The organism is Streptosporangium subroseum, assembly GCF_900188345.1.
GTDB lineage: Bacteria > Actinomycetota > Actinomycetes > Streptosporangiales > Streptosporangiaceae > Streptosporangium > Streptosporangium subroseum.
Genome location: NZ_FZOD01000010.1, coordinates 1 through 55,558 on the forward strand (window position 1 = coordinate 1; position 55,558 = coordinate 55,558).

Annotated in this window: 55 protein-coding genes (1 of these 55 cut by a window edge); 25 read left to right on the forward strand and 30 right to left on the reverse strand. The window is 68.3% G+C overall.

Annotated elements, in window-relative coordinates; all coding sequences use genetic code 11:
* Positions 1-404: hypothetical protein (locus CHC08_RS49505; protein WP_218825282.1), on the forward strand; the 404-nt coding region annotated here is incomplete at its 5' end.
* A 103-nt stretch (positions 405-507) separates the two neighbouring features.
* Here the strand turns inward: CHC08_RS49505 and CHC08_RS12570 are convergent.
* Positions 508-1,431 (reverse strand): tyrosine-type recombinase/integrase, encoded by a 924-nt coding sequence (locus CHC08_RS12570; protein WP_089207433.1) that lies wholly within the window; start codon positions 1,429-1,431, stop codon positions 508-510.
* 256 nt (positions 1,432-1,687) lie between these two features.
* On the opposite strand from CHC08_RS12570, the gene CHC08_RS12575 reads away from it, so the two are divergent.
* Positions 1,688-2,119, forward strand: a complete 432-nt coding sequence (locus CHC08_RS12575) for a hypothetical protein (RefSeq protein WP_218825283.1) — start codon at positions 1,688-1,690, stop codon at positions 2,117-2,119.
* 305 nt (positions 2,120-2,424) lie between these two features.
* Here the strand turns inward: CHC08_RS12575 and CHC08_RS12580 are convergent, their stop codons facing one another.
* The 6 genes from CHC08_RS12580 to CHC08_RS12605 form a co-directional block, all read right to left on the reverse strand.
* The gene (locus CHC08_RS12580; protein WP_089207434.1) at positions 2,425-4,356 is read right to left on the reverse strand and encodes a serine/threonine-protein kinase; all 1,932 of its coding nucleotides are present in this window, start codon (positions 4,354-4,356) and stop codon (positions 2,425-2,427) included.
* The gene (locus CHC08_RS12585) at positions 4,353-5,234 is read right to left on the reverse strand and encodes a TolB family protein (RefSeq protein WP_089207435.1); all 882 of its coding nucleotides are present in this window, start codon (positions 5,232-5,234) and stop codon (positions 4,353-4,355) included. Before CHC08_RS12585 ends, CHC08_RS12580 begins: the two co-directional genes overlap by 4 nt.
* The gene (locus CHC08_RS12590) at positions 5,141-6,295 is read right to left on the reverse strand and encodes a serine/threonine-protein kinase (RefSeq protein WP_089207436.1); all 1,155 of its coding nucleotides are present in this window, start codon (positions 6,293-6,295) and stop codon (positions 5,141-5,143) included. Before CHC08_RS12590 ends, CHC08_RS12585 begins: the two co-directional genes overlap by 94 nt.
* Before the next feature lie 181 nt (positions 6,296-6,476).
* The gene (locus CHC08_RS12595) at positions 6,477-7,520 is read right to left on the reverse strand and encodes a S66 family peptidase (protein ID WP_089207437.1); all 1,044 of its coding nucleotides are present in this window, start codon (positions 7,518-7,520) and stop codon (positions 6,477-6,479) included.
* 143 nt (positions 7,521-7,663) lie between these two features.
* The gene (locus CHC08_RS12600) at positions 7,664-10,936 is read right to left on the reverse strand and encodes a caspase, EACC1-associated type (protein ID WP_089207438.1); all 3,273 of its coding nucleotides are present in this window, start codon (positions 10,934-10,936) and stop codon (positions 7,664-7,666) included.
* Between the two features lie 4 nt (positions 10,937-10,940).
* Complete coding sequence (locus CHC08_RS12605; protein WP_218825284.1) at positions 10,941-11,309, reverse strand: effector-associated constant component EACC1; 369 nt, start codon at positions 11,307-11,309, stop codon at positions 10,941-10,943.
* Positions 11,310-11,754: 445 nt separating this feature from the next.
* Between CHC08_RS12605 and CHC08_RS12610 the strand changes: the two genes are divergently transcribed.
* Positions 11,755-12,141: a VOC family protein gene (locus CHC08_RS12610; RefSeq protein WP_089207440.1), complete on the forward strand. Its 387-nt coding sequence runs from the start codon at positions 11,755-11,757 to the stop codon at positions 12,139-12,141.
* 134 nt (positions 12,142-12,275) lie between these two features.
* On the opposite strand, the gene CHC08_RS12615 is transcribed toward CHC08_RS12610, so the two are convergent.
* Positions 12,276-13,997: a benzoate-CoA ligase family protein gene (locus CHC08_RS12615; RefSeq protein WP_218825285.1), complete on the reverse strand. Its 1,722-nt coding sequence runs from the start codon at positions 13,995-13,997 to the stop codon at positions 12,276-12,278.
* Positions 13,998-14,115: 118 nt separating this feature from the next.
* On the opposite strand from CHC08_RS12615, the gene CHC08_RS12620 reads away from it, so the two are divergent.
* Complete coding sequence (locus CHC08_RS12620) at positions 14,116-14,982, forward strand: PaaX family transcriptional regulator (protein WP_089207441.1); 867 nt, start codon at positions 14,116-14,118, stop codon at positions 14,980-14,982.
* Positions 14,983-15,102: 120 nt separating this feature from the next.
* On the opposite strand, the gene boxB is transcribed toward CHC08_RS12620, so the two are convergent.
* Together boxB and CHC08_RS12630 are read right to left on the reverse strand one after the other, a co-directional pair.
* Positions 15,103-16,512: a benzoyl-CoA 2,3-epoxidase subunit BoxB gene (gene boxB / locus CHC08_RS12625; RefSeq protein WP_089207442.1), complete on the reverse strand. Its 1,410-nt coding sequence runs from the start codon at positions 16,510-16,512 to the stop codon at positions 15,103-15,105.
* Between the two features lie 143 nt (positions 16,513-16,655).
* Positions 16,656-18,440: an enoyl-CoA hydratase-related protein gene (locus tag CHC08_RS12630; RefSeq protein WP_089207443.1), complete on the reverse strand. Its 1,785-nt coding sequence runs from the start codon at positions 18,438-18,440 to the stop codon at positions 16,656-16,658.
* A 264-nt stretch (positions 18,441-18,704) separates the two neighbouring features.
* Between CHC08_RS12630 and CHC08_RS12635 the strand changes: the two genes are divergently transcribed.
* Entirely contained in the window at positions 18,705-19,085 is a 381-nt protein-coding gene (locus CHC08_RS12635) for a VOC family protein (protein ID WP_089207444.1), read from the forward strand.
* A 3-nt stretch (positions 19,086-19,088) separates the two neighbouring features.
* Here the strand turns inward: CHC08_RS12635 and CHC08_RS12640 are convergent, their stop codons facing one another.
* A complete protein-coding gene (locus CHC08_RS12640) occupies positions 19,089-20,552 on the reverse strand; it encodes a hypothetical protein (protein WP_089207445.1) in 1,464 nt (487 codons plus the stop codon).
* A gap of 578 nt (positions 20,553-21,130) precedes the next feature.
* On the opposite strand from CHC08_RS12640, the gene CHC08_RS12645 reads away from it, so the two are divergent.
* Positions 21,131-21,502 carry a hypothetical protein gene (locus CHC08_RS12645; RefSeq protein ID WP_089207446.1) on the forward strand — a complete coding sequence of 124 codons (372 nt, stop codon included), beginning with the start codon at positions 21,131-21,133 and terminating at the stop codon, positions 21,500-21,502.
* Positions 21,503-21,682: 180 nt separating this feature from the next.
* Positions 21,683-22,321 carry a hypothetical protein gene (locus tag CHC08_RS12650; RefSeq protein WP_089207447.1) on the forward strand — a complete coding sequence of 213 codons (639 nt, stop codon included), beginning with the start codon at positions 21,683-21,685 and terminating at the stop codon, positions 22,319-22,321.
* 70 nt (positions 22,322-22,391) lie between these two features.
* On the opposite strand, the gene CHC08_RS12655 is transcribed toward CHC08_RS12650, so the two are convergent.
* Positions 22,392-23,375, reverse strand: coding sequence for an NADP-dependent oxidoreductase (locus CHC08_RS12655; RefSeq protein ID WP_089207448.1), 984 nt, complete (start codon positions 23,373-23,375; stop codon positions 22,392-22,394).
* A 56-nt stretch (positions 23,376-23,431) separates the two neighbouring features.
* Here CHC08_RS12655 and CHC08_RS12660 point away from each other — a divergent pair, with 56 nt between their 5' ends.
* Positions 23,432-24,391: an ArsR/SmtB family transcription factor gene (locus tag CHC08_RS12660; RefSeq protein ID WP_089207449.1), complete on the forward strand. Its 960-nt coding sequence runs from the start codon at positions 23,432-23,434 to the stop codon at positions 24,389-24,391.
* Between the two features lie 207 nt (positions 24,392-24,598).
* Here the strand turns inward: CHC08_RS12660 and CHC08_RS12665 are convergent, their stop codons facing one another.
* Positions 24,599-25,561: a LysR family transcriptional regulator gene (locus CHC08_RS12665; RefSeq protein ID WP_089207450.1), complete on the reverse strand. Its 963-nt coding sequence runs from the start codon at positions 25,559-25,561 to the stop codon at positions 24,599-24,601.
* Positions 25,562-25,690: 129 nt separating this feature from the next.
* Here CHC08_RS12665 and CHC08_RS12670 point away from each other — a divergent pair, with 129 nt between their 5' ends.
* Positions 25,691-26,932, forward strand: a complete 1,242-nt coding sequence (locus CHC08_RS12670; protein ID WP_245878283.1) for an MFS transporter — start codon at positions 25,691-25,693, stop codon at positions 26,930-26,932.
* Between the two features lie 140 nt (positions 26,933-27,072).
* Here the strand turns inward: CHC08_RS12670 and CHC08_RS12675 are convergent, their stop codons facing one another.
* From CHC08_RS12675 to CHC08_RS12700, 6 genes are all read right to left on the reverse strand, one after another.
* A complete protein-coding gene (locus CHC08_RS12675; protein WP_089207452.1) occupies positions 27,073-27,990 on the reverse strand; it encodes an oxidoreductase in 918 nt (305 codons plus the stop codon).
* Positions 27,991-28,500, reverse strand: a complete 510-nt coding sequence (locus CHC08_RS12680) for a hypothetical protein (RefSeq protein ID WP_089207453.1) — start codon at positions 28,498-28,500, stop codon at positions 27,991-27,993.
* 83 nt (positions 28,501-28,583) lie between these two features.
* On the reverse strand, positions 28,584-29,180 hold the full coding sequence (locus CHC08_RS12685) for a TetR/AcrR family transcriptional regulator (protein ID WP_089207454.1): 597 nt from the start codon (positions 29,178-29,180) through the stop codon (positions 28,584-28,586).
* A 26-nt stretch (positions 29,181-29,206) separates the two neighbouring features.
* The gene (locus CHC08_RS12690; protein ID WP_089207455.1) at positions 29,207-29,587 is read right to left on the reverse strand and encodes a DUF427 domain-containing protein; all 381 of its coding nucleotides are present in this window, start codon (positions 29,585-29,587) and stop codon (positions 29,207-29,209) included.
* A 133-nt stretch (positions 29,588-29,720) separates the two neighbouring features.
* Entirely contained in the window at positions 29,721-30,884 is a 1,164-nt protein-coding gene (locus CHC08_RS12695; RefSeq protein ID WP_245878284.1) for an MFS transporter, read from the reverse strand.
* Between the two features lie 972 nt (positions 30,885-31,856).
* Positions 31,857-32,045, reverse strand: coding sequence for an SDR family oxidoreductase (locus CHC08_RS12700; protein WP_089207456.1), 189 nt, complete (start codon positions 32,043-32,045; stop codon positions 31,857-31,859).
* 32 nt (positions 32,046-32,077) lie between these two features.
* Here CHC08_RS12700 and CHC08_RS48180 point away from each other — a divergent pair, with 32 nt between their 5' ends.
* Positions 32,078-32,860, forward strand: a complete 783-nt coding sequence (locus CHC08_RS48180) for a neutral zinc metallopeptidase (RefSeq protein ID WP_143653193.1) — start codon at positions 32,078-32,080, stop codon at positions 32,858-32,860.
* Between the two features lie 160 nt (positions 32,861-33,020).
* Here the strand turns inward: CHC08_RS48180 and CHC08_RS12710 are convergent, their stop codons facing one another.
* Entirely contained in the window at positions 33,021-34,295 is a 1,275-nt protein-coding gene (locus CHC08_RS12710; RefSeq protein ID WP_089207458.1) for an aspartate kinase, read from the reverse strand.
* Between the two features lie 286 nt (positions 34,296-34,581).
* On the opposite strand from CHC08_RS12710, the gene CHC08_RS12715 reads away from it, so the two are divergent.
* The 4 genes from CHC08_RS12715 to CHC08_RS12725 all read left to right on the forward strand — a co-directional run bounded on the left by CHC08_RS12715 (position 34,582) and on the right by CHC08_RS12725 (position 36,987).
* The gene (locus CHC08_RS12715; RefSeq protein WP_089207459.1) at positions 34,582-34,842 is read left to right on the forward strand and encodes a hypothetical protein; all 261 of its coding nucleotides are present in this window, start codon (positions 34,582-34,584) and stop codon (positions 34,840-34,842) included.
* A gap of 531 nt (positions 34,843-35,373) precedes the next feature.
* The gene (locus CHC08_RS12720) at positions 35,374-35,760 is read left to right on the forward strand and encodes a DoxX family protein (RefSeq protein WP_089207460.1); all 387 of its coding nucleotides are present in this window, start codon (positions 35,374-35,376) and stop codon (positions 35,758-35,760) included.
* 11 nt (positions 35,761-35,771) lie between these two features.
* Positions 35,772-36,170, forward strand: a complete 399-nt coding sequence (locus tag CHC08_RS48185; RefSeq protein ID WP_143653194.1) for a hypothetical protein — start codon at positions 35,772-35,774, stop codon at positions 36,168-36,170.
* Positions 36,171-36,213: 43 nt separating this feature from the next.
* Entirely contained in the window at positions 36,214-36,987 is a 774-nt protein-coding gene (locus CHC08_RS12725) for a GNAT family N-acetyltransferase (protein ID WP_089207461.1), read from the forward strand.
* A 294-nt stretch (positions 36,988-37,281) separates the two neighbouring features.
* On the opposite strand, the gene CHC08_RS49510 is transcribed toward CHC08_RS12725, so the two are convergent.
* Positions 37,282-37,422 (reverse strand): hypothetical protein, encoded by a 141-nt coding sequence (locus CHC08_RS49510; RefSeq protein ID WP_179282012.1) that lies wholly within the window; start codon positions 37,420-37,422, stop codon positions 37,282-37,284.
* A gap of 502 nt (positions 37,423-37,924) precedes the next feature.
* Between CHC08_RS49510 and CHC08_RS12730 the strand changes: the two genes are divergently transcribed.
* The 3 genes from CHC08_RS12730 to CHC08_RS12740 all read left to right on the forward strand — a co-directional run bounded on the left by CHC08_RS12730 (position 37,925) and on the right by CHC08_RS12740 (position 40,769).
* Positions 37,925-38,686 carry a GNAT family N-acetyltransferase gene (locus tag CHC08_RS12730; protein ID WP_089207462.1) on the forward strand — a complete coding sequence of 254 codons (762 nt, stop codon included), beginning with the start codon at positions 37,925-37,927 and terminating at the stop codon, positions 38,684-38,686.
* Positions 38,687-39,186: 500 nt separating this feature from the next.
* A complete protein-coding gene (locus CHC08_RS12735; protein WP_218825286.1) occupies positions 39,187-40,203 on the forward strand; it encodes a polyprenyl synthetase family protein in 1,017 nt (338 codons plus the stop codon).
* A 116-nt stretch (positions 40,204-40,319) separates the two neighbouring features.
* On the forward strand, positions 40,320-40,769 hold the full coding sequence (locus CHC08_RS12740; RefSeq protein WP_089207463.1) for a universal stress protein: 450 nt from the start codon (positions 40,320-40,322) through the stop codon (positions 40,767-40,769).
* Positions 40,770-40,897: 128 nt separating this feature from the next.
* On the opposite strand, the gene CHC08_RS12745 is transcribed toward CHC08_RS12740, so the two are convergent.
* Positions 40,898-42,187 carry a serine hydrolase domain-containing protein gene (locus tag CHC08_RS12745; protein ID WP_245878285.1) on the reverse strand — a complete coding sequence of 430 codons (1,290 nt, stop codon included), beginning with the start codon at positions 42,185-42,187 and terminating at the stop codon, positions 40,898-40,900.
* 211 nt (positions 42,188-42,398) lie between these two features.
* Here CHC08_RS12745 and CHC08_RS12750 point away from each other — a divergent pair, with 211 nt between their 5' ends.
* Entirely contained in the window at positions 42,399-42,629 is a 231-nt protein-coding gene (locus CHC08_RS12750) for a hypothetical protein (protein ID WP_143653195.1), read from the forward strand.
* A gap of 61 nt (positions 42,630-42,690) precedes the next feature.
* The gene (locus tag CHC08_RS50655) at positions 42,691-43,179 is read left to right on the forward strand and encodes a Rossmann-fold NAD(P)-binding domain-containing protein (protein WP_218825287.1); all 489 of its coding nucleotides are present in this window, start codon (positions 42,691-42,693) and stop codon (positions 43,177-43,179) included.
* 79 nt (positions 43,180-43,258) lie between these two features.
* Here the strand turns inward: CHC08_RS50655 and CHC08_RS12760 are convergent, their stop codons facing one another.
* On the reverse strand, positions 43,259-43,633 hold the full coding sequence (locus tag CHC08_RS12760) for a MerR family transcriptional regulator (RefSeq protein WP_089207465.1): 375 nt from the start codon (positions 43,631-43,633) through the stop codon (positions 43,259-43,261).
* Positions 43,634-43,678: 45 nt separating this feature from the next.
* On the opposite strand from CHC08_RS12760, the gene CHC08_RS12765 reads away from it, so the two are divergent.
* Positions 43,679-44,560 carry an NAD(P)H-binding protein gene (locus CHC08_RS12765; protein ID WP_089207466.1) on the forward strand — a complete coding sequence of 294 codons (882 nt, stop codon included), beginning with the start codon at positions 43,679-43,681 and terminating at the stop codon, positions 44,558-44,560.
* 305 nt (positions 44,561-44,865) lie between these two features.
* Positions 44,866-46,167 carry an Imm52 family immunity protein gene (locus CHC08_RS50660; RefSeq protein WP_218825288.1) on the forward strand — a complete coding sequence of 434 codons (1,302 nt, stop codon included), beginning with the start codon at positions 44,866-44,868 and terminating at the stop codon, positions 46,165-46,167.
* Between the two features lie 79 nt (positions 46,168-46,246).
* Here the strand turns inward: CHC08_RS50660 and CHC08_RS12775 are convergent, their stop codons facing one another.
* The 3 genes from CHC08_RS12775 to CHC08_RS12785 form a co-directional block, all read right to left on the reverse strand.
* Positions 46,247-47,053, reverse strand: coding sequence for an alpha/beta fold hydrolase (locus CHC08_RS12775; RefSeq protein WP_218825289.1), 807 nt, complete (start codon positions 47,051-47,053; stop codon positions 46,247-46,249).
* A 14-nt stretch (positions 47,054-47,067) separates the two neighbouring features.
* On the reverse strand, positions 47,068-47,460 hold the full coding sequence (locus tag CHC08_RS12780; protein ID WP_089207467.1) for a VOC family protein: 393 nt from the start codon (positions 47,458-47,460) through the stop codon (positions 47,068-47,070).
* 120 nt (positions 47,461-47,580) lie between these two features.
* Positions 47,581-48,549 carry an AraC-like ligand-binding domain-containing protein gene (locus CHC08_RS12785; RefSeq protein WP_179282013.1) on the reverse strand — a complete coding sequence of 323 codons (969 nt, stop codon included), beginning with the start codon at positions 48,547-48,549 and terminating at the stop codon, positions 47,581-47,583.
* A gap of 267 nt (positions 48,550-48,816) precedes the next feature.
* Here CHC08_RS12785 and CHC08_RS12790 point away from each other — a divergent pair, with 267 nt between their 5' ends.
* Positions 48,817-49,317, forward strand: coding sequence for a SigE family RNA polymerase sigma factor (locus tag CHC08_RS12790; RefSeq protein ID WP_089207469.1), 501 nt, complete (start codon positions 48,817-48,819; stop codon positions 49,315-49,317).
* Positions 49,314-50,282, forward strand: a complete 969-nt coding sequence (locus tag CHC08_RS12795) for a PASTA domain-containing protein (RefSeq protein WP_089207470.1) — start codon at positions 49,314-49,316, stop codon at positions 50,280-50,282. The genes CHC08_RS12790 and CHC08_RS12795 overlap by 4 nt, the downstream gene beginning before the upstream one ends.
* A gap of 276 nt (positions 50,283-50,558) precedes the next feature.
* Here CHC08_RS12795 and CHC08_RS12800 read toward each other — a convergent pair whose 3' ends face one another.
* Positions 50,559-51,356, reverse strand: a complete 798-nt coding sequence (locus CHC08_RS12800; protein WP_089207471.1) for a hypothetical protein — start codon at positions 51,354-51,356, stop codon at positions 50,559-50,561.
* Positions 51,357-51,933: 577 nt separating this feature from the next.
* On the opposite strand from CHC08_RS12800, the gene CHC08_RS12805 reads away from it, so the two are divergent.
* A complete protein-coding gene (locus CHC08_RS12805) occupies positions 51,934-52,920 on the forward strand; it encodes a metallophosphoesterase (RefSeq protein ID WP_143653196.1) in 987 nt (328 codons plus the stop codon).
* A 189-nt stretch (positions 52,921-53,109) separates the two neighbouring features.
* On the opposite strand, the gene CHC08_RS12810 is transcribed toward CHC08_RS12805, so the two are convergent.
* From CHC08_RS12810 to CHC08_RS12820, 3 genes are all read right to left on the reverse strand, one after another.
* Positions 53,110-53,619: an ATP-binding protein gene (locus CHC08_RS12810; protein WP_089207472.1), complete on the reverse strand. Its 510-nt coding sequence runs from the start codon at positions 53,617-53,619 to the stop codon at positions 53,110-53,112.
* Between the two features lie 125 nt (positions 53,620-53,744).
* A complete protein-coding gene (locus CHC08_RS12815) occupies positions 53,745-54,035 on the reverse strand; it encodes a hypothetical protein (protein WP_089207473.1) in 291 nt (96 codons plus the stop codon).
* Complete coding sequence (locus tag CHC08_RS12820; protein ID WP_179282014.1) at positions 54,019-54,354, reverse strand: hypothetical protein; 336 nt, start codon at positions 54,352-54,354, stop codon at positions 54,019-54,021. Before CHC08_RS12820 ends, CHC08_RS12815 begins: the two co-directional genes overlap by 17 nt.
* Positions 54,355-54,550: 196 nt before the next feature.
* Here CHC08_RS12820 and CHC08_RS12825 point away from each other — a divergent pair, with 196 nt between their 5' ends.
* Positions 54,551-55,558, forward strand: the 5' portion of a protein-coding gene (locus tag CHC08_RS12825) for a helix-turn-helix domain-containing protein (protein ID WP_179282015.1). Its footprint extends 273 nt past the window's final position; only the first 1,008 of its 1,281 coding nucleotides appear in the window; it begins with the start codon at positions 54,551-54,553; its stop codon lies off the right edge, out of view.

Genomic DNA, 55,558 nt, shown 5'->3' on the forward strand with positions numbered 1-55,558 from the left:
AAGAATTCCTCTCCACCTCCTCCCACCTTCTGGAGCTCCCGGTCAAGCCCTCGGTCAGGGCAGCCACCCTGCGTCTCCTCGCCGGACTGCCGACGACCAAGGTGCGCGGCTCGATCACCGACCCTCTGGGACGGACGGGAATCGAGGTCACCTTCACAAAGAGCGAGGGCTTCACCGACGAGTTCGGTACCGATGACGTGGTGGCGCAGCGGTACACCACCATCCTCGACCCGCGGATCGGCACCGTCTTGGCGGTAGACGTCGCGATCGCGGTCGAGAGCACGGAGGGGCTCGCCAAGGGGACGTTCATGGACTATCAGGCATGGGCACCTGAGGCGGGCTGGACTAGCGAACGCCCCGAGCGGCCACGCGGCTGCCGGCTCAGCGACCGTCCGCTCCCGTGACGGGCCGCCCCGGGCAGGCGCGCTCACCACCTTCCTTCCTTTGGTGAATCGGCAGACGAGACTACGGCCCGGCTTACCGCCGACCATGTCGGGATACGGTCTGTCAGCGCCTGCGGGCGGCGGGATCGCGTCCGGCTTGCCAGCACGCGAGCGCTTCCCCGGAGACCCGGGCGTAGCGGGCCAGCGAGGCGACCGAGGTGTGCCCGGAGTAGGCCAGCAGGGTGGAGGTGTTGGCCCCGTCCTCGGCCGCGTGGGTCAGCGCCGAGTGCCGCAGTTGGTGCAGCGTCCAGCCGCCGGTGGCAGCCTCGAACAGCTCGGCCGCCCGCCGGTAGGACAGCCGCGCCTTCCCGCTGCCCGCGTCGATGTCGGCCGGCGGCAGCGCTACCCGGGCCCGCCGGTCGGTGGCGAACACCGGCCCCGTCCGACGCCCCGCTAACAGGCGGGGCAGCAGACGGGCGGTGCCGGTACGCCACACGATCACGTCGACCGCACCGCCCTTGCGCCGGACCCTGGCCCGCCGGTTACGCAGATCCAACTCCTCGGCGTCCAGGCCCAGGACTTCGGAGGACCGCGCTGCGGATTCATACAACAGCCGCCACAGCGTCCGCTCGCGCAGCGCGATCCCCTCCCTGCCAAGCAACTCGGCGACCTCAGCACGATCCAGGGACCGGGTGCGGTCGGCCTCGACCGGTCGGCGCTTGAGCCGGCGCAGCGGGTCCTCGGTGATCCAGCCCTGATCCCGCCACCAGCCACCAGCTGAGGCCAGCGCGTTGAGCCGGGCGTTGACAGTGGCAGCCGATGTCGATCCCCACCGCTCGATGAACCAGGCGGCGACTCGATCGGCCGCAGCTTCCCCCTCGAACACGGTCACCGGAGTGTAGGAGCCGAACTTCTCGGTCAGAGCGCGCAACGCCGTGGCGTAGGCCCGCGCGGTGTTGGGGTTGGACACCCCGGCGAGAAACCCCTCGATCGCGTCCTTGAGCACCGGCGCCTGCCGCTCAGGTTCGATCCTGCGGACCGCTCCCACGACTACCTCCACGCTCTATCGCAGATAACCATGACGTCTGGCCCCGCCCAGCGGAGGCGTTTCTCCAGGACGACACCGACGCTATCGCAGATAATCATTAAGTATCTGCGGTCAATCGTGTCCGAAGGGGGCAGTGCGAAAGTGCACAGCGCTGACCTGTGCGGACAGGGCTTAGCGCACGATTCGGTTCCGATGTTCCTCAGACCCCAACCCCGCGGGAGACGAGCGGCCCGGGACGCGATTCTGGATGACCAGCATGCTCAACGAGGCAGTCGTCCACGGCTTCGACGCAGCCAACGCGGCGGACCGACCGGCCGACCTCGACGCAGACATCGCAGCCGCGCTCATCAGCAACCACCTCGCGATGCTCACCTCCCCCACGTGGGAGATGCAGCGGCCGGCGTCCGCCCATGCCATTCGGGGCACCGGGCAGACCCTGCAGTGGCTGGCCACCGACACCGCGGACGACGCGGGCGCTTGGTTCGTCGAACAGCGGCCTGACGGGGCAACGTGGCAGCCCACAACCCAGCAGGCCGATGTGACGGTGACCGGCCCGGCACGATCGCTGCTGCTGACCTTGACCCGACGTCTCCCTCTCACCGACCGCGAAGCCACCGACATCAGCGTCGACGGCGACACCGACCTCGCCCAGCACTGGCTCGACAACACCGCCCATGTCAGCGGCTGACCGGCACCGAGGCGCCCCACCGCCACGACGAAGGCAACGTTCGGCATGACACCGGTACGAGATGCCGTCATCAGGGAAGCAACGGACGGCGCGGGGGACGTCTTCGCCCACGGGACGTTCAACTTGATCGAGCGACCCGACGAATCAGGAGGTGATCAGCACGTCGCCTGACACGCCGATCCACGGGTCTTGACTATTTCTCTGATCGGTAGCCGCGGCTGTCCGTGCATTGATCACGCAGTCCGGCGGCCGGTGCGGCGGGTTCGTCGGAGACCTTGATGGAGGAACCTGGATCCCCAAGGGGATCACCTGGGCGTGTACCAGAGACTGATCTTGTCGAGCTCCGCGACGGGGCCGTCGGCGAGGACGCGCGCGATCTTGCCGCGAAGGTCCAGCATGACGACCTCTCTGGTCCTGCCCTCGGTCGTGGTGGTGAGGAGGTGCCGGTCGCCCAGCCAGCCGCCGTACCCCATCCCTTCGCCGATCGGGACGGTCGCCCTGCGCTTCGCCGTTTCGGCGTCCCACAGGCACACGTCGCGAGACTTGTCCGGGCAGCGGGTCGTGAAGACCGTCCCCAGGGAGGTGGATCTGACGTCGTCCGCCGTCAGCTCTCCGACTCCGGGAACCGTCCGCAGCACCGAACCGTCCAGGCGGTGAAAGCGGACCGCCCCGTCGGGCCGGGTGTGCATGACCGAGGCCGAGTCCGGGCCCCAGACATACTCGGAGGGATCGGTCTCGTCCGGCACCAGGGCGATGCGAGCCGTGCGCGAGGCCACGTCCACGATCGCGAAACCCCTGCTGTGCGAATCCCCTGTTAGACCCTCGAAGACGGTCAGCAGGACCCTTGTCCCGGTGACGTCCCAGTGGGGGTGGAAGGTGACCATCGGGGAGTCGACGGTCCTGATCTGGACCTCCGGCGCTCCCGCCGCGTCCAGCACCCGCACCAGGTCGAACTCCCCGTTGAGGAACTTGTTGGTCGGGTTGACGACGACGCGCTCGCCGCCCGGGGCCGCGATGGCGGTCATGAGCGTCCCCAGGAACCGGAACTTCGCGGAGCCGTCCTGCCGCAGATAGGTCTCGCTACCGCGCCGCCGGTCCTCGTAGCTGGTCACCCCTTCCGCGTCCGAGGGGTTCTCATGCAGGGTGATCTTCGTTCCCGGGATCTTCAGGTCGGTCGTCGAGGTGGTGGGCATCGGCCCGATCCTCGGTCTCTCCGGGACGGCCGTCGTCGCGGGAACGCTCGGCCTCGCCACCAGCCCCGTGGACGTCTCGCCACTCTCGGTCGTCCTCGTCAGGTAGATCGCGAGGCCGACGACCAGCGCGAGCGCCAGCGCGATGGAACCGGCGATCGCCAGGGGCGCCGGGCGGCGCTTCCCCGGTGGCGGGGTGACGGCCTGCTCGCGGCCCTCGTCCAGCAGTCGCTGCGGTGCCACCGGATGGCCCAGCAACCGCAGCAGCGCCGCCGTGGCCGCCGGCCGTGCCCGCGGATCCTTGGACAGGCACTCTTCCACCAGCTCGCGCAGTTCCTCGTCCAGGTCACCGAGCCGCGGCTCGCCGTTCAGGATCCGGTGGATGACCACGGGCAGCGAGTCGTTCCCGAAGGGCGGTTCCCCCGTCGCCGCGCACACCACCGTCGACGCCCACGCGAACAGGTCCGCCGCCGGCCCCGCCTCAAGCTGTTCGAACTGCTCCGGCGCCATGTACGGCGGGGTCCCGACGAGGTGGTCGAAGGCCGTCGAGGTGGAGTCCAGCGCGCGGGAGATGCCGAAGTCGATCACCCGGGGGCCTTCGCGGGCGAGCAGCACGTTGGCGGGCTTGAAGTCGCGGTGGATGACGCCCGCCTGGTGGATGGCGGCCAGCGCGGTGAGGGTCCCGATCGCCAGCCGGCGCAGCTCGGCGCCGCGCAGCGGCCCGCGCTCCTCGATGACCTGGGCGAGGCTGGGCCCGTCGACGTACTCGCTGAAGATGTACGGCCTGCCGTCGATCTCGCCGTTCTCCAGCACCTGCGCGGTGCAGAAGGCCTTCACCCGGCGGGCCAGCTCGATCTCCCGGTTGAAATCCGCCAGGGTTTGGCCCCCGGTGTCGCCCTGGTTGAGCACCTTCACCGCGACCCGCGTCCCGGACGGGGACTCGGCCAGGTAGACCGTCCCCTGCCCGCCGCGGCCGAGCCTGCCGAGGATCCGGTACGGTCCGATCTCGGCGGGGTCGCCCGGCGCGGGTGGAGTGATTCCGGTCATCGGGCCGCCGGGGTGAAGCTCAGGAAGGCTGTGTTGAGCTTCTTGAGGTCGGCGAGCACCCGGACGGACTTGCCGAAGAAGTCGACCACTTCGACCTTGGCGCTTTTCTTGGAGATTTTCTGGATGAGCAGGTTCTGGTTGTTGAACCAGCCCAGGATCAGGTCGTTCCCCTCGGAGGGGACGGTGTGACGCCGGTTGCCGGTCTTGGTGTCCCACACGCACAGGTCCTTCTCATTGGGGCACACCGTGACGAAGTATGCGCCCGACGGGGAGAACCAGTTCGTGACCCGTGGCTGGCCGACCCAGTGCATCGTCCGGGTGACCTGCCCGTCCGGGCCGTAGATGTCGATCCCGTAGCGCTTGCCGTCGTAGAACCCCCGCGCGACGGAGCCGTCCGGCGTGAACGTGAAGTGCATCGTGTCGGCGCCGACGGCCTCGGTGAGCACCCGGGTAGCCTTGCGTGCCACCACGTCCACCACCACGAACCCGTCGGACACACCCTTGGCCGGATCCCGCACCGACAGCAGGACCTTGGAGCCGTCCGCGGACCACACGGGGCTGTGATCCTGCCACGGCTGCTCGACGGTCGGCACGCTGAACTCCGTACCGGTCGCCAGGTCTCGGATCTTCAGATAGTCGAAGGTCGAGTCGGTGAACTTCGCGAGCGGGTCCAGCGCTACCTTGTCGCCCTGCGGCGACAGCACCGGCTGCAGGGCGGTGCCCACCTGTGTGAAGGTGTCCTTGCCCTTAGCCCTGGCGAACGATCCGAAGGGCTGGGCGACGCTCAGGTAGCCACCCAGCCTGACGGTGTCCTTCGGATTCTCGTGCAGGGTGATGCTCGTCCCGGCCAGCTCGATGTCCGTGGTGGGCTTCTCCACCTTTTCGAAGGGAGCCTCGGTGACGTTCGGGCTGCTCTGGGGCTGGGGGGTGAAGGCGGGGGCGAGCGCACCCTGCGCGGTACTCGGTGAGGCGCTTGGTAAGGAGCTCGGCGCGGCGACGGGCGACGGGCTCCCCGACACGCTGAGGTAGACCGCGCCCCGGAGACCAGGGCGACGGCCATCGCGCCCGCGGCCAGCAGCAGCGGGCGGAGGCGCCGGACCGGGCGGGTGGCGGGCCCGGCGGGTGAGAGGTGGGCGACGGACATGAGGTCGGAGGTCAGGAGTTCCCCGACCAGGCGGAGCAGGGCGTCGCTCGCGCTTGGCCGCCGGGCCGGGTCCTTGGCGAGGCAGGCGGTGACCAGCCCGCGCAGGTCGTCGGGGAGCGCGTCGAGGTCGGGCTCGTCGTTGATGATCCGGTTGACCGTGCCCGACATCGACCCGGCGTCGAAGGGGGAGCGGCCGGAGGCGGCGAAGGCGATGGTCGCCCCCCAGGAGAACAGGTCCCCGGCGGGTTCGGGGGAGGCGCCCCTGAGCTTCTCTGGCGGGGTGTAGGCGGGGACGTCGACCCTGCGCGTCTCGGTGGACGCGGTCGCCTCCAGTGCCCGTGCCATGCCGAGGTCGATCACCCTCGGCCCGTCGGGACCGAACAGCACGCTGCCGGGGCGCAGATCGCCGTGGACCGTCCCCGCCTGGTGGATGGCGACCAGCGCGGTCATCGTCCCGACGGCCAGCCGGTGGAGCGCGGCCGCCTCCAGGACGCCCCCGGAGGCCACCGTCTCCTCCAGCGTCGGGCCGTCGATGTACTCGCTGACGATGTACGGCCTGCCGTCGTCCACCCCGCTGTCCAGGACCTGCGCGGTGCAGAAGGCGGGGATCTCCCGCAGCGGTTCCATCGCCTCCCGGAACCGGTCGAGATCCACGTCCGCGGGCAGCAGCCGCACGACCACCCGGTCCCCCGAGGGGGATCTGGCGAGGTAGACGGAATCGCCCAGCCGTTCCGTGACCTGGTAGTCGTTCACGCTCTCGGGATCCCCCGCCTGCACGGGAGCGGCGTCCGGCATGGTGTGGCTTCCTCTCCGAGGACTCCATTCGGGATCACCAATTATGGTGATTCAGCCGTACAAAGTGGAGGATCCAGCTAGAGACTCATGTTGAATTCGATCAGTACGTCGCGATGATTCGCCGGGCCGGGCCGTCAATGCGCACCCGGCCGCGCGCGAGGGAAACTCTTGTTGAATCCGATCAGTACGTCACGGTGATGCGCCGGGCCGGGCCGTCAACGCGCACCCGGCCCCCGTAGGGGATCACCAGCTGCGGGTCGGTGTGCCCGAAGTCCACGTCGAAGACCACCATCACCCCGGGCGCGTAGACCGCCAGGGCCCGGGACGCGGCCTCGCGCTGCTCCCCGGCGTAGGCGGCCTTCTCCTCCGGGCTGTTGCGCCGATCGAGGGACCACGCCTTGGGCCGGGCGAGGAGGATCGCGGGGAACTGCCGCAGGAGACCGCGCTCGCCCATGTTGCGCAGGATCCGGAAGACCTCGGTGGCCGAGGGCAGCTCCTCGCTGGTCTCCAGCAGGAGGATCATGCCCCGGTAGGCCTCGGGGGGCCGGATGTCCCGATCGGCCATCAGCAACCAGGAGAGAATCTCCAGGTTGCCGCCCCAGGTGGTCGACTCCACCACCCGGTCCGCGTTGTGCCAGGACCAGCCGGAGGAGGCCTCCATGGAGGGCGGGGAGTCGAAGGACTCCGGGTCGCCCCAGTCCTTGTCGACGTCGCCGTACTCGGTGTTCTCCGGGAGCGTGAACTCGCCGGAGGTGAGCAGCGCGGCGCGCAGCGAGTCGGCGGTCAGGGGGTGCATGCCGCCGCAGCGCCCGAACTGGACCATCACCGAACCGCCGTGGTAACCGACGACGCCGAGGTTCGACAGGTAGGCCAGCAGGTTCGTGTTGTCGCTGTAGCCGAAGAAGGGCTTGGGATTGGCGCGGATCAGCTCGCCGTCCAGGTACGGGGTCACGGTGATCTGGTCCTCGCCCCCGATGCTGGCGATGATCGCTTTGATCTCGGGGTCGCCGAAGGCGGCGTTGATGTCCGCGGCCCGGTCGGCCGCCGTCGCGCCCATGCGGCGAGTGGTGGGATATTCCACCGGGATCAGGCCGAAGTCGTCGCGCAGCCGCTGGATCCCCGTGTCGAAGGGGCGGGGGAACAGGCCGGGCAGACCGGCCGAGGTGGACAGCACCGCCACCTTGTCGCCGGGCCTGGGCTTCGGGGGATACACCGGTTCGTACATTCCCAGACCGTACCAACGGAGATCAAAGACGCGCCGCCCAATATCGGGCATGAACCGGCCCTGCCGCCGGATCATGACCCGGCCCGTTGAGCGGTGAGGGTCCGGCTCGGAAGCAGGCGGTGCCGCCGTCTGTTCGAAGATCACTATTCGAAGATCGGGGTCAGTTCGCTCTCATAAGCGGGAGCATCGATGATCGAGACGCCGACGGCGGTTGCGGCGTAGACGTAGTGGCCATTGGGGTTCGCCGCTATTCCCAGGGCGTACGCACCGACCTTGATCGGTCTGGGCGAGACCCTGTGCTTCAACGTGTCGATGGCGAGGACGGCGTTCGACCAGCCGTTGGTGACGTATACCCAGCCACCTTCCGGGCTGACGGTGATTCCCGACCAGCCGGTGACGTGGGTCCTTTTAGAAGCGGCATCGATGCTCAGGTCGAACGGTTTTCCGATGGTTTTTCCGGTCGCCGTGTCGATCACTGTGACGCCTTCACCGGTGAAATTCCATATGCCGCCAGTGCTGACGTAGAGGCGGAGACCGTCCGGGCTGATCGCCAGCCCTCCTGGACGGTTGGCGACAGGGATGGGTTTCCCCACGTTCGTGTTCGTGGCCGTGTCGATGACGGACACCTGGTTCGAGCCGCTGTCGGCGACGTAGACGCGATGGCCGTCCGGGCTGACCACGAGTCCCTTGGGCGCCTGGCCGACGGGAATCGACTGCCCGATGGTCGTGTTCGTGGCCGTGTCGATCACGGACACGGTGCCGGATTCGCTGTTCGAGACATATACGCGCTTGCCGTCCGGAGCCACGGCGACGTCCGCGGGCCTCTTGCCCACGGGGATCGGCTTCCCGACGGCCGTGTTCGACTCGAGGTCGACCACCCTGACCGTGTTGGTGTCATGGCGGGTGACATAGGCACGGCGGCCATCCGGGGTGACTGCCATCTGGTAGAAGGCCTGGTAGCCGTTTCCGAGGACGATCGGCTGCCCGACAGTGAGGTTCGTAGCGGTGTCGACCGTCCACATCCGCGTCCCGCCGGAAGCGATGATGTCGCCGATGACATACAGGCGGCGACCGTCCGGACTTGCGGCGACGGAGGTCAACAAAACGGGAACCCGGTCGTAGAAGGCGATGGTCGAGCCTGCAAACACCATCGCGAACATAAGGGCCAGTACGACGAGGAAGCCGACGCGACCGTTCGAGCGTGAGGGACTGGCCGGCTGCGACGCCGCGATGGTGTCCTGCGCGGAGGGTCGTGCGGTTGGATCGGCCACGCGCAGCCACAGGCCGGCGGCCAGAAGTAGCAGCAGCGTGCATCCGAACCCGACGACCTCGTTGAGTTCCAACAACTCGCTGCCCCGGACGAGCGCGAAGCCGGTGGCGAAGATCGCCGTGCCGCCGGCTATCCAGCCCCCGAGCAGCGAGAGCTCCAGTCGACGCGAGGCCGAGGTGACCGCGCCCGCCGGCAGGAAGAGCGCGAGCACCGCCACCACGAAGAACGGCGCGACCCAGACCTGTAGGTTCTCGCCCATCCGTTTCGCGGCAGCCACCTCCGCCAACTGGCCGAGCAGGAGCGATGCCCCGAAGAAGGCAAGGACGAACACGCTCCGCCTGACGGGGGCCCGGGGCATGGCGAGTACGAAGCGCACGGCCGGGTCCCGCCACAACGCGAGCCCGGCGCAGAAGGCCGCCAGGAGCAGGATCGCGTATCCCACGGGCTCGACCCAGAGTCTGCCACCGAAGTCCGGGTCCAATTTGAAATCACCGGCGAAGAACGCCAGGCCCCATACAGATGCGGCACCCGCGCCGATCAGGAACCCCGGCCCGATGAGAGATCTCGTCCGCGGCAGGAGCGTCAGCGCGGCTGCGACCACGGCCAGCATCGCCATGCCGGCCGTGTACCACGCCATGATCGCCCCGGCGCCCGCCGGGTGGCTGAAGAAGGAAGCGTCGTCGATCATGGCGGACTCCGCGAGGGAGCCGTGCCATGCCGCTTCCCCCACGGCCAGCAGCACCCCGGCCAAGACCGCCAGGACCCCGGCCACCACCTGGATGTGCCGCCCCACCGCCCGGACGGCGCGCATCGCCTTTCCGGGCCGCCCGGCCGAGACCATCGCGGACCGCGATTCCTTGCCCCCGGCACTCTCCGTCGACGCCGATCCGACTTCGGCACCCGCTGTGACGACGTCTCCGGGGGAATCGACGGTGAGGCTCGCATCGGCCGGGGATGTCATGAGGTCCGCGTCGGCCCCGGGATGCTCCGTGGATGCTGTGACCTCCACGACATCCACGGGATGCTCCGTGGATGTCACGGCATCCGCAACGGCCGGGAAACGCTCAGGGGGTGCCACGGGATCTGCGCCTGATGGGAAAGGTTCCGGGTCCGGGGACGTCACGGCGTCCGCGGCCACCGACGGTGCCGGTATCGGTCCTGCTACCTGTGGCTCAGGGACGCGCGGAGAGTCGGACGGACGCTCGGTGAGGGACCGCAGCCGAACCGAGGCCGCGGTCGAGACGAGCTTGCTGTCATCGTCGACCAGGCGTTCGATCTCGTCGCGCACGGCGGTGCGCACGACGTCGTTGCCGATCCGGTGGAGACGAGTGAGCCCCTCCAGTGCGCCGAGCCGATCCGACGCGATCGGACTGCCGAGCGCGTTGCGCAGATGCGTCGGCAGGGACCAGTTGATGTTCTGGGCGATGACGATGCGACCCTCGACGTCGTCCTGTTTCTTGGGCCGCTGCTGCGGCATCTCCTCCACCACGCGCTCGTGCACGTAGCTGTACAGCTCGTCGACGGTGATGTCCCCGTCCCCGTCCAGATCGGCCTGGCCGTTCCTCAGGCCCTCCACCAGGTAGCGGGTGAACACCGACTGCGCCGCCTCGCCGTGCAGCCGGTTGCCCTCGAAGGAGTACTGGGTGGAGTCGGAGGCGGTCAGGACGGTGCGCCCCCGGCCACGGAACCGTTCCAGAGAATGCACGTCGGGGTCGCCCTTCGCCAGGTGTCCCGACGGAAAGGCACCGCTGTAGCAGCAGTCGAGGATCAGGACCTTCTGCCGGGAGGCGCACCCCTCCATCGCATGGTCGATCTGCTCGGCGGAGAGCGACGTGAACAGAAGGCTGTCTCGGCGCGTGTTGGCCATCGCCAGGAACAGCCGGCCGTTGTCGTCCTTGAGACCATGGCCGGTGAAGTACAGCAACGTCAGGTCGTCCCGCCGCCGGTCCCGATACAGGTCGCCGATGGCCTCGCCCACCCGGTGGTGCGGCTCGTTGATCAACGCGGTGACCTCGAAACCGGCGATTTGGGGGTCCCGCAGGACAGCGGCGAACGACTCCGCGTCGTGCGCGGGAGATGTCAACCGTCGTAGTCCGGGATCCTGATATGCGTAGCTGGCGATCACCAGCGCCAGTCGCCGTCCCATGGAACTATCGCTTCGAATGGCGGCGCAGATACGCGTCGACGATATCGCGCTGCTGGTCGGCCGACGCCCGCTCCAACTCGATGGTGTCTCCATCGATGGTCACTGAAACCCGGTGCCTCCCAGACTGGCGGCCGAGCCAGTCCCGCACAGTCTCGATCAATGCGGTGAAGACCCCGCCGGAGACGCTCAGCGCGACCACGATCGCCCCCAGCGTCACCGGATCGCTGCCCTTCGCGCCCGCTGGGACCACGTCATCCGCCGCCCAGCCGATCGACTCCACGTCGAGCTCGGCGAGTTCGGTGCGCAACTGCCTGGTAAGCCGCTCGACTTCCTCCGGCTCCACATCTGCGTCAGGAACGACAACCAGCGCCAAGCGGAGATCCTCGCCCGCACCTATGTCGCTACTCATGCGCGTCTCACCTCATAGGAACGGCAATCCACGCTCGATCATCCTCTTGGCCGACCGGCACTGGCAAGGGGCAAGGATCCCTGAATTTTTCAGTGCCAAAATACTCTTTGAGTACATAAGTCGCTAATTTAATACGAAAGGTAATTTTTCTCTCATAGTTATGGCTTTTGCCCCTTAGTCCCGTGAGCAGGATGAAAACGATCGGTCGATCCCGTCCGGGTGCCGACTGATTTGGTTAAAGCGAAATCAACGATATGACCGCGAAAAATCCCCGGTTCCGGTGCGATGCCGGATTCGCCGTGACAGCGGCGGCGAATGCTGCCTACTATCGCGATCCGGCACCGGATGCTGTCACCGTCCGGGTGAGGCACGCGTGGTGCTCGTGAGATGCCCGTGGAGGCATTCCACCGTGTCAGTCGAACTGAACCACACCATCGTCAGGGCCCGTGACAGGCGGGCTTCCGCCGAGTTCACGGCCACCATCCTGGGCTTGGAGGTCGGAGCGCCCTTCGGCCCGTTCCTTCCCGTGGTGACCGCCAACGGCGTCACCCTGGACTTCGCGAACAGCGACCCGGATGAGATCGTCCCGCAGCACTACGCGTTTCTGGTGTCCGAGGAGGACTTCGACGCGATCTTCCAGCGGATCCGGCAGGCCGGGCTCACCTACTACGCCGATCCGTCCCGCAGCCGCCCAGGAGAGATCAACCGCAACGACGGCGGGCGCGGCGCCTACTTCGAGGACCCCGACGGCCACTTCCTGGAGATCCTCACCCGCCCCTACGGCAGCGGCGGGTGAGGAACAGTCCCCGTGAGGGCAGCGGCTGATGAGGAACAGTCCCCGTGAGGGCAGCGGCGGGTGATGAATAGTCCTCGTGAGGCAGGGGCCACCGCCGCTCCGTTCACGGGGCGAAAGCGGACGAGCCGCCGGTCTCACCGTACGGGGCGCTCGCGGTTTCCCAGCCGGTCGGCGGCGATCCGCCTGATGACGACGCGCTGGACTTTGCCGGTGGCCGTCCTGGGCAGCTCGTCGAGCACCAGCACCTCGCGAGGGCGTTTGAAGGGGGCCAGTTCAGCGCGGCAGAACGCGATCAGCTCGCCGGTGTCCACCTGCCGCCCGGCGGCGGGGACGACGCAGGCGACGGGTTTCTCCAGACCGTCCCCGTCGGTGTAGGCGACCACCGCGCACTCGGCGACCGATTCGTGCTGGAGGAGCCGGGCCTCGACCTCCATGGGCGACACCCAGATGCCGCCCGCTTTGATCATGTCGTTGGAGCGGCCGAGGCAGGTGTAGAAGCCGTCGTCGGAACGGGTGTAGGTGTCACCGGTGCGCAGCCACTCACCCTGGAAGACCTGCCGGGTGACGGCGGTTCGGCACCAGTAACCGGTGGCGATGGAGTCGCCGCGGACGTACAGGTTGCCCGGCTCGTCATCCTTGACCGGGGAACCCTCCTCGTCCAGCAGCCTGGCCTCGTAGCCCGGCACGACCGTGCCCGAGGTGCCCGGCCTCACCGCTCCCGGCCGGTTGGAGATGAAGATGTGCAGGGCCTCGGTGGAGCCGAGACCGTCGATGATGTCCACGCCGTAGCGGGCCGTGAACCTGCGGTGGATCTCCGCGGGGAGGGCCTCACCCGCGGAGACGGCCAGCCGTACGGAGGTGAAGGCCTCGGCGGGCGCGTCGGCGGCGAGCAGCGCGGCGAAGAACGACGGCCCGGCGAAGAACAGCGTCGGCCGGTCCTCGGCCAGTCGCGCCGCGACGCCAGCCGGGGTGGCGCGGGCCGGGTCCAGGATCGTGGTCGCCCCCGCGGCGAGGGGAAAGAACATCGAGTTGCCCATGCCGTAGGCGAAGAACAGCCGGGCCACGGAGAAACACCGGTCGTCGGCCGCGATGCCCAGGACCTGGCTGCCGTAGGTCTCGCAGACGCTCTTGATGCCGTGGTGCCGGTGCATGGCCGCCTTCGGCGTCCCGGTCGTGCCCGAGGTGTACAGCCACAGCGCGGGCGAGTCGGCCCAGGTCTCGTACGGCTCCGCCGGGCCGGCCAGGCGGCCCTCGGCCAGGACGTCGGCCCAGGCCCGCACGTCGGGGCCGTCCTCGGCCTCGGACGCCAGGGCTCGCAGGGCGGTGTCGTCCTCCGCCTTGGTCAGCAGGCCGTCGGCCACGATGAGGGCCTCGGTCTCCGGTGGCAGGACGCGCACGCCGGTGACGTCCTCCATCCTGGGAGGCGGGTCGCCGGCGATGATGAGGGTCTCGGCCTCGGGGGCGTGGGCGAGCGCCTCCCTGACGGCCGTCTCGAACTCCGGCGTCGTCACCACCACGCGAGCTCGGGCGTCGCGCAGGAGGATGTCGAGCTCGGCGCCGTTGTACATGGTGGACACCGGTACGGCCACCGCGCCCATCCGCATGACGGCGAGGATGGTGACGAGCGTCTCCGGCCGGTCGGACATGACCAGGAAGACCCGGTCCTCGGGTCTGACCCCGGCGGCGCCCAGGCCTGATGCGAACTCCCCGGCCCGCGCGGCGAGCTCGGCGTAGGTGAGGGTTCCGGCGGGTCCCGCGACGGCGATCCGGTCGCCGTGGCCGGCCTCTACCTGGCGGTCCACGAGATAGACGCTGGCGTTGAACGACTCGGGCGCACCGGACATGGTCGTCCCCATCTGTCGACGGAACATCGTAGGCAAATCTTCTACACAGAATTAATGTGCCGTCAATAACTTGTAGCATTGATGTGCTGGAATACTGTCCGGCAGTTTCGAGAGAGGAATCCAGTCGTCCATGCCCCGCGCACCGCACGAGCCGGCGACGGCCAGGCCGTCCTACTCCCGCCGCCACCAGGCGGGCTCCGGTAGCGCCCGGTCGCTGCTGCTCACCGTTCTGGGTGAGTACGTCCTGCCGCGCGTGGAGCCCGCGTGGACCTCGACGCTGCTGCACGTGCTGGGCGGGCTGGGCGTGGAGGAGAAGTCCACCCGCCAGTCCCTGGCCCGGATGGCCGCCGACGGGTGGATCGTCGCCGAGCGGTCCGGAAGAAGGGTCCGCTGGGCGCTGACCCCGCACGGACGCGAGCTCCTGACCGAGGGGGCCGAGCGCATCTACTCCTTCGGCCGCGACCGCGACTCCTGGGACGGCCGCTGGCTCGTGCTGATCGCCACCGTGCCGGAGAGCAGGAGAGAGCTCCGCCACCAGCTGCGCACGCGGTTGACCTGGGCCGGATTCGGCAGCCCCGCTCCCGGCATGTGGGTCAGCCCGCACGTGTCGCGCGAGGCCGAGGCCAAGCAGGTCGTCGAGCAGCTCGGCCTGGACGTGGCCGCGTTCTCCTTCAGCGGCCCCTACGCCGGCATCGGCTCCGAGCGCACCCTCGTGGAGCAGGCCTGGCACCTGGGCGACCTGGCCGCGGACTATGAGGATTTCATCCAGGAGTTCGCCGGACTCCGTCCCGAGCCCGGCGACCCGGCGCTGTTCGCCCAGATCCGTCTGGTGCACGACTGGCGACGTTTCCCGTCGCTGGACCCGCAGCTGCCTCCGGATCTGCTGCCGCCCGACTGGATCGGCATCCGCGCGGCCAACGTCTTCAACGATCTGCACCAGGCCTGGCACCAGAGCTCCCAGCGGCACTGGGACACGCTGTGCGCGGCCGAGGAGTGACCACCTGATCCGTGTACGGAGCCCGAACGCGTGGGGCGTCCCGGGCCGAGTACGGACTACGGCGAGCGCCTCGAACACGGAGGACGTCCCGTAACGGAACCGCTCGGCGCGGGAGCGCCCTCAGAAGTGGACGTACTCGTAGTCGAGGGGCCGGTTGTTGATGCCGTTGCGGGGCGGCGCGACCCAGGCGGCGATCTTCCCCGGTTCGTAGACGGGACGCATCAGCGACAGGACGTGGGTCTTGTCGTCGGGAGTGGGCAGCCATCGGTCCCGGCCCGCCTCCCACGCGACCCGGTCGAGGATCCGCCCGTCGGGAGTGACGTGGTGCCCGGCGAAGGCGCCGACCTGCCGGTTGAAGCCGATGTGCGGGAGATGCAGCGCCGCGTCGATGCCGTGGCCGGTCAGGATGCGGTTCCAGCGGGTGATGCCGGTGCCGCAGTCGGCGATGTACTCACCGCGCAGGTCCGCGTTGAGCGCGGTCAGCGCCGGGAGCCGGAGGTTGGCGATGCGGCCGTTCTCGACGTGCTGGACGGTGGCGACGGCCTCGGTCAGCAGGTGGTCGTCCCCGCGGCGTTCCTCCTGCCAGCGGCCCTTGAGCCCGGCGGTGAAGTAGTTGGCCACGTTGGTGGAGGTCTCGCCGCCGAACAGGTCGAGGCTGACGCTGTAGTGGAAGTTGACGTACTTCTGGATAACGTCGAGCGGGATGCCGCCGAAACGGCCGATGTCGTCGGTGTTGTGCTCGCGCATCAGCTGGGCGGTGCGCTCGACCACCCGGTCCACGCCGGTGGTGCCCACGAACATGTGGTGGGCCTCCTCCTTCAGCATGAACTCGCACGTACGGCTCAGCGGGTCGAAGGCCGACTCCTTGAGCGTGCCGAGCTGATACTTGCCGTCGCGGTCGGTGAAGTAGGTGAACATGTAGAACGACAGCCAGTCGGGGGTCTCCTCGTTGAACGCGCCCAGGATGCGCGGGGAGTCCTCGCTGCCGGAGTTGCGCAGCAGCAGCGCGTCGGCCTCGTCCCGTCCGGTGCGGCCGAAGTAGGCGTGCAGCAGATAGACCATCGCCCAGAGGTGACGGCCCTCCTCCACGTTGACCTGGAACAGGTTGCGCAGGTCGTACAGCGAGGGGGCGCTCAGCCCGAGTCGGCGCTGCTGCTCCACCGAGGCGGGTTCGGTGTCGCCCTGCACCACGATGAGCCGCTGCAGCTCGGCCCGGTATTCTCCCGGCACCTGCTGCCAGACCGGCCGGCCCATGTTCTGGCCGAAGGCGATGCGCCGGTCGGGGTCGCGCTCAGCCAGGAAGATCCCCCATCGATACTCGGGCAGTGCGACATGGCCGAAGTGGGCCCAGCCCTCCCGGCCCACGTCGATGGCGGTGCGCAGGTAGACGTCCTGGGTGGGCAGGGTGGGACCCATCTCGCCCCACCACCGCAGGAACCTGGGCTGCCAGGACTCCAGCGCCCGCTGCAACCGCCGGTCGCCGGACAGGTCGACGTTGTTGGGGATGCGCTCGGTGTAGTCGATGGACATCTCAGACTCGCCTCCGGTCGACGTCGCTGGGGATGTGGTCGGCGGACATCACAGGCTCGCCCTGGTCGGAGGCCGCGTTGCGGAGGGTGTGGTCGATGGACATCTCAGACTCGCCTCGGTTAGGGGCGCGATCGATGGGCATCTCAGACCCGCCTCCGGTCGAAGGCCGCCCGGCGGCCGGTGCCGTAGAGCCGCAGGGCGCCCTCCGGTCCGGCGGCGTTCGGACGGTTGAAGATCCAGTTCTGCCAGGCCGTCAACCGGGCGAAGATCTTGGTTTCCATGGTCTCCGGACCGGCGAACCGAAGGTTGGCCTCCATGGCGGTCAGGGCGTCCGGGCTGAGCGAGGCGCGCTCCTCCAGTGCGATGCGGATCTCGTCCTCCCAGTCGAGGTCGTCGGGGGCGAAGGTCACCAGGCCCTTCTCCAGCGCCTCGGCGGCGTCGATCCGCCGACCGGCCTCCAGATGGAGCTTGGCGACGTGGTCGGGATCGCCGTGGAAGCGGGAGGCCAGGCGGGACAGTCCGTTGCCCATCGGGAGGGAGCCGAAGTTGCTCGCCGTGAGCACGATCCGCGCGGGCTCGCGCTCCCCGTCGCCTGAGGCGAGCGCGGATCGCGCGCGATCCCGTTGCCCGTCATCCACGGCGAGCGCGATCCGTGCTGGATCCCGTTCCTCGTCGTCCGCCGCGAGCGCGGTCCGTGTGGGCTCGTCCTCCTGGAGCAGGCCGTCCAGCATGTACTGGCGGTCGCAGGCCAGAGCCAGTTCCAGCAGCGGTCCGGCGAAGCAGCCACCCGGCTCGATCAGCGCGATCAGGCTGCGGCTCGTCACGTCCAGCCGCTTGAGGGTGCGCTTGAAGTAGTGGCGGATCTCGTTGACCAGCCAGTCGGTGCGGCCGTACTCGGCGAGGACCCGTTCGAAGGCGAGCACCCGGTCAATGTCGCCCTCCGTCCGCAGGACCCAGGTGCCCAGCTCCAGCTCGTTGGTACGCAGCCGCAGGATCAGGTCGTCCAGCTCCCGGGTCATCGCCAGCGGCCAGAAGTCGGCGCCGAGCTCGTGGATCCGCTCCGGGCTCTCGGGGATGTCGTGACGCGGGCCGTACACCGTGATCTCCACCAGTCCGTTCGCGCGGTCCAGGTCGGCCCTGACGGTGGAGTAGACGATCGTGTCGCCGGTCTGTGACCGCTGGAGCGCCGGGAGGGCGATCCCCTCGGCGCCCGCCGGGCGGGTGGAGCGGGCCGCGGCCTCGGCGGCGCGCTGCCGTACGGTCTCCGCGAACCTGCTGCGCGGTGCCGTCTCGTCCACGAGCCGCCACTCGACCGCGGTCCTGCCGCGGACGCCCTCGCTCCTGGTGGCGAACACGTCGGCCAGGTCCTTGCGCACCCCGCGCTTGTCCACCACCCGGGTGAGCCCGCCGGTGCCCGGGAGTACGGCCAGCAGCGGCACCTCGGGCAGCGAGACCGCCGACGAGCCGTCGTCGATCAGGATGATCTGGTCGCAGGCCAGCGCCAGCTCGTACCCCCCGCCGGCCGCGGTGCCGTTGACCGCCGCGAGGTAGGTCTGCCCCGAGTGGGCGGTGGCGTCCTCGATGCCGTTGCGGGTCTCGTTGGTGAACTTGCAGAAGTTCACCTTCCAGGAGTGCTCCGACTGGGCCAGCATCCGGATGTTGGCCCCCGCGCAGAACACCTTCTCCAGGCCGCCCGTGACGACCACGGCCCTGACCTCCGGGTGCTCGAACCGTAACCGCTGCACCGCGTCGTACAGCTCGATGTCCACACCCAGGTCGTAGGAGTTGAGCTTGAGCTCGTACCCCGGCACCAGCCCGCCGCTCTCGTCGACCCGCAGCACGATCCTGGCGATCTCGCCGTCGAACTCGAGCCTGAGGTGCCGGTAACGGCCGGGCTCGGTGTCGAAGGACACCTCGGGCTGGGACATGGTCACGACCTCCAGGGCGGTGCGCGTCTCTCCCTCATTTTCAACATTTTTTCTACGTATCGTCAAGATGATGTAGTGCTTATTTGAGGGTGGGCGAGCAGCGTGTCGCCGCCGGGGGCCTCAGCGTCCAGGCCGGGCACGCCCGGCGCGCGAGCGTTACGGGCGATCCCGGCACGCCCGCCGTGGGCTTCCCGGGAGGTCATTGACCGGCGTGTCATCGGTTCCCCGATCAGCCGGCGCGATCAAGACCGTTACGGTGGGCGGATGCGGATCGACCGTCTCGACCATCTGGTGCTGACCGTCGCCGACATCGAGGCGACGGTGGAGTTCTACACCCGTGTGCTGGGGATGCGGGCGGTGACGTTCGGGGAGGGACGGCGCGCCCTGGCGTTCGGCAACAACAAGATCAATCTGCACGAGGCGGGGCGAGAGTTCGAGCCGAAGGCGGCGCGGCCGACGCCCGGCAGCGCCGACCTGTGCCTCATCGCCAACGATCCGCTGGACGTGGTCATCGCGGAACTGACCGGGCACGGCGTCGAGGTCGAAGAGGGACCCGTGACCCGCACCGGTGCCACGGGATCCATCCTGAGCGTCTATCTGCGAGATCTCGACAACAACCTCATCGAGATCAGCAACTACCGCTGAACCTCAGCGCTCAGCGCGGTGACGGGTGACCGTTCTGGTGGATCGGCCGGGGAACACCTCCACCAGGTGTTCCTCGACGGGCCGGCCGGAGGTGTCCAGGTCGGCCTTCTCCTGGTTGCGGACGGAGACGCGGATCCGGTAACGGCCCGGCCCCGCGGCGGCCAGGTTCGGCAGGGGCTCGCTCCCGTCCCACGACCACAGGTTCAGCTCACCGCTGGGGCTGCGTATACCGGTCTCGACGATCCGGTCCCAACCTCTGGTCGCGATCGGCGGAGCCTGGGTGTAGGCCTTGACGGTGAGGCAGACGGAGGAGTTCTCCACCTCTGTGCGGATGGTCGCGCTGTCGTCGTAGGCACCCACCACGCCGTTGTCGAAGGCGGTTTCCAAGCCGGCGGTCACCCCTTCACCGGCCTCGACGCCGGCGTCGGTGATGCCGTAGCCGCCGCCTTCGCTGACGAACAGGGCGGTGGTGGCCTGCCGCCGGGCGCGCGGCCTCGCACGCGGGTCGGTGCAGTAGGAGGTCTGCTTGGTCTGGTAGTCCTTTTCCCGCTGCACGCCTTCGGCCTCCGACAGCACCAGCTCGGGCCAGGTACGGCCCACGGCGTCGGGACACAGGAAGACCAGGACGCTCATCAGCGAGTGGCTCCAGTCGTCGGCACCCGCCTGGTCCAGCAGTTTTCTGGTCATGGGATCGGTCGAGGGCAGGTGAGCGACCCCGCACAGCGCCCTGCCATAGGTCAGAAGCTCGCGATCGGGCAGCCGTATCAGTCGGCCGACGTAGCCGGTGGCGTCGCGAGCCATGCACAGGAAGGCGAGCTCGCGATCCTTCGGTGCGGTGTCGCCGTACGCCCGGTGGACGACCGTCCAGTCGTAGCACTCCTCGGCGTCGACGGCGCGGCCGGTGAATCGGGTGTCCTGTCTCTGGTCCGTGACGGCCGCAATGACCAGTGCGGCGATTACCGCGGTGACGACCAGTACCCTCCGCGTCGCGCGGGCCCGCGCAGATCGCGGTCCGCCGCCTCTGATGGCGATCATGATCAGCAGCGCCGCAAGCAGGCGATACAGGCCGAACCCGATGCTCCACGCCGCAAGGGGGCCCCACGTCTGCCCGCAGCCCTCGCTGAGCAGGAGATCGAACGCGATGAACGCCGCGTCGATCGCCACCTGAACGGTGATGTAGGCGACGGCGAGGGCGCCGGCCACCCACCCGGCGCGCCGTTCCCGCGCCGGCAGCCATACTGCGAACGCGGCAGGCACCACCACGCTGTCCCAGCCCGCGACCGCGGAGACGATCGGGTTGCCCCAGACGGCGTCTCTCGCCTCGAGCCCCAGGCACGGAGGAGGTTCCCCGGAACTCAGTACGTTGAAATACAGCCATTCCTGGGGAATCCACCAGCTAATTGTCAGTGGCAGCAGACAGAGGATGGTCGCGGTCGCCCACAACCAGAACCGACGTGTCCGCCACACTTTGACTCGCTTTCATCTGTTTCCACTCCAAGAACGACACGCACCTTATCGGGATAAACACCTAAGAAGATCACTTTCGAGGTAGATTTGCTGATCCTCGCTGGTACGGGGGGCGTGAGTTCGCCGCGAACAGGTGTCCATTCATCGTCCGCACCGAACCGCCGGGGAAATGCCGCAGCTGAGCCGTGTGATGAATGCCGTGGATGCGTCCGCGATTTTCTTCAACCACGGAGCGGGTTGTCGAGGTCACTGAGTTGTGGAGGCCGCCGAACCGATAGGCGGACGTCCCGCCGACCATTGGGAAAATCGCCCGGTTCCGCTTTGAAGGGCGATACCCGTTCACGATCGGCAGGTGTGCCCCTTCCCCTGCCAGACCGCTCCGGTGCCAGAGCCGACCACAGGGGGCTCGCGGGGCATCGTCGTCCTGCACCGGCTCACCGAACGAAGCTCGCCCCGCGAGCGGGAAAGACACAACCATCGTTCTTGACTACCAAGAGTGGTTAATTGTTTACTCTTCGTCATGGATGGTGAAGGGTTCGCCGACGCCGCCACCTACCCCCCCTTCAGGGAGGACCTTCATGTCCAACCGTTGCCTCGCCAGGCTCACGGCCTCCGCGCTGCTCGCCGGCGGGCTCCTCGTCGCGGCCGGTACGGCTCCGGCCGCCGCCACCGTTGACGCCGGCGTGCTGAAGCTGTGGGACGAGGCCGGGGAAACGCCCCTCGAAATGCCCGCCAACCAAGGATGCGTCGGAGTCGACCCCTTCTATCGCACGAGCATGGTGGACAACCGCACCGCCTACGCGGTCGAGCTCTTCACGACCGAGGGTTGCATGGGCGAGTTCGTGGGTCTCGTGAACCCCTGGCAGGAGGGCACATATCTGGGTCGACCGGCGGATGTGCAGTCGGTCAGGTTCGTCCTCGCGGTGGAAGAAGACGAGGAGGACGAGTAGCAACGGCCCCGCCGCTGCTCACCGGTCGCCCGTCAGTCCTGACGGCCTGATGCCCGAGCCGGTCTCCCGATAGAGGATGGGGCCGGCCGACCGCCACCACGGACGCCCGTATGGCCTTCGGCCGGCCCCGAGCTTGGCGGGGCCCTATCCTGTGGCCTCCCCCAAGCGAGGAGTAACCGCATGAATCCGGTCACGCCCGAGATGATCGACTACTACACCCGCCTGTTGAAGGATCTCCGCCAGGTGGACGACTACGTCACCGGCGCGATCTTCTGGATGGTGGTGCGGGGGCGTGACGCGCCGCTCACGGTCGCCGACGTCATACGCCGGCTGGGCGCGGATCCCGGCGCGACCACCCCGTCCACGGTGCCGCGGCTGATAGACCCCGGCTGGGCGGTGCTGGAACAGAGCGACCACGGAGTGATCGTCATGGCGACGAACACCGCCGGGCCCCGCAAGCCCGAAACCTGGGCTCGGCTGACCGAAGCCGCGCAGACCTGGGGCTTCTGGTGGCTGGTCAACAACGCGAACCGGCTGTTCTACGCCGCGGACGGTCACCTCGTCACCGAGCTGAACATCCTCAGGCCCGAACCCGTGGAATGCAAGGGTCAGGACCCGCGGGCGTTGGACGCCTACCTGGGCGCACTCCGAGCGCTGGCCGACCGGAAGAGGGCCGACGATCGGGCCGGAACCTATCCCGACCGGTACCGGGATTGGGAGACCGCGCTGGCGACGATGGAGGGGATGACCGGTGTGCGCCTGGACGTCGACCGGTTCACCCGTGAGCAACCATCGATTCACGCCCCAGGGCTGGGATGATCTCGCTCCATGCCTCAGGGAGGCTATGCGCTTCTGCCCAGGTCGGACGGAGCCGGATCGGCGGGACGCCTCACGGCGTGACCTTGACGATCGTCTTTCCGGTGTTGCCGCCGCGGAGCATGCTCAGGAAGGCGTCGACCATGTTGGGCAACCCGGCGACGACGGTCTCGTCCGGCACGACGTGGCCGCTATGGATGTGGGGGATGAGGAAGTCCTCCAGCTCGGACTGGAGGTGGGCGTGGTCGCGGACCAGGAAGCCCTCCAGGCGCAGGCTCTTGCCCACGATGTCGAAGAGGTTGCGCGGTGCGGGCGGCGGCGTGAGGGTGTTGTACTGCGCCACCGCCCCACACCACGCGATCCTGCCCCGGTCGCGCATCGCGCCGATGGCGGCCTCGAGGTGGTCACCGCCGACGTTGTCGAGATAGACGTCCACGCCCTCCGGGGCCGCGGCGGCGAGCTGGGCGGCCAGGTCGCCGGCCCGATAGTCCAGGGCCGCGTCGAAGCCCAGGTCCTCGATCAGGTGCTCGGCCTTGGCCGCCGAGCCGGTGCTGCCGATCACCCTGCCCGCGCCGAGCAGCCTGGCGATCTGGCCGGCGGCGCTGCCGACACCGCCCGCGGCGGCCGAGATGAACACGGTCTCGCCCGGCTGCAGGCGGGCCACACGGGTCAGCCCGACGTAGGCGGACAGGCCGGTGCCGCCGAGCAGGCTCAGGTAGGCGGAGAGCGACACTCCCGGCGACTCCCGCAGGACGCGTACCCCACCGGACGCCACCACCGCGTGACTGCGCCAACCCTGCCGGTGGAACACCAGCTCCCCCACGGGGAGGGCGGGGTCACGAGACTCGACCACGCGCCCGACCGACCTGCCCTCCATCGGCACGCCCAGCGCGCGCTCGTCCATCTCCTCGCGCATGTAGGGGTCGACGGACAGGTAGAGGTTCTCCACGAGCGCCTCACCGGGTCCCGGCTCCGGAGTCGGGACCTCGACATAGGAGAACTGGTCGGCGGCGGGCCACCCGTCGGGGCGCGCCACCTGATGCACAAGAACAGCCATGGGCCGAGCCAACCGCCCTCAGCCGGTCGCGGGACAATGATTTAGCATTTGGCTTAATGCTCAGCTACCGCCTGGGGGTCGACGACCTCGCCGACATGCGCTTCGCCTGCTCGCCACTCCTTGAAGCGGTCACGAGCCTCTGGGCGTTGCGCTGGCCGGAACGGCACGCGCTGCACCTGCCGTGGATCAGGCGGACCCGCGCGACGCTCGCCGCGTCGCCCACGGCCGACGCCACCCTGCTGGACGCTCTGATCGGCGCGGAGCGCGGCTGGCTGCCCGACTTCGTCACGCCCCGGCCGGACACGCCGCTGCCCGGCGTCGACGAGGAGTTGCGCCGGGTACGCGAAACCGATCCGGCCAAGGCGATGGCCGATCTCCGGCACGTCTACGGGCGCCATCCGATCCCCGCCGTGCTGCGCCAGGGGCCCGAAGCGATCGCCGAGGCGCTCGGGCGGTACTGGCACCTGGCGATCGAGCCCCACTGGCCCCGGATGCGAGCCGTACTCGAAGCCGACATGCTCTACCGGGCCCGGCGGCTGGCCCGCGACGGGGCGGCCGCGATGATGACCGAGCTGGATCGGCGGGCACGCTGGGGCGGCGGCGAGCTGCGCCTCTTCGCCGGGCAGACCCTCGAGTACGACGTGGCCGTCGCCGGACGCGGCCTCTGGCTGATCCCCGCGCTGTTCGTGCCGCAGACCATCAGCCCGGTCGGTCCGGAGGAACCGCCGACCGTGATCTACCGGGCCCGTGGCATCGGCACCCTCTGGGAGCGGGGGGAATCCCGGGCGCCAGAAGCGCTCGCCGAGCTGATCGGCCGGTCCCGGGCGAACCTGCTCGCGACCCTGGACGGGCCGATGTCGACCACGGAACTCGCCAGACGGCTCGGCGTGACCCCGAGCGCGGTGTCCCAGCACCTCCGGGTGCTGTTCGGGTCGGGTCTGCTGACCCGGTCCCGCGTCGGCCGGGTCGTGCTCTACGCCCGAACGGAGGTCGCGGACCTGCTGACGGGTCCATGACCGGCGGCACCGATCACCTCGGACCTGCTCGTCTGGATGTTGCCGGCCATGACGTTGCAGGCGGCGGGTTGAGTCATCTACGACCGGGCCTCCGCCGACCCCGAAGGCCGTCCGTGGAGCGAGCGCAAGGCCTGCATCTGGTGGGACGCGGACAAGGGCGAGTGGGTCAAGCCAGTCATGGTGGTGATGCGCCTGCGCAAGCGACTGTCAGCGGCGGGCGATGTCGTCGGCGCTGCGGCGTGGTGTCATCGCCCAGGACGGGAGCCAGGCCGTCTCGGGGAGCGGGGTCAGGCTTGCGAAGTGGTTGATGATCGCCCGAAGTCCCGGGTGCGGGTTCGTTCTGGGGAACATGAGGGAGAGCGGGTAGGCGAGCGTCGGGTTCACGATCGGGATGCGGCGTAGGTCGTGGTTCGTCGGCCAGATGTACCGGTCGCGCGCGCCGACGAGGGTGGCCAGGTCGGCGGAGTCGGCGAGGGCGTCGAGGAGCACCTCGTTACCAAAGTTCGGGCCTGCCGCGTCGAGGCGGAGGTCGAAGGCGGTGGCGAGCTGATCGTAGAACTCCGCCCATTCGCTTCGGGGCGCGATACCCGGCACCCAGATCCGGTGCTTGCGCAGCTGCGGTGGTGTCAGTTTTCGTGCGGGGGCGAGCGGATGTCTCGGGCCGACGAGGAGTTCCAGCGGTGAGTCGAACGCGTGGATCATTTGCACGTCGCGCGGCAGCGCGGCCGGGTCGGTGACGGTGCGGAACGAGGCGTCGACATCGCCTGCCTGGACGGCGGCGACCGCCACGCGTGGGTCGTTGACCCTGAGGACCACCACGTCGAGGTCGGTTTCCGGATGCGACCGCCAATAGTCGTGCAGAACGACGGCCTGCGCGCTTCGCAGGCCGAGAACGTCGATCCGAAGGGCCCGCGAGCCCGGCCTGACCGCGGTGACGGCGCGATCGACACCCGCGACGACACTCCGTGCGTGGGGGAGAAACGCCTGACCGTCGAGCGTCAGTTCGACCCCTCGGGCGGTACGGGTGAACAGGCGGACCTCCAGCTCGCGCTCCAGGGCGGCGATCCGCTTCGAGACCGCCTGCTGCGTCACGCCCAGCTCGTCGGCCGCGTGTTGCAACTGCCCGAACTCGGCCGCCCGGACGAACGATCGCACTGCCTCGGTATCCACCGGTCCAGCCTATGTCCGCACAACCGATCGTTGGGGCTCGCCGAAAGTGGGTTGTTTGATCCTGCACTCCCGTAACCGATGTGATTCGGGGGCCCAAACATCGGTTGTCGCAGGGGGAGTCACGTGCGCGTGAAATTGGGGTCCGATTTCGGCCGGCTGTGGTCGGCCTACGCCGTCAGCACGTACGGCACATGGATCGCCTTCGGAGCGTTCCCGCTCATCGCGGTTCAGGTGCTGCACTCGTCGGCATTCGCGGTTTCGTTTCTGGAGGCAGCCGGGCTTGCCGTCGCGGCGATCATCGCGTTCCCGCTCGGGCCGTGGGTCGAGCACCGGCCCAAGCGCCCGGTGATGATCGCGATGGACCTGGTTCGGTTTCTCGCGATGACGAGTGTTCCGGTCGCGTACTTCCTCGGAATGCTCTCCTACGGCCAGCTGCTGGTCGTCTCGGTCATCTCCGGAACCGCGAGCATCGCCTTCACCGCCGCATCCGGCGCGTACCTGAAATATCTCGTCCGCAGCGATCACCTCCTTACCGCGAACGGGAGATTCGAGGGCACGAGCTGGGTGGCGACCGCGGCCGGACCGCCCCTCGGCGGCGCGCTCATCGGGCTGCTCGGCCCGGTCGTCACGCTCATGGCCGACGCCCTCAGCTACCTGCTGTCCGCGCTCGGGGTCCTCCGCATTCGCGGCGGCGACGTCGCGACACCCCGCGACCCGGCCACCAGGTTGCGCGGAACCGACCTTCTCGCCGGCTGGCGGTTCATCCTCCACGATCGCGTACTACGGCGCCTGTTCCTCAACTCGATCCTGGTCAGCGGCTTGATCATGGCCACCGTCCCGCTCCTCGCCGTCCTCCTGCTGGGCGAGTACCACTTCCCGGCCTGGCAGTACGGGCTTGCCTTCGGCATCCCGGCACTCGGCGGCTTCGCGGGCGCCCGCCTCTCCGCCCGCCTCGTGAAGCGTTACGGCCGGCACCGGGTCATGACCGTCTCCGGCTGGCTGCGATCGATCTTCCCGCTCGGTCTCGCGTTCATCCATCCCGGCCTCACCGGGCTGCTCACCGTGATCATCGTCGAGGGCCTGCTGATCACATGCATGGGCGTCTTCAACCCGATCTACGCCACGGAACGCCTGCAACGGACTCCCGCGGATCACGCCGCCCGAGTCCTCAGCGCATGGAGTGCCTGCAGCAAACTCGTGCAGGCCGCCCTCATGGTGATCTGGGGCATCCTCGCCACGCTGACCAGCCCCCTCGCCGCGATCACCATCTCCGGCGTTCTCCTGCTCGCCACCCCGCTCCTGCTGCCCAAACGGACACACCTGCTCGACCCCGAACCCGCCCTGCCGGCCGAGGAGGTCCCGGCCGCATGACGCACCCGGGCCTTTCACCCGCCGGGAAGGAACGGCGCGGCCCTCCCCGGGGATGAGGTGAGGCCGGCCTGCGGACCGGGGATGAGGTGAGGCCGGCCTGCGGAGTGGCCGGGTGACAACCGTGCGTACCGTCGCGCGGGTCAGGCGAGCTTGTCCAGGGCGGCGATGTCGTCGCCGGTCAGGTTCAGGCGGGCCGCCGCGAGGTTCTCCTCCAGGTGGGCCGGGGAGGAGGTGCCCGGGATGGCGAGGGTGACCGGTGAGTGACCGAGCAGCCAGGCGAGCGCCGCCTGGACGCGGGTCGCGCCGTACCGGCCGGCGATCTCGTCGAGCGCCGCGAGCTGTTCGGGGGAGGGGGCCATGCCGGGCGGGGCCTGCGAGAGGTCGAGGCCGGGGCGGAGCATCCCGGCGGCGAGGGGGAAGTAGGGGACGAACGCGATGCCGGCGGTCTCGCACGCGGACAGGACGTCCGCGCCGGACCGGTCGAAGATGTGGTGGCGGTTCTGCACCGCGACCACGGGAGCGATCTCGCGGGCCTCGGCGAGCCGGCTCGTGGTCACGCCGCTGAGCCCGAGGTGGCGGATCAGCCCACGCCGTCGCAGGTCGGCGAGCGCACCGAAGGACTCGGCGAAGGGCGTGTCGCCGGGGACCATCAGCCCGTCGCCGCCCACCCGCAGGTAGACCAGGTCGAGCCGGTCCCTGCCCAGCCGGACGAGGTTCTCCTCGACCTGCTCGCGGAGCGATTCCGGTTCCGCGGCGGCGTTCCAGCCCCGCCACTCGTCGCGGACCACGCCCACCTTGGTGGCGATGACCAGATCGCCGGGGTAGGGGTGCAGGGCCTCCCTGATCAGGTCGTTGGCCACGTGCGGGCCGTAGAAGTCGCTGGTGTCGATGTGGGTGACGCCCAGCTCCACCGCCCGGCGCAGTACGGCGAGCGCCGTGCCGTGATCCTGCGGCGGCCCCCACGAGCCGGCACCGGGCAGTTGCATCGCCCCGTAGCCGAGCCGTCCGACGGTCAGGCCGTCCGCGAGGCGCAGATTCCTGTCGGCGTGAACGGTCATTTACGACCTCCCTCTGCTGCTCGCGGGCCGGTTGCCACGCGAGGAGAGGCGGGTATGGATCGACGCCGTGGCGATCGCACCGTCCGGGTCGCGGTCGAGCTTGCCTCGCCGTACCAGGTCGTGGACGCCCTGGCGGGTGATGCCGAGCATCGCCGCGGCGACCGAGACCGGCACCGCGGACGCCGACGGGTGCCCGGCGCGCCTGGCGACGGCCCTCCCCAGCGGGGTGCCCCACCATCCGGCGGGCGGGTCGAACGGCGCGTCGCTCGGGTAGAGGGCGCTCACCAGGCGGATCGCCAGGTAGGCGGCCTTCTGGTCGTCCTCGCCGAACAGCACGTCGGCCCAGGCCCGGCTCTTCGCCTCCAGTCGTTCGCGGAGACGCTCGCTGTCGCTCACGCCGAACAGGTCGTCCTCGCCGAACAGGATGTCCAGCGGATCGAGCACCCTGCTGCCGACGATCCTGCGGAGATCCTCGGCCAGGGCACGACGCTCGTCGAGCCACGGTTCCATGCCCGCTTCCCTTCTACTTGACGCCGAGTATCAAGTACTTGTCGTCAGGCGTCAAGTAGCGTGGAATCGGATGGATGGCGGACTCAGTCCGAACGGCGCTGGGTGGGGACCTTGGGGGCGGCATCGAGGAGCGCGCTCGCCGCGGCGCGGGCGGTGGTGGACGCGGACGGGTCGCGGTCCATGCGAGCCGACAGCCCGGCTCCGTCATACAGGAGATGGAGCTGGCGGGCGAGGGACTCGGGGTCGGCCACACCGGCCTCCTCGGCGAGGCCGGTGAACAGGGCCCGCACCCAGGCCCGGTATCCGTCGGCGACGTGCTCGACGGAGCTGCCGTGCGTGGTCTCGGCGCTGGCCCTGACGAACGCGCATCCGTTGAACATGGGATCGGTGAACAGCTCGCCCTGGGCGTCGAAGACACCGAGCAGGCGCTCGCGCGGTGTGCGGAAGCGAGCCATGGCCCTGGTGATGCGCTCGGTGGTGCTGGCGTGACGGCTCTCGAGGTAGACGCGGACGAGCTCTTCCTTGCTGCCGAAGATGTTGTAGAGAGAGGCCTTGGCGACGCCCGCGTGCTCGATGATGCGGTCGATGCCGACCGTCTGCACGCCCTCGCGGTAGAACAGCTCGTTGGCGGCGGCCAGGATGCGTTCGCGGGCTGACGGCTTGGTCTCGGTCCTCGGCATGACTCGCTCCTTTTAGACAGACCTGTCTAGTCTACTGCGGGCTGCTCCTCCACGGTCACCCGATCGGGGTAAAAGGCCACGTGACCTGCGATGGTGCTCACCGAGGGGTACGGGGTCCGGTAGACCCAGACGGCGTCGGTGAGCTCCTGGCCGGGGAGGGCGAGGTGGTAGTAGGACGCGTCGCCCTTGTAGGGGCAGTAGGTCTGGGTCGTGCTGTCACGGAGCACGGCGGGATCGACGTCCTCGAGAGGGATGTAGTGGACGGGCGGGTAGTCGGCCTCGCGCAGGGTCAGTGCGGAGGTCGTGTCGGCGATGACCGTGTCGCCGACGCGGGCGACGATGCGGGCCGTACCGGCTTCGACGGTGATGGGGTGGTCCGGTCCGGGTTCCTTGATTTGCTTTGTCATGATCGTGTTCCTTTCCTGGAGGCGGCACTCACGGCCGCGTCTTCTGTGGCAGCGCGCCCGATAGACCGCTTGTTCCTGTTTTTAGGATCGTTTTCCCGGATGTGTCCGGGCCCCGGTGGCGACCGCCCCCATGTCAGGGGTTGGCTGTCGCGGGCACGGGGCTGCTCGCCTGCCGGTTGGTCAGCAGGCCGATCAGCGCCACGCCGGCCAGGAGGATGACGGCGATCCCGTATTCACGGGCCGTGCCGAGCAGGCCGTCGAGGTGGACGACGAGCACTCCGGCGATCACGGCGGGGAGGCCCATGCCCAGGTAGGACACGACGTAGAGCAGGGAGAGGACGCCGGCGCGCTCGTGCGGCCGGGCCAGCGGCATCACCAGCCGGATCCCGCCCTGGAAGCCGCTGCCGAAGCCGACGCCGGAGATGGCGCTGCCGACGAAGAAGCCGGCCGCCGAGCTCACGCCGATCGAGACGAGGGTGACGCCCACACCGATGATCAGGGCCAGGGCCCCGGCGTACAGCACGGTCCGCGTCGGCGCGTTGCGTAGCAGCAGCACGGACACCGCGGCGACCCCCGCGAGGATGAACAGGCTCAGCCCCCCGTACACGGCCGAGTGCGAGTGGACCAGGGTGCCGGTGAGCGCGGGGCCGAGCGAGCCGTAGAAGCCGGCCAGGGACCAGACCGCGAACAGCACGGGGGCGGCGATCAGGACGGGTCGGCGGACCTGGCGCGGGAGCACGATCTCCGGGACGAGGCTGGCCAGCGCTCCGGGCTTGGGTGACGCCGTCTCGCGCATCAGAGTCACGCCCACCGCCTGCAGGACGAACACCGCCAGCAGCAACAGGTAGATCAGGTGAGCCGGGGCGGGCAGGTACTGGACTATCAACGCCGAGGCCAGCGCGCCGGTGGCGGTGCCGATGCCGGGGGCCACGGAGTTGGCGACGGTGCCGCGTGCCCGGTCGATGTCCAGCATGCCCGCGCCGACCGCGCCCACGGCCACTCCGGTCGACAGGCCCTGTACCACCCGGGCCACCAGCAGCGCCGTGACGCCGTCGGCGGTGGCGAACACGAGCATCGCCACGGCCTGGACCGCGAGCGCGGCCAGCAGTACGGGACGCCGGCCGAGGTGGTCGGAGATCCTGCCGAAGATGAGCAGCGAGACCAGGACGGCCACGGCGTACACGCCGAACACGACCGTGGTGGTGATCGGGGTGTAGCCCCACTCGGCCTGGTAGGTCGCGTACAGCGGCGTCGGCGCGCTGGAGGCTGCCAGGAAGGACACGACGATGGAGGCCATGAGCCCCAGAGCCGCCGTGGGCCCTATCAGATCGCGGTCCCGCCGATGGACCGCATGACGTACGGACCCACTCACGACTACCCCCAAAGTAGCGACTAGACCCATCTGTCTAGTGCGCGCCTCACAGTAGACAGGCCTGTCTGAGTTCGTCAAACGGGACGGGTCGCCGAGCGCGGCCGGCTCCACGGCCCGGTGACACGCCGTCGCCATTGGTGCCCACATATGCGTCTCACCAGCTGATTTTTCTTCTAGCCCCTCCGTTTTCCCCAGCGAGATGGGTCTTCTTCGAGCGGTTTATGAACCAGGAAGAGCGTCCGCAGTCGCCTCGGAGTGCTGTGAGGTTGTGCGAACAATCTCCCCGGAGTCCTGTTCGGCGCGGCCGGCAACTCCGCTTAACCTGATGGATCAGACAGGTCTGTATAGTAATTTTGATCCGTGTCTGACGCATCGGTGCCCTCGCCTTCACGGCGACAACGGCATCCGCGTCGTGTCCGAGCCTGTCCCCGCATCATCGGCCTGGCACGGGCTCGCCTCCCGGCGGTGATCCGACGTGACCGGGGGTATTTGGCCTGACATGCCTTCTCCAGATGAGATCAGGCGCGATTCCTCGTGCGAGTCGTCACGTGTTTTCAGGCGCGGAGGCAGATAATTGGTGGTCGCCGTCCACCCATGACGGCTTTCGTAATAAGCGGCGCGACGGCACAGGCAGGAAGGTCACAGACCCGGACTGGGGCTTTCAAGAGCCGTGCCGTCGCGCCGATTCAGGGACTACCGGCCGAACTCCGTGAGAACGCGTTCGATCCGGGCAGCGGTGGTCCTGACCTCGATGGTCGGAGAGGGGAACCAGGGCGCTCCGTCCGAGGTCAGCGCGTTCCTGGCTGGCATCGGCGCGGCAGGAACGCCTCGGAGAAGGCGAAACAGTCGAAATGGCAGCCGGGGCGATGCTCCGATTCTTGTTCCCCGCCCAGCGCTTCAGACGGAGTACCGGCACAGCGTTTCTCCGCCGTCGATGCGGATGAGGGAACCGTGCACGTAGCTGGATTCGTCGCCGGCCAGATAAAGCGCCAGATTTGCGATGTCTCGCATCTCGCCCCAGCGCTTGAGCGGCACACTCTCGGCGATGGTATGCATGAAATCCGTATTGGCGTAGAGGTCGCGCATCAGGACCGAGTTTTGCTCTAACGTGATCTTTCGTGTTCAAATCCCTCGCGCTACTGGCCTCAGGCCTACTCGTCGTCCTTCTCACCTCTGGCATGGCGGATGCTGCCGCCTACCCCATCCGGGACGCACCTACTCTGACCGACAACAGCCTCTATGGCAGCGGCAAGATTAAAACTTCGACATGTTCCGGCGGCGCGATCAGTACCGAAAGCTCTGCGGCCGCAAAGCGTACGCTCACCGCTCTGTGGCGCTGCCTAAACACGTCCTGGTCGGCGCACTTCAAGCGGGCCAAGCTGCCCTTCACGCCCGCCAAGCTCGTTGTCATCACCAAGCCGACGCGGTTCTGCGGTAAAAGCGTGAAGGATGCCAGAGATTCCGCTTACTGCCGTGCGACGAAGACGGCGGCGATGGTGGTGGACAAGAAGTACTACCTGGGGATCCGTGAGATCTACCCTTTCCAGTCCGTCTCCGAGCTCTACGGTGAGCACCTACAGCACATCATCGGCATCACGGACAGCGCTCGTGAGACACCGTACGACAGTGAGGCCGAGAGCCTCGAGCAGAATCGGCGCTGGTCGCTCCAGGGTGACTGCCTGGGGGCGGTCTCCCTGAGGAGTGTCTGGAAGACGGCGGGCCGGGGTAGTGAGGGCTGGCCCGCGATGCTGAAACTCATGAAGGAAAACGGCGACCCTGGGTCCGGGCCTCGCTACTGGGGCAAGGGCGCGAACATCGTCTACTGGAGCGATCGCGGCTTCAAGAGCGGCGACCCCGGCTCCTGCAACACCTGGAAGGCCTCTTCCGCACGCGTCGCCTGACGGCCGAGGCCCATGACCGTCGCGGTGGAGTTGCCATGTCGATGAGTTCGGGCACTCCTTCGGCCCGAACTGGGTATGGCCCGCGCCAGGGCGCGGGCCATACCGTCGCGATGCGCGAGGAAAACGGGCTCCGGTCCTCAGCCACGTTCCCCCGGGCCGCTCATCGTCCGGTCCCGCCGTACACGACCGCTTCGACCTCGTCGGCGTCCAGGTCGAACGCCTTGTGCGCGGCGGCCACGGCCGCGTCCACGCCGTCCTCCGCGACGATCACCGAGATGCGGATCTCCGAGGTGGAGATCATCTCGATGTTGACCCCCACCCCGGCCAGGGCGGCGAAGAACTTCGCGGTGATGCCCGGGTGCGAGCGCATCCCGGCGCCGATCAGCGAGATCTTGCCGATCTGGTCGTCATACCGCAGCGACTCGAACCCGACCTGATCCTGGATCTTCTTGAGTGCGCCCAGCGCCGTCTGGCTGTCGGTCGCGGGAATGGTGAAGGAGATGTCGGTGCGGCCCGTCGCGGCGGCCGAGACGTTCTGCACGATCATGTCGATGTTGATCTCAGCGTCGGCCAGGGTCCTGACGATGGCGGCGGCCTCGCCGATCTTGTCGGGAACGCCGACAACGGTGATCTTGGCTTCGCTCCGGTCGTGCGCGACGCCGGAGACGATCGGCTGCTCCATCTCGGTTCCTTCGGAGTAAGGGTCGGAGACGACCCACGTGCCTTCCTTGGTGCTGAACGAGCTGCGCACGTGAATCGGCATGTTGAACCGGCGAGCGTACTCCACGCAGCGCAGATGCAGGACTTTCGCCCCGCACGCCGCCATTTCCATCATCTCCTCATAGGAGATTCCGGGAATCTTGCGTGCGGTCGGCACGATGCGCGGGTCGGCGGTGAAGACGCCGTCGACATCGGTGTAGATCTCGCAGACATCGGCCTCCAGCGCGGCTGCCAATGCGACCGCGGTGGTGTCGGTGCCACCGCGGCCGAGCGTGGTGATGTCCTTGGTGCCCTGCGAAATACCCTGGAACCCGGCCACGATCGCGATCCGCCCCTGATCGAGCGCCTCGCGGATCCGGCCGGGGGTCACGTCGATGATGCGCGCCTTGCCGTGCGTGGCATTGGTGATCACACCCGCCTGCGAGCCGGTGAACGAGTGTGCCTCCTGCCCCAGGTTGGCGATCGCCATCGCCAGCAGGGCCATCGAGATGCGCTCACCCGAGGTCAGCAGCATGTCCAGTTCGCGAGCCGGAGGCAGCGGCGACACCTGCTCGGCCAGGTTGAGCAGGTCGTCCGTCGTGTCGCCCATCGCGGAGACGGCGACGACCACGTCGTTTCCGGCCTTTTTGGTCGCGACGATCCGCTGCGCGACCCGCTTGATGCAGGTCGCGTCCGCGACAGACGAACCACCGTACTTCTGGACGACAAGCGCCACGAGAATCTCCCATCCGGACGACGAACGGCCAGTGTAGAGGCGGTCCGGGACATGGCGTGATCTTGACTTCCTGTCAATGGCGCCGCCCGGTCCCGGGCCTCATGACCGCATCACGGGACCGTCCCGGCCAGACGGAGTGCTTCAAGCGGATCAAAAGAGGGATTAATGCGCACCTTCTACGCTCTTGCCCGCGCTTGCACAAGCGACGGGCAGTCACCTGCAGCAGGTCTACGGCGTTCGATGCCGGGGCAGGTACTCCTTGGGGATTACGGGAAAGGATCGGACCGTGCCTGACAACGTCGTACTGAGCATTCGATTTCACCCGGTGGCCGGTGAGGACGTCTACGTGATGAGCGGGGATTTCGCCGGGGAGCCCGAGGCGTTGGAGGCGATCGCCCGTGCTCTGGACGAGCGACGCAGCCTGGTGCTGACCCGTACGAGATATGGCAGTGAGACCGACGTGAACGGCATGGTCGTCAACCTGGCCAACGTGGTGTCGGTGCGCGTGTCGAAGCCGGAGAGCATCGAGGCCGGCCAGTACTTGTAACGCCGGTCCCGGGGCCGGGCCATCTTCACGCCGTCCCCAGGCGGCCCGCGGTGCGCGTCATCGAGGACGTACGGATCGACAGCAGCCAGCGGACGGCGATCGCGGCGATGAAGGCGGTGATGGCGGCGACGACGAGCCACGCCCATACCCGCCACAGCGCCCGTGCAGCCCGACTTTCGCGGCCGAGTTGGCGCCGATGAATCCGGCGGCGACCGTCGGGAGGAAGTATTCGCCGTGGACGTCCTCGAGATGGAACAGCCCCTGAAACCGCTGCGCCAGCAGCCAACCGGCGAACAGCGCGGCGAACGGTGAGGAATCGCGGGGCACGCACCTGAACGATCTCGCGGCATCCTGGCTCACCCCACCCTCAACGAACCGGCGCGGTGCGGCGGCAGGTCATATCGGTGCGGGCGGTGTCACGTTTCCCGAGCCGGGGGCGCTCTTAGGGGGGTCGGCAACCCGAGCCGCCACCAGGAAGCCGTGCGCGAACCCGGCGCCGGCTGATCGAGCCAACGATTCACTGGAGTTCTCGTGTCCACCGCCTACGTCGTCACCGCTCTCGTCACCGCCGCCGCCAATGCCTTCTCGGGCATCGCCGCCATAACCCGCTTCGCGCCGATCATGCGGACGCTCCGTCCCGCGCTCCAGAGAGCCGGCGTGCCCGAATCGTGGCTGACCTTTCCGATAGGCATTCCCAAGGTCGCGGGCGCGGTCTGGCTGACGCTCGGGCTCCTCGGCGTGCCACTGGTCGGTACGGCCGCCGCAGCCGGCCTCGTCCTCTACTTCGTCTGCGCCCTCTACACCCACCTCCGCGTGAGCGACTTCTCGCCGCAGTTCTACCTGGCGATCGTGTTCCTCGGGCTGGCGGTGGCCACGCTGGCGTTGGACCCCGCACTGGTGCTGAACATCAGAAGGTGATGGCCTCGGGCATGGCCATCGCCGGCAAGGCGTTCGGACCCGGTGGCCTCTCGCTGCTCGACCTGCGCTCGATGACCGCGATCAGCACCGTCCCGATCACCCAGCTCAGCCCGGCCGGGCACTCGACAACCCGTAGCCCGATATGGCTGCCGGCAAATGGGAAGTCGCCGCAGTCGCCGGCGGTGCCGGACGACGACTCCTCGCTGCTGATCTACAGCACGCCCCCGCTGTCCCGACACATACCTGATCAACCGGGGCGTAGCCGTATCGACAACGGCTGCGCCCTGGTCATGTCAGCCCCGGTAGCTGAGCGGCGCCTTGTTCGGCAAGACACACCACACCAAGCCAGGGAGCATCACGTGTCCCTTAAGTATAATATGTCGGATTCTGTAACTTATCGTCATTTTTGAGCCATTTGGCTCACGAATAACGATCTGAAAGTGGGAGCCGCATATGGACGACGGGAATCGCGACCCGCTGGCCACGGAGGTGACTCGCTCGATCATGCACACGTTCGAGTCGCTCTTCGCGCTCGCTCCCGGCGGGGAGATCTGGCGTGGGGAGCATGACACCCGATGGCTCGTGAGCGGGCTTCCGGCGGCGTTCATGAACACCGTATTCGCCCCCCACGGCCTGCTGGACGCCGGCGAGGTGGAGAGCTTCGCCGCGCTGATGGACGGCTGTTCGCTGCCCTGGAGCATCAACGTCCTCGGTGAGCCGGCTCCGGAGATCGTCGATCTGGTCACGCGGTACGGGCTGACCACCCGCGAGCATGCGCCGCTGATGGCGAGGGACAGCGCGGAGCCACTGCCGCCGTCCGTGGGCGCGCACCCGGTCCGTACCATCGACGGGAAGGATCACCAGATCTACGGCGAGACCCTGGCGGCCGGTTTCGAGGCCCCGCTGGAGATCATGTCGTGGCTCGCGAGGCGCGAGCTCCTTGACGCACCGTGGGCGACCGCCTATCTCCTGGAGGAGGAGGGCCGCCCGGTCACGACGGGTTACGCGACGCGGCACGGGGACCTCCTCGGGATCTGGAACATCTCGACATCGCCGGAGCACCGGCGGCGGGGGTACGGCAAGGTCATGACGGAGGCGCTCGTGCGGGACGGATTCGCCTCCGGCGCGCGGTTTGCCTACCTGCAGGCCTCCGCCCAGGGCGTCGGCGTCTACACGTCGATCGGTTTCCGTACGGTCGCGGCCTGGACCATCTTCACTCGCGACTGACGGTCCGCTCCTCTCCCCGTGGTCTTGGCTCCCGCACCGGCCCCACCTCTTTCCAGATCTTCGATGCCTTCGAAACCGAGGGCGATCGCCTCACACACCTTCAGGGCAAGGTGCGCGAGGCGACCGTGGCCCGCGGGCAGGAACTGTTCAGCGTCTCGCCGATCAACACGCCGGTGGACGTCCTCGCCGCGAAGCTCCCTCACTGATCGACGACCCCGGGGATCCCACCGCGCGGCGAATCCGACCACGTCGCGCTTCCCGCCCGCCTCCGCTTCACCCAGGTGGGTCAGCCGGTCACGCCGGTCGCCACGGCTCGGCCACCTTGTCTCCGTAGGAGATCTTGTCGGCGCCGACGAACGCGCCCAGCTCGGCGACCGCCCGGCCCACGGCCCAGGTGGTCGCCTCGTCCACGAGTGTTGCCGCTTCGGGGAACATCCCCTCGATCTCCAGCAGCCCCCGGCGGCGGTCCAGGCGTGGTACGAGCCTGCCGATCAGCCGCTCGCCATGCAGGATCGGCAGGATGTAGTGCCCGAGCGAGTCTTCTCCCAGCCCTGGGCGTTCGGCGGCGGAAGGTCCGAGACCTCACCTGCCCTGCGCTGACGAGTCCTTATTCTGTTGCGAGCTTTCGGGTGTTGTGGAAGCGTTGGCTGCGCTTTGCAGCACGCATACACACGACGAAGGACTGAAGCCAATGATCTCGGCGCCCCTCAGCGGCCGCCGTCGGCACTGATCGGTCTGCTCTTCCGGCAGCACCAGTGCCACGCCCGTATTTCCTCACGGCGGTCCCACGCGCGGTGCCTGACGCACCGCTCCCATCTCCCTGTCCGGGAATGGCCCCGGTTCGACGCCGGGTCTGACAAGCCTGCGCGGCTCACCGATCCGCCCCGTGCGGAGGGAACGCGCTCCACCATGTCATCTACGTGAGGTCATCATCATCGTGGGCACCAATGTCCAGAGCTTCGCCGTCGCCAACCTCCGTCGCCGCCCCGTGGTCGTCCAGACCGGTGGCTTCGTCGCGGGGTTCGATCCCGGCACCACCAGCCCGTACATCAACTACGCGACGCCGATGCCCGGCGCCCGGCCGACCGGCCGGGACGTCGCGGCGCTGATCGAGGCGTTCCGTGAGCGCGGTCTCAAGCCCCGGCTCGAGTTCGCGCCGGACGCCGCGCCCGCCGTGGAGCCCGCACTGCGCGAGGCGGGATTCACCGTGGAGGAGGGACACGAGTACCTAGTCTGCAACCCGGCCACTCTGACGATGCCGCCGGTCACCAACGAGGTCGCGCTCCTTGTGGAGACCCCGTCCACGGACGAGGACTACGGGTCGATCGACGCTGCCCTGTCCGAGGCGTTCGCCGGCGTGTTCGCCTCCTCCGCCGAAGGCGCGGCCCGGTTGCGCCGTACCCAGGAGAACGGCGGGGCGGTCAGGTTCGTCCGGGCCCCCGACGGCGGCTGCGCCGGTGGGGCCTCCTGCTCCGCACCGGCCGTGGACACCGCGGAACTGTCAGGCGTGGGCACCCGCCTCGCCTTCCGCGGCCGTGGCATCGCCGGCTCGGTCGTCGCCGCGCTGACCGAGACCCTGTTCGCCCAGGGAGCACAGTCGGTGTGGCTGGAGTACTCGGGCGAGGGATCACGCCGCGTCTACGAACGCGTCGGATTCAAGCCCCAGGGAACCCGTCTGTACATGGCACTCGAAGGGTGACGTACGGGGGCGGGGACGGTCTAGGGCGTCCCCGCCCTCAGTCCTCGCGCGTTATTCCGAAACGATCAGTTGGTGCCTGGTCTGCCGGATGAGGTGAGTCCGGACCAGACGACGGTGCCGATGGAGTCGCGGTGGAAGCCCTCGCGGTCGGCCTGCACACATTGAACGATCAACCCGGGGATGTGAGAGTGCGCATCCCCTCGACATCGAAGAGGCAGATATTCCCGCCGCTTGTGTGAAATTCTCCTCATGGCGCATGCCCGTGTGAGCTGGTTAAATGTCAAAAAGAAATGACAAAAAGGGAATCATGGGAATGCCATTGATTTTATCCCTTGCGAATATATTCATCTCGTAGAGGCGGGTCAGGTTCCTCCGCCGGCACTTGAGGCTCCGCCGGAGACGGCGGAAGACACGGGCGCACGCCGAGAGAGCCCGTTGCGGGCGACTCGGTGGCTTCCAGGCCCGAGACCAGGAATATCCCTACCGCAGAGGAGATAGCTGTGCCGACGTCGGCGCTGTCCGTCGAGCGGGTGCTCACCGATGCCAGGAGTGCCGTCGTTCCGGCGCTGCGAGCCGCGGTCAACGGCCTGTCCGCGCCGATGAGGCGCCTGGCCGAATACCACTTCGGCTGGTCGGACCAGCAGGGCGCCCACATCGAGGACACGGGCAAGGGGGCGCGTCCGACATTGACGCTCCTCGCGTGCGAGGCCGTCGGCGGCGAGTTCGAGCAGGCGGTGCCCGCGGCCGTCGCGATCGAGCTCGTGCACAACGCCTCCCTGCTGCATGACGACGTCCTCGACCGTGATCGCCTTCGTCGCCATCGCCCGGCCATCTGGGCGGTGGCCGGCGTGCCCGAGGCGATCCTCCTCGGCGACGCGCTGTTCTTTCTCGGCGTGCGGACACTCGCGGAGGCTCCGGCTCCGCTGGCGAGCACCGGCGTCAAGTGGCTGGTCACGGCTGCGCAGCGGCTGGTCGAGGGTGAGCACGCCGACCTCACGCTGGAGGAGCGCGACGACTTCTCCCTTGCCGAGGTCACCGCCATGGCCCATGCCAAGAGCGGTGTGTTGCTCGCGGAAGCCTGCGCCATCGGCGCGCTGGCGGGCGGCGCGGACGCCGACCGCATCGACCACCTCCGTGCCTACGGAGCACACCTGGGGCAGGCCGGCCAGCTCACCGATGACCTGCTGGGCATCTGGGGCGACCCGGCGGTCACGGGCAAACCCCGGCTGGCCGACCTGCAAGCCCGTAAGAAGAGCCTCCCGGTCGCCGCGGCCCTGACGGCTGACAACGCCGCCGCCCGTGAACTCGCCGACCTCTACCGCGGACCGTCCGATCCCGGGCAACTGCAGCGCGTCGCCGACCTCGTGGAGGCCGCGGGCGGCCGGGCCTGGGCGGTCGAGGAGGCTCGCCGTCACGCCCGTACGGCGCTGGAGCACCTGCGTGCGGCCGTACCGGCGTCGAGGGCGGCGGAAGCGCTCACCCTGCTCGCCCACCGGGTCGCCGACCGAACGCGATGAGCCTCGATCACTGCGGACCACAGGCGTTTGATGAGCCTTTTGAGCCCCCTTTGCCTTGACGACGGCGGCCTCCCCTCGGGCCGGAGTGGCATCCGGGGCGGCCATAAGCTCGTGGCATGAGCGGCTTCGAGATAGGCACTGACGGTCCCCAGGTGATCGTCGTCGGGATCGACGGCTCGGATACCTCGCTCCGCGCCGCCGCCTATGCCTGGGGGCTCGCCCGCCGGCAGGGCTCTGAGCTGATCTTCGTATTCGTCGCCGGCACCGGCGTGATCACCTCGTTCATGCCCGACGCCACCGTGGCCGCCTTCCAGGCGCAGGAGGACGTGGGAACCGAGCTGCGCGAGCGGATCGCCAAGATCGCCGAGTCCATGCATCCCCGGGTCCCGCACACCTTCCGGAGCGACCGCGGCGACGCCGCGTCCGTCTTGATCCGGATAGCCGACGAGGTCAGGGCCGACGCGGTGGTCGTGGGCGCCTCAGCCCAGGCCGGTCACCGCTTCATCGGCTCGGTGGCGGTCCGCCTGGTCCGGGCCGGCCGCTGGCCCGTCACCGTCGTGCCGTAGCCGGGGCACCCGTCGAGCGTGGGTCCCCTCTCCCCGCCGGCCGACACACATCAAACCAGGCCGGCCAACCATTCTCGCCGGTGCTGGACGGCCTCCGGGCGAAGCTGTGAATCAGGAACCGAGCGGAGTCACCGGTTGGCGCACAGGGCGGCGTCGACGGCGGCGACGACCCCCATGACGCCGGTCTCGTCGGTGGGCAGGGCCGTCACGGCGACCGTGGCCGCCCGGCCGTCCTCGGTGACGGCGTCGCGGGTCTCGTAACCGTCGATGTCGCCGCCGTGGCCCCATGCGCTGCCACCGCAGCTCAGCGGCATCTTGACGAGTCCGAGCCCGTACTGCCAGCCGGACGGCATGCCCTTGGTCTTGACCGTCTCCCGCATCTGCGTGAGCTGCTCCGGCTTGAGCAGCTTGCCGTCCAGCAGTGCGACGAGGAAGCGGTTGACGTCACTCGGGGTGGCGATGAGCTGTCCGGCCGCCCACCCCCAGGACGGGTCCAGGTTCGTGACATCCAGCAGGGGGCCGCCGGGCTTCTTGGCCGCATACCCCTTGGGGTGGGAGCCGCGGATGGTCTGGTCCCCGACGCCGGGCCAGTACGTGTCGCGCAGGCCGATCCGCTTGATGATCCTGTTGGTGATCTCCTCGCTGAGCGGGCGACCGGTGATCTTCTGGACGAGCAGGCCGGCCACGATGTAGCCGGTGTTGCTGTACTCCCAGTCCTTGCCGGGGGCGAACGACGCCTTGTGCGCCAGGGCCGTGTCGAGCATCTCCCGGGGGCCGACGTAGGTGTGCCGATACTCGAAGACGCTCGGCATGTACCGCGTGTAGTTCGGCAGGCCGCTGGTGTGCTGGAGCAGCTGGCGAGTTGTGATCTTCCGGCCGTCGTTGCCGTTGCCGCGGATCAGGCCCGGCAGATACTTCTCGATGGGCGCATCGAGGTCGATCTTGCCCTCGCCGGCCAGCTGCAGCACGACCACGGCGGTGAACATCTTGGTGTTGCTGGCGATGCGCACCTGCCCGTCGACCGGCACCTTCGCCCTGGTCTTCAAGTCCGCCACCCCGGCGGTGTAGTCGCGGGTCCGCCCCTTGGCGTCACGCGTCGAGGCCAGCGCGGCGGGGAAGGCGCCGCTCTTGACCAGGTGATTCAGGCGCTGCTGCACCACGTCGGCGGTGCGGCGGTGGGCGAGCTCCTTGGCCTCACGCATCGCGGCGGGCAAGCCCGCGTCATCGACCAGCCGCTCCAGGTGTTCCCGTACGACATCGGGGGTGTGGCCGGGGCCGGTCGCGGCGTTGGCGGAGGCGACCGGCAGGCCGGCCACGGTGAGCCCGGTCAGCGCCGTCAGTGCCGCCGCCGCCAGAATCCGTCCCCGCATACGCCGGGGACGCCGGGGGGAGGTGGGCTGGGTGGGGGTGTGCGACATGGTGAACACTCCTTGCTGGTCAGGGGTCCGCTTGGGATGTCACCAGCATGGCTGTGAGCGGGTCGCATGATCGATCCCGCGCACTGGAGTGCTCTGGTACAGCTGGCTGTACCCCGCTTGTCTCGTTGGCGGGATCGTTGCCGGCGGTGATCGTCCGTAAGTTTCGATGTGTCACGACGACCTGTCGATCGCATCGAACAAGGAGCACACCATGGCCGACATCAACGGCACCCAGGACGCCACTCAGACGCCGGAACAGCCCGTCAGCACTCGCAGTGGGCCGCTGCGCCTCGTCCTGTGGACGGTGCTTGTGATCAGTGGGGTTCTCAACGTGGTCACCTCCATCACCGTCGCCAACATCTTCGTCGGCATGGGCTTCGGACTCGTCGCCCTCGCCTGCATCGTCGCCCTGGTCGTCCAGCACTTCAAGCACCGCCGATGACCACTGTCATCGAAGATTGACGACCGGCAGGTTCGTGTCAGTGAGGTGAGGGCGATGGGACGTGCCGGGTGTCTGGGGCGGCCGCGGACATGCCCGCGTCGATGGCGTCGAGGAGCTTGTCCAGGCCGGCCAGTTGTTCGTCTCCCAGGGCCCCGAAGATCTCGTGGAGGATGCGTTCGCCCGCCGCGGTGCCGGCTGCCAGGGCCTTGGAGCCTTCCGGGGTGAGGGTGACGAGCTTGGAGCGCCGGTCATCGGGGGCCGCTGCCCCGGATTCAACGTCACCGGGCTCGGACGCGAACTCCCCTTCGCCGGAGCCCTGGAAAAGGTCCTCACCACGCTGCACCTCGGCGACCCCCGACGCGGTGCCGAGATCATCGTGAGGCTCGCAAGGGACCCGGTCTTCGCGGGCGTCACCGGAGGCTACTTCGCCGCCAAGAACGCCCAACCCCTGCCGTGCCCCCAGGCCGGCCGTGACGAAACGGCCCAGCGCACCCTGTGGAATGTCACCGCCGAACTCCTGCTCCCCATCCGGCGCCCCCACGCGGCATGAATCGGTCTACCGGGTTCTTCGGGCTGGAGGAGACGAGAACCCGGGCCGTTCGCGCGGCGGGTTCGCCGGTGTGCCCGTTTCAGGCTTCGCGGACGAACGTCGAGCATTCCGGGCAATCGTCGAGGTATCGGTGCCGACACTCAACGGTGTGTTGCAGGAATGTCATCGCCTGCTGTCTGCGGACGATTTCACCTTCAAGTGCGGCGATCTTTGCCCTCACGACCGCCTGCGCTGTTGACTTCTGCGGCGAGAGGGCGGCGATGACCTCGGGCAACGAGAGCCCGACCCGCCGCAGTTTCAGTACGGTGCGTGCCTGTTCCAGGGCACTGTCGTCGTAGACGCGGTAGCCGTTGCCGTCGCGACGTACGGTGAGCGCCCCGACCTGCTCCCAGTGCCGTAGCACGTGAGCTTCGATCCCGAGCTCTGCGGCGGCTTCCCCGATCGTCTGCGCCATACACGCCTTGCCTTCATGTCGACCTGAACCTTTAGCGTCTCCATCATGCCCGACACCACTCGCCCCACGAGCGCCCGTCATAGTTCATCGATCCTGGTCACCGGCGCGACGGGCAACCTCGGCCGCGAAGTGGTCGACCGCCTCCAAGCTCGCGGCTTGCGCGTGCGATGCCTCGCCCGCCGTCAGCTGGATCCGCGTCCCGGAGTCGAGTCGGTGGCCGGCGATCTCACCGACCCGGCCCTGGTCCGCTCGGCACTCGCAGGCATCGACGCCGTCTTTCTCATCTGGCCGCTGCTCGATTCCGCCCCTGCCCATGACCTGGTCGCGGAGCTCGCCATCACGGCACCTCGTGTCGTCTATCTGTCCTCGACGGCCATCGACGACGAAGCCGCTCGTCAGAGCGATCCCATCGTTCAGGTGCACGCGGACATGGAAGCCCTGCTCCACGATGCCGGACTGCGACCAGTGGTGCTGCGCAGCGACACGTTGGCCTCCAACGCCCGTGGCTGGGCCGCACAGGTGAGGGCGGGCGACGTGGTGACCGGTCCGGATATCGCGCGCACAGCCGTCGTGGACGAGCGCGACGTCGCTGACGCGGCCGTCACCGTACTGCGCGCACACCATGACCACCTGGATCACGGCCCGTACGTGCTGACAGGGCCCGAGGTGCTCAGTCGTGCCGACCAGGTTGGTCGCCTCGGTGCCGCACTCCGGCGTCATCTGCGCTTCGAAGCGGTCCCTGCCGACCTCGCACGATCACGAATGCTCGCAGATGGGCGTCCCGAGCGACTGGTGGAAGCGCTGATCGCCGCTTCGGTGTGCCGACCGGAGTCAAACCGCGTCACCGACCATGTCGAGCGCCTGACCGGTCGAGCGGCCGGCACCTTCGCGAGGTGGGCCATCGACCACGCGTCTGAGTTCAGCTGACCCGGGGTGAGTCCTCGATCGCCGAGTGGCCGGTGGCGCACGTCCCGGAGATCCTCACCACCCGCGAGGCGTTCGACGCCCAGGCCGCTGCCGAGCCGAAACCCCTTCCGGCGACGCCGATCGCGTCCTGACCCGTTGCCGGATCGCGGTCACCGTTGCGGGCGTGGCGACGCCGCCCTCCATGAGCCGAGCATGGCCTGCCCGCCGGCCGCGGCTTTTCTGCCCGTTGATCAGGAGTTCATCCGGGGTAACGTTCCTGCGCGGAGCGTCGGCCAGCGCTTTCGATCGGCGGAGGCGGAGAAGACATGAGGCGGTTGGTACGGAGTTTCTGGGGGCCGAGGCAGGAGTCGGTCGAGGAGGTCGCCGCCCGCTGGACGGCCCTGCTGAAACGGCTGGGGGAGATCGAACCGGCGGTTTTCGGCCCGTGGACGGGGGTGTCGGACTTCGGGCCGGATCCGTCCGTGGAGGTGGAGACGGAGGCCCTCGCCGCGTACCTGAGGGAGAGCAACGCGGACGACGGCCGGCTTGACCGGACCGGATATCGGCTGGCGCTTCACACCTCGGCGCGGCAGACGGTGCAGGTCAGCATCAGCGGTTCCGCCGGCGGGCTGTCGGAGTTGGTGCCCATGGTGGTGGTGATCGCCATCACCGCGCCGGACGACAGCCCTTCCTTGCCGTACACCGAGATTCTGCGCGCCCTCGCCGAGAGCTGGGACATCGATGTGGGCGACGTGACCGACGACGACATCCTGGACGCCCTGGAGGATGACGGTCTCGGCCCCGGCGATCGGTCCATCGGCTGGGGCGGTTACCTCTCCCAGCGGCGCGCCGCCCTGTTGTCGGACAGCGGCCTGTCCCTGCCGGGGAAGGCGGAGCCCATGACGCACGGCGGAGTGCTCCTGGATCTGTCCGGCGTCGGCACCGTCGAGGACCTCGTCGCACTCAACCGTCAATTGCGCGCCACCGGCGCCCTGGAGCCGTTGCCCCCTCCGATGGACCGGCGTGACCGACTCGGCGCGGGCGGCCCGCAGCAGGTCGGGTGCTCTGAAGCTGCCGCTCCGGGCGAAGCGGTGAATCAGGGGCCGAGGCCCCGGCCGACGGGCAGGCCGTTCAGCGTGCGGGACGCCGTCGCCGCCGTCGAGGTGTTGCTCACCCGGCCCGTCCCCGCGGACGGGCCGACGAACCGGGAGGGGGACCCCGACAGCGGGGAGTGGACGGGCAGTTTCGGCGCGGGCTTTCGCCTCACCCGGCTGTGGGAGAGCCGCGGCTATTTCGGCGTGTCCGGCCCCGATTGGAATGCCGCGCAGGAAGAGTCCGAGGCATATCTCGCAGCCCTGGCCGCGGAGTTGGAGCAGCGGTGGGGGCCGCACCGTGACGTGAGCATGCGTCCCTATCTCTTTCGCTCATACGCCGACGAGCCGATGCCCCCGCTCTTCGCCGAGATCTGCTCCTTCGACCTCTACGGTGACCTGCTGGTGTGGGGGCCTTTGGACACCCCGGAGGGGCAGCGTTGGGTGGCGGTGAGCGTCAGCCAGTGCGACGAGGACGCCCCGCACATCATGCTCGCCGCCACCGGTGACAGCCCGGTGACCGAACCGGACGAGTGAGCCCCTGGCGTTGTTCGCTCTTTCCGCTTCACGGAGCTGGAGCACCTCCGCACGACTGGACTCGGTGGTGACCGCTCGCTCAGACGGCGATGAAAAATTCCAGCAGCTCCGGGGCGAGAGACTGAGGGGCCACGTTATGCGTCTGGTCCTCCAGGATTCTCTGTACCGCTCGGGGCACGGTCGCGGCGACCGCCTTTCCCGCGTTGGTCATCCACGCAGGGCTGTTCTCGCCGATCAGCACGAGTGTGGGCTGCGTGATCGAGGTGAGAAGTTCGGTGGGCAGGGCGTTGCCCGGCCCCATGAGAGCGGCCTCATACGCCAGGGTGTGAGCGATCGCCTCCACTCCCGACCAGGAGGAGTGGGCGCGCATCGCGGCCACCATCTCGACGGGGACCTCGGCGGCCTCGACCATGAACAGTTCGGCCGCCTCCGCGCGCCGGCCCTGTTCGACCAGGACTTCCAGTCGCGACGCGAAGTCGTACGACAGGCTGGGCGCGCTGTTGTCGACGTGGTACGGAGGCTCCCACACGGCGAGTCTCGAGATGGCCGAGTTCCGGGCGGTGGCCTCCAGCGCCAGAGCGGCGCCGGAGGACCCACCGAAAACCATGGCCGACCCGCCCGCCGCCTCGATGAGGGCGGACAGGTCCTCGATCTCACGCTCAACGGCATACGGCTGGGTGTCGCCGCTTTCGCCGCGGCCACGACGGTCGTAGTTGAAAACCGTGAACCACGGCGCCAGGGCGGCTGCCACGCCGTACAGCGTGGGATGGGTCTTGTCGGTGAACGCGCCGTGCACCAGGACGAGCGCCGGCCCGACGCCGGATCGGTCGTACGCGATGGAGGTCCCGTCCGCCGAGGTCACCCTGCCGGTCATCGTCTCATTCATGGCGCGCGTTCCTTTCAGGCCGCCGGCGTCACCAGGCACAGGGCCTCCCAGTGGTGACCGTCGAGGTCGGTGAAGCCACGCTGGTACCGGTAGCCGTCATTCCTCAGCTCGCCGACGGCTGCGCCGCCCGCCGCGAGGGCCTTGTCGAACAGCTCGTCGACCTGAGCGGGGTTCTCGACGCCCACGACCAGGATCACCTGGGTGCTCTTGGTGGCGTCGGCGACCTCCGTGCCCGCATACGTGGCGAACGTCGGCTCGGTCAGCAGCATGACCTGCGCCTGCTCATTGATCACCACGGACGCCATGTCGTCGGCCATGCCGAAGAGCGTGAAGCCGAGGGCGGTGAAGAACGTCTTCGACCTGTCCAGGTCTCGGACCGGCAGATTGGCAAACAGTACGGCGGACATCGCTGGAGCCTTTCCTTATGGTTGTTCGCGCCGGTTGGTGCGAACACCTTTATTCTGCGGATCCAGGCCCGCCGGGGCTTGGCTCTCGGTGCCGGCCGATTGACTTTCCGTGCCAGGCCCTCAGCCCGGTGGCATGAGGCAGGTGCGGCGGTACTCGGAGGGGGACAGGCCGTACGTGCGCCGGAACAGCCGGCTGAAGTGAGCCGAGTCCGGAAGGGCGTACCTGGACGCGATGACCCCGACGGGTACGTTGTGGAAGGCCGGGTCGGCCAGGTCTTTGCGGCAGCGTTCAAGGCGCCGGTGCCGTATCCACGCGGCCACCGTGGTGTCCTGCGTCTCGAACAGCCGATGCAGATAACGCAGGGAGACATGGTGCGCGGCCGCGACGGTGCCGGGGGCCAGATCGGATTCGCCCAGATGCTGCTCGACGAAGGTGTGGATGCGCAGCAGCAGCGTCCGTTCCCGTGACTCCTCCGAGAGCGTCTCGGTCTGTTCGGCGCGCTCGGCGATGGCCATCGTGACCAGGTCCATCACCACCGTGGACAGCCGGGCCGCGTTCGCGGGTCGGTAGGTCTCGAGATCCAGGGCCACCCTGCGAAGCAGCGGGGCCGCGAGGGCGCCGGTCCCGGAATCCGGTGTGATCGGGACCGCGGTGAGCTTCGCGACGGAATCGAAGGGCAGCGCCAGCATCGTACGGGGAAAGCCGAAAATCGCCAGATGCACCGCCGAGTCATAGGCCAGCTCGTACGGCCGACCGAAGTCGTAGATTGCGAACTCTCCACGCTTGAGCTGCGTGGACCTGCCGTCCTGCATCAGGGCGGGGCGTCCCGAGATCGCCAGCACCACCCGATAGAGGTCGGGGTTGTCACGGCGGATCAGACCGGGTGTCCGGTGGACGCTGTGCGGCGTGGAGGTCTGCACCCTGCCGACACCCAGTGGGCCGAGTTGCCCCGCGCTGATCTCACCCCGTAACGGGGTGTCCCCCTCGATCCGGAAATCGAGAGGACCGAGCGTGTCACAGACGATGCTTCGCCATTCGTCATACCGGCGCGCGGCGGGCACGTCACGAGTGCGGATCAGAATACCCATCCTCATCGCCCTCCGTCGGCCTGCCCCATGCCAATGGTAATGACGCTTCGGCGCGCGTCAGCCCCGCGAACCGATCGGCTTTATCGTGTGAGCCCAATTCCATCGTGACGCCGCGACTGTGGGAACGCAGAGGTAGATGAGCCTTCGGCAGATTGTCAAGAGGCGCGGCATCTCCCTGCGGTGCCGTATTATCCGCACCGCGGAAAATCCATGCTCAACCTTGCGAAGGGCCGGCGCGTTGAAGAGGGGCGAAAGGAGGCCTCTCTTATGACGGATGAAGACGAATCGGCTTTCGATGAGTTCCTTGCCTCCCGGAGCACCGCGCTCCTACGTACCGCCATTCTGCTCTGTGGCGCTTCCCAGCATGACGCCGAGGACCTGGTGCAGGGTGCCCTGGAGAAGGTCTACCGGCACTGGCCGCGGATCAGGCACGACAACCCCCAGGCGTACGCCCGGCGGGTCGTCGTGAACGCCGCGATCTCCGTCGCGCGCCGCCGAAAGGTGATCCAGGAGATCACGTTCGCCAGACCGCCGGACACCGCCGTGCCCCCGTTCGACGTGGACCTGCGGGAAGCCTTGTTCGCGGAGTTGCAGCGGCTGCCCACGCGGATGCGGGCCGTACTGGTCCTGCGCTACTGGGAGGACCTGTCGGAGAACGAGACGGCCACGCTCATGGGCTGTTCGGTCGGGAGCGTCAAAAGCCAGGCCTCGCGCGGTCTTGCTCGAATCCGCGAACGCATGTCGAGCCTTGAAGGAGCATTGAGATGAACGCAGAGGAAGCGCTGAAGGAGACGCTGCTCGCACAGGTGGCCGAGGTGCAGGCCAGCCCGGCACTCGGCGGCGCCGTTCGCAGGAGGCACCGCAGGCGCCTGGCCAGGTTTCGCACGGCCGGCGCGGCGCTCGTCATGGTGGCGGTAGCGGGGACGGTGCCGGCATATCTCACGATGACCTCGGCGGGCGAGCCCATGTCGTCCCCGACGGAGAGGGAGGCGGTGGCGACCATCCGGTCCGGAATCGTGGTCCCCGACGTCGTCGGCAGGGACGCCAAGGTGGCCGGCCAGGTTCTGAAGGCCGCCGGCCTCAACGTGCAATCCAGAGTGGGCCCGCTGTCGAGCGACCTGCCGGCTGGAATCGTGGTCAGCCAGAACCCGCCGGCAGGCGGCGATGCCGAACCCGGCGCCAAGGTCACCGTCATCGTCTCCTCGTCCTCTGAGGCGGGGCTGAAGGTGAACAAGCCACAGAAGCTCCCGCCCGAGCTGGGCGATCTCGGCGACGAAGGCGGACACCGCTTCGCCGGCGTCGACTTCGTCTACTTTCCCGAAGGGCTCAAGTGGGTGCCTTCGTTCGACAGCGACACCTTCGGCAAGACGAGCAACTCCACCTCGTGGAGCGAGTCGGGCAAGGTGACCGACGGCTACGGGATCCAGGTGATCGTCTACGGCGGCAAAGCCGTCGAACAGATCTCCGAGCGGATGGCCGGATACGGCAAGCAGGGCGCAGAGCCGATTGATATCCGCGGCAAGAAGGCATACCTGGTGAGCGTCGGCGAGCCGCCCGGCGAACTCGCCAACGACAAGAACATCCCATCCGGCGAGCCTCGCGCCCGCGTCCTCACCTGGGTCGAGAACCCCGGCCTCGCCATCGAAATCCTGATGAGCCCTGACTACGCCAAGAAGATCGACGCCGACGCGGAACTCAAGAAGATCGCCAACGCTCTTCGCCCGGCCAGGTAATCCCTCCCAAGCCGGAGCCGCCGCGTCCGCCTGCCTGTTCCAGCGTCGGGCATGTCCCGGGTGCGGCGGCCACATCCTGTCGGGATGAGCCTGGCCGGTGGTGTCCTCTTGGCGGCGAGTAGCGTGCGACGCAAGAGCCGTTACGCGGGACGACGCGCCGACGAAGCCGCGGCGCGCCATGTATCTCCTGGTCGTGATGTGGCTTCATCACGACCGGGGGCTCTCATTTCATGTGCCGCCGCCGCGGTCAACGTCCACGACCAGTACGTCCGGCCTCTAATCCTCGAGCTTGGTGGTTACCTTGCTCGCGGGGGGAGCCTTAATGGAGACCTTGGTGCCCCAGCTGGTGAAGCGGGTGTCGACGGTGATCGTCTTGCCTTCCCAGCCGGGACTGTCGAATATGCCCGTGACCGCGTGGGAAGTGGTCAGGCGCTGCGGGAGCCCGCCACGGTTCACCATGAGCTTGAAGGTCACCACGGTCTTGTCGCTCGCCCGGAGCGGCAAGGTGGCCCTGAACCAGGGGGAGACCTTGGCGAGCCTGCCGAAGGTGGTGGTGCCGGAATAGCTGATGCCCACCCGCTTGGCACCCTTGAGCAGAGACGCGAGGGTCGCCGGCTCGGCGACGTTCACGAGCTGGCCGAACCAGCCACTGATACCGCCGGTCATGCCTTTTTGCGCCTTGTACCAGGTCTTGCCCTCCGGCATGCTGTCGCCGTAGATCCCGCCCGAGAGGTAGCTCGTGGTGCCGATCCGGATCGTCCGCGAGGGGGTGGACATGCCGGTCGGATCCAGGGCCGGCGGTTCGACGGATTCCATGGCGCCCTTCGAGCTGATGTCCGAGGCGACGATCCCGGTCTTGCCGAACTGGAAGGAGCCGATCCGCTGGAGATAGGGCTCGCTCCTGCCTTCCCAGGTCACGGTGCTGCGGTCGCCGAACTCCATGCCCTTGCCCGCAGCGAACTGACTTTTCAACGCCTTGACCGGGTCCGCCGGAGCGGGAGCGGCCTGGGCCGGGGCGGCGGTTGCGAGCGTGACGGCTACGGCTGTCGAGATGCCTGCGATGAATCGCTTCATATGGATTCCTTCGTCGCCCAGTACAGGAAAGAAGATCTTTTCTGACCTTGATCACAAGCACGTCTCGGGATGCGTCACCGAGCTTCCCCGTAGCACGTACACCGTGCTCACGCCGTCCCGCCGGAGGGACGCCTGTCCCGCGCCTTCCAGCAGTTCGTAGACGGTGGCACGGCAGAAGCACGTCGGGCCTTCACCCCGAGGTGTAGACATCTTGAGTGCCAGATCGTAGAGATCTGGAGACCAAGGAGGGGGCTTCACCCCAGGATGTGGACGCCGGGGATGTGGGAGGAGACACCACAGCGGACGCCGGGAAACGACCGCGCAACGGAGTTCCGCGCACGACCGCCCCATGAAGGTTTCCCCTCGCTGGGCGAGTCGAAGCGGGTGCGCGGCGTGCACCCGCAAGTCCCGGCGAGATCGGCAGCGGTGAGGGTCGTCCGGGGCGGGCGAGCCACCGGTTCCCGTGCCTGCCGACCTCCCACGATTCTGGACCGTGACAGATGATCGTCGGCGAAAATTCCCCGCGGTGTCGGCTCGGTGTCGTCGAACGGTGGCCGTAAGCGGCGATAAATCCCTTATGCGAAAATCCCTGCTCGCCACAACCGTGATCGCCGCGGCCCTGGCCGCCGGTGCCGTCTCACCCGGCATCGCCGGCGCCGAATCCGTCCACACCGGCTCCCAGTCCGGCCACGGCTCCTCATTCACCTTCGCCCTGCTCGGTGACACCCCGTACGGCGAAGCCCAGGAAGCCGTGTTCCCCGCCCTGGTCAAGGACATCAACGCCGACCGGGACGTCAAACTGGTCCTGCACGCGGGCGACGTCAAGAGCGGCTCGACCTCCTGTGAAGACGCGCACTTGACCGCGACGGCGAAGCAGTACCAGACCTTCGAAGACCCATTCGTGCTGACCCCCGGCGACAACGACTGGACCGACTGTCACCGCGCCGCGGCAGGTGGCTTCATGCCGACCGAGCGGCTCGACGCGGTCCGCCGGATCTTCTACCCGGTCGCCGGCCGTACCCTCGGCATGCACCCGATGAAGGTGGACACCCAGGCCCGCGACCGGCGCCACCGCGACTACGTGGAGAACGTGCTCTTCACCGAGAAGAAGGTCGTCTTCGCCACGGTGCACGTGGTCGGCAGCGCGAACGGCCTGGCCCCGTGGGGCGAGCTGCCCGGCGGGGACCAGCCGGAGCCGCGGCTGGCGGAGTACGAGGCGCGGAAGGCCGCCGCGCTCGACTGGATCGACAAGGCCTTCGACACCGCCCGGCGCACCCACGCCCCCGGCGTCATCCTCATGCTGCAGGCCGAGCCCACGCAGAGCGCGGGGTTCACCGAAATCCGCGAGCGCATTGTCGAGCGCTCCCGCGCGTACGGCAAGCCGGTGCTGCTCGTGCACGGTGACGAGCACGTCCAGGAGTCGGAGCCGAACTACGCGGGCGTGCCCAACCTGACCCGGCTGGAGACGTTCGGGGATACCGCCAACCAGTGGCTGACCGTGACCGTCGAGCCGAAGTCGGCCAAGGTCTTCTCCTGGAAGCAGCGGACCGTACCGGCCAGCTGAGCGCGGCGCCGACCGGCTGACGCCCCTTCCCCTACGTAGAAGCCCATCGACGCGGCCGAGGGCTCGGCCGCCGCCAAAGCCCGCCGCCAGCGCCTCCTGAGTGTCTACGTTCCTTGGTCGGTGTTGGCTCCGTCTCGTCCAGGACTTGGTGAGAGTGCTGGGGCACTCTCACCAAGTCCGTCTGAGCTTTTAGCCGGAGGAAGTGAGTTCGAACCAGACGACGGTGCCGATGGAGTCGCGGTGGAATCCCCAGCGGGTGGCGAGGGTGTTGACGAGGGCGAGTCCGCGGCCTCCGGTGGCGTACGGTCCCGTGGTCTTGGGGAAGGGGATGTCCGAGGAGCCGGGGTCTTGGACGGTGATGAGTACGCCGTTGAGGACGAAGGTCAGCGTGATGAGGAATTCCTGGGGTCTGTCGGCTGGTCCGGTGGGGTGTTCGATGGCGTTGGTGGCGAGTTCGCTGGTGAGGAGCATGGCGTCGTCGCGACAGGGATGGTCGTCGCCGAGGAGTTCGGCGACGAAGGTGCGTGCGGGTCTGACCTGGCTGGGTGTGGCGGCGAAGCACTGAGAGATCATGGGCGCCTGTCCCAGGCGCGGTGGCCACATCCTGTCGGGATGAGCCGGGCCGGTGGTGTTGGTGGTCATCGGTCGGAATCGATCAGTGAACGCGCCGACGAGCAGGGACAGCAGTCGCGCCGCCATCGTTGTCACTCCCTCAATCGTCTTCTACAGCGTTCTCGGTTGGCTCAGCCAGATCCTCTGCGGCAAGCGACAGATGTTGCCGGAGGCGTGTTCGAAGGCGTCTTCCTTCCAGATCCCACGCTGATCTACCGGGTTCTTCCGGTCAGCAGCGCCGTCCAGATCGTCCGAGCTTCGTTGATCGGCCGGACCGAGGTTTCGTGTACCTCGTGTCTGCCGTCGAGCTGGACGGTTCGCCGGAGGAACGCCTGTCCTGCGCTTTCCAATAATTCGTAGACGGTGGCACGGCAGAAGCACGTCCAGGCCACCGGCCGCGCCCGCTCCAGCGCCTGGTACGGGCGCCGCCACTCCAGCCGTACGTGATCTCGCTGGGCCATCGCCACGTGCGGACTCACGCACTCGTCAGGCAGGATCACCACGCGCCCCCGCCATCAGTTCGGGCAGCGGATGCGCTGCGCGGAGGTCGGCGTACCGCAACGCGATCCGTCGCGCCGCACGCTGGGGGTCCGTTACCGGCTGCCAGGCGTAGACGAACCGGTGGCGGGGACCGTCCCATCCGGTGCGCCACCAGAACCGCTCACCGTCACACCAGACCACCAGTCCCACCCAGACCGACACCAACGCCAGCCCGTAACCGTCGTGCACGTCGGAGACGATTCCCTCTTCCTGCAGAGCGCGTTGCAGCAGCTCAGCCGCCTGGCAGGGATCCGTCGTGACCATGGGTGGTTCGCCTGACATGGCTTCTCCAGGTGAGATCGGGTGCGCTTCCTCATGCGGTGTCGTGCGAGTCGTCCCGTGCGTCCAGACGCGGCGACAGATGGTTGTCGACTCATGGCACCCATCTCTAGTGAGCGGGCTTTCTCAAGGTGCTGACAGCAGACCGCATGGCCTGATTTGCTCGCAACGAACAGCAAAAACGACGCGAGGTGCGCGCATGACCACGGAGAGAAAGCGAGGTCCCGGGCGACCGGCCAAGGACCTCGATCCCGGCATGTCATTGCGCGCCGCCCTGGGCGCCAGGATGCGCGAGCTGCGCAAGGGACGCTCGCTGACGTTGATGGAGCTCGGTGAGCTGACTGGATACTCCTGGCAACACCTCGGCGCGGTCGAACGAGGAACGGTCGCCCCCTCGGAGTCAGTGATCGTCGCGTGTGACACCGCGCTCGGCGCGGGCGGCGTGCTGAAGGGCATGTTCCCCGGAGTCATCCGCGAGCAGGCGCACCTCCGCCACAGCGGCGAGGCCGCACGCAGATCCAGCCCGGAGGCGCCGGATTCCGAGGTCGACTGGGGACGGCTCAGCGCCTGCGGCAAACGCGCTTCCGTACTGACCTCCGCAGTGGTGGACGACATCGAAATGATCACCATGCATCAGCGCCGCCTCTACCACGAGCTGACATCGACCCAGATGCTCGTCCCGGTCGACGGCCACCTCGGCCTCCTGCTCTCTCTCCTGGAGACGCCCGCACCGGATCGGCTACGACGACGCATCGCCTCCGCGGCCGGGGAAGCCGCCGGGTTCTCGGCATGGATCTGGTTCGACCTCGGTGACCACTTCAAGATGGGACACCGGTACGACACCGCGCTGAACGCTCTCGGAGAAGCCGGCGACAGAGGATTGCGGTCCTACATCAGCGCCTACCGGGCGGTCACCGCCGACGCGGCCGGGCGGGCTGACGAAGCCGTCCGCCACGCTTCAACCGCCTTGGACACGGCCGATCGTTCCGTCACCCGAGTGACGAAATCATGGCTCCATGCCGTGAACGCCACCGCCCGCGCTCATGCGGGCGACAGCCGTACCGCACTCGCCGAGCTCGGCCAGGCGCATGGAGCCCTGGAGCAGGCCGGCGGTGAGCGTGACGAGTGGATGTACGACTTCGACCACGAGCGGCTTCTGGGTTACGAGGGCAACTGCCTGCTGGAACTCGGCCAGTACGCCCAGGCC

What these genes read in the sequence shown, in the direction of transcription:
- CHC08_RS12680 (WP_089207453.1), bottom strand. Translation starts at nt 28,500, where the DNA reads ATGGAACCGTGGCTCGACGAGCGTCGTGCCCTGGCCGAGGATCTCCGC.
- CHC08_RS12725 (WP_089207461.1), top strand. Translation starts at nt 36,214, where the DNA reads ATGGACGACGGGAATCGCGACCCGCTGGCCACGGAGGTGACTCGCTCG.
- CHC08_RS12660 (WP_089207449.1), top strand. Translation starts at nt 23,432, where the DNA reads ATGCTCAGCTACCGCCTGGGGGTCGACGACCTCGCCGACATGCGCTTC.
- CHC08_RS12580 (WP_089207434.1), bottom strand. Translation starts at nt 4,356, where the DNA reads ATGACCGGAATCACTCCACCCGCGCCGGGCGACCCCGCCGAGATCGGA.
- CHC08_RS12590 (WP_089207436.1), bottom strand. Translation starts at nt 6,295, where the DNA reads ATGCCGGACGCCGCTCCCGTGCAGGCGGGGGATCCCGAGAGCGTGAAC.
- CHC08_RS12780 (WP_089207467.1), bottom strand. Translation starts at nt 47,460, where the DNA reads ATGTCCGCCGTACTGTTTGCCAATCTGCCGGTCCGAGACCTGGACAGG.
- CHC08_RS12685 (WP_089207454.1), bottom strand. Translation starts at nt 29,180, where the DNA reads ATGCCGAGGACCGAGACCAAGCCGTCAGCCCGCGAACGCATCCTGGCC.
- CHC08_RS12695 (WP_245878284.1), bottom strand. Translation starts at nt 30,884, where the DNA reads ATGGCCTCCATCGTCGTGTCCTTCCTGGCAGCCTCCAGCGCGCCGACG.
- CHC08_RS12765 (WP_089207466.1), top strand. Translation starts at nt 43,679, where the DNA reads ATGCCCGACACCACTCGCCCCACGAGCGCCCGTCATAGTTCATCGATC.
- CHC08_RS12655 (WP_089207448.1), bottom strand. Translation starts at nt 23,375, where the DNA reads ATGGCTGTTCTTGTGCATCAGGTGGCGCGCCCCGACGGGTGGCCCGCC.
- CHC08_RS12795 (WP_089207470.1), top strand. Translation starts at nt 49,314, where the DNA reads ATGAACGCAGAGGAAGCGCTGAAGGAGACGCTGCTCGCACAGGTGGCC.
- CHC08_RS12820 (WP_179282014.1), bottom strand. Translation starts at nt 54,354, where the DNA reads ATGTCAGGCGAACCACCCATGGTCACGACGGATCCCTGCCAGGCGGCT.
- CHC08_RS12750 (WP_143653195.1), top strand. Translation starts at nt 42,399, where the DNA reads ATGGCCGACATCAACGGCACCCAGGACGCCACTCAGACGCCGGAACAG.
- CHC08_RS12810 (WP_089207472.1), bottom strand. Translation starts at nt 53,619, where the DNA reads ATGGCGGCGCGACTGCTGTCCCTGCTCGTCGGCGCGTTCACTGATCGA.
- CHC08_RS12635 (WP_089207444.1), top strand. Translation starts at nt 18,705, where the DNA reads ATGCGGATCGACCGTCTCGACCATCTGGTGCTGACCGTCGCCGACATC.
- CHC08_RS12650 (WP_089207447.1), top strand. Translation starts at nt 21,683, where the DNA reads ATGAATCCGGTCACGCCCGAGATGATCGACTACTACACCCGCCTGTTG.
- CHC08_RS12800 (WP_089207471.1), bottom strand. Translation starts at nt 51,356, where the DNA reads ATGAAGCGATTCATCGCAGGCATCTCGACAGCCGTAGCCGTCACGCTC.
- CHC08_RS12575 (WP_218825283.1), top strand. Translation starts at nt 1,688, where the DNA reads ATGCTCAACGAGGCAGTCGTCCACGGCTTCGACGCAGCCAACGCGGCG.
- CHC08_RS12620 (WP_089207441.1), top strand. Translation starts at nt 14,116, where the DNA reads ATGCCCCGCGCACCGCACGAGCCGGCGACGGCCAGGCCGTCCTACTCC.
- CHC08_RS12690 (WP_089207455.1), bottom strand. Translation starts at nt 29,587, where the DNA reads ATGACAAAGCAAATCAAGGAACCCGGACCGGACCACCCCATCACCGTC.
- CHC08_RS50660 (WP_218825288.1), top strand. Translation starts at nt 44,866, where the DNA reads ATGAGGCGGTTGGTACGGAGTTTCTGGGGGCCGAGGCAGGAGTCGGTC.
- boxB (WP_089207442.1), bottom strand. Translation starts at nt 16,512, where the DNA reads ATGTCCATCGACTACACCGAGCGCATCCCCAACAACGTCGACCTGTCC.
- CHC08_RS12790 (WP_089207469.1), top strand. Translation starts at nt 48,817, where the DNA reads ATGACGGATGAAGACGAATCGGCTTTCGATGAGTTCCTTGCCTCCCGG.
- CHC08_RS12645 (WP_089207446.1), top strand. Translation starts at nt 21,131, where the DNA reads ATGTCCAACCGTTGCCTCGCCAGGCTCACGGCCTCCGCGCTGCTCGCC.
- CHC08_RS12595 (WP_089207437.1), bottom strand. Translation starts at nt 7,520, where the DNA reads ATGTACGAACCGGTGTATCCCCCGAAGCCCAGGCCCGGCGACAAGGTG.
- CHC08_RS12630 (WP_089207443.1), bottom strand. Translation starts at nt 18,440, where the DNA reads ATGTCCCAGCCCGAGGTGTCCTTCGACACCGAGCCCGGCCGTTACCGG.
- CHC08_RS12675 (WP_089207452.1), bottom strand. Translation starts at nt 27,990, where the DNA reads ATGACCGTTCACGCCGACAGGAATCTGCGCCTCGCGGACGGCCTGACC.
- CHC08_RS12740 (WP_089207463.1), top strand. Translation starts at nt 40,320, where the DNA reads ATGAGCGGCTTCGAGATAGGCACTGACGGTCCCCAGGTGATCGTCGTC.
- CHC08_RS48185 (WP_143653194.1), top strand. Translation starts at nt 35,772, where the DNA reads ATGGCCATCGCCGGCAAGGCGTTCGGACCCGGTGGCCTCTCGCTGCTC.
- CHC08_RS12785 (WP_179282013.1), bottom strand. Translation starts at nt 48,549, where the DNA reads ATGGGTATTCTGATCCGCACTCGTGACGTGCCCGCCGCGCGCCGGTAT.
- CHC08_RS12700 (WP_089207456.1), bottom strand. Translation starts at nt 32,045, where the DNA reads ATGCGCGACCTCTACGCCAATACGGATTTCATGCATACCATCGCCGAG.
- CHC08_RS12745 (WP_245878285.1), bottom strand. Translation starts at nt 42,187, where the DNA reads ATGTCGCACACCCCCACCCAGCCCACCTCCCCCCGGCGTCCCCGGCGT.
- CHC08_RS12760 (WP_089207465.1), bottom strand. Translation starts at nt 43,633, where the DNA reads ATGGCGCAGACGATCGGGGAAGCCGCCGCAGAGCTCGGGATCGAAGCT.
- CHC08_RS12805 (WP_143653196.1), top strand. Translation starts at nt 51,934, where the DNA reads ATGCGAAAATCCCTGCTCGCCACAACCGTGATCGCCGCGGCCCTGGCC.
- CHC08_RS12775 (WP_218825289.1), bottom strand. Translation starts at nt 47,053, where the DNA reads ATGAATGAGACGATGACCGGCAGGGTGACCTCGGCGGACGGGACCTCC.
- CHC08_RS12615 (WP_218825285.1), bottom strand. Translation starts at nt 13,997, where the DNA reads ATGGGGACGACCATGTCCGGTGCGCCCGAGTCGTTCAACGCCAGCGTC.
- CHC08_RS12600 (WP_089207438.1), bottom strand. Translation starts at nt 10,936, where the DNA reads ATGGGACGGCGACTGGCGCTGGTGATCGCCAGCTACGCATATCAGGAT.
- CHC08_RS49510 (WP_179282012.1), bottom strand. Translation starts at nt 37,422, where the DNA reads ATGTTCCCCGAAGCGGCAACACTCGTGGACGAGGCGACCACCTGGGCC.